A 57,671-nucleotide genomic window follows, 5' to 3' on the forward strand; every position below is an offset into this window, starting at 1 on the left:
CGCGCCCGGGACGACGTAGGCCCAGGCGGACCCGATTCCGACCCGCTGCAGGGTCACCACCATCAGGATGCCCACCGCTGCCACAGCGAAGCCAGCCATCTCCAGGCCGCCCGAGTAGAAGAGCGCGATGATCAGAACAGCGATCACGTCGTCGATGATGGCCAAGGCAAGCAGGAAGATCCGGACGTTGCCCGGAATGCCGCGGCCCAGGAGGGCCAGCACGCCGACGGCGAAGGCAATGTCCGTGGCTGTCGGCACGGCCCAACCGTGCTCCCGCACTCCCTCCGCGTTGAAGGCGAGGTAGATGAGCGCCGGGATCACGACGCCCCCCAGGGCCGCGCCAATGGGCAGCGCCGCCTGGCGCAGGTCACTCAAGGCCCCTTCGTGCATCTCTCGGCGGATTTCCATGCCCACCACCAGAAAGAAGATGGTCATGAGGCCATCGTTGATCCAGAAATGCAGAGTCTGCGTGGAGATCAGATTGCCGATGCCGAAGGTGATCGGGGTGTGCCAGACGGCGTCGTAACTGGCCACCCAGGGCGAGTTGGCCCACACGAGCGCAGCCGCCGCGGCAAGCAGCAGAACGATGCCGCTCACGGCCTCGATGTGAAGGAAGCGCTCGAGGGTGGCGAGGGCGCGATCGGTCAGGAGTTGGGCGCGCGACGGCGCGCGCAGCGATGCAGACATGGGCAAGGTTTCTCCGCGTGGCGGCCCGACCATCGCATGAACCTGTCCCGCCGCGACATGCGGCTAACACCCTGCCCGAATTGTAATGGCCCTGGCCGCGACTCCCATGCCCGCCCGGCCAGGGACATCACGGGCAGTTTGCCAGTCACTCCTGGCGGGCAACCTGCTCCGGCAGGCATCCGCAGCCGACCGGTCTACTTGACGGTATAGCCGCGGCCTTCGAGGCATGCCTGGCGCGCCTTGCCGTACGCGGCCTGGCCCTGGCTCACAGCCTGTTGCTGCTGGGCCGCGGCCTGCTGGTTCTGCTGGTTGGATTGCCGGCGGCTCTGCCCGCGAGCGGCCACGGCCCCCACCGCGGCGCCGGTGCTGGCGTCGTCGGCCACGATCTCGCCCACGACCGCGCCACGCGCCGCACCACGCATGCCGGACCCCGGCTTCGCGCCCTGGGGCTGGGCCGGCGCGGGGGCCGGCGGCGGCTTGGCCGGGTCGTAGTGGCTCTGGTCGACAGCCCACGTGTGGCACGCGGCCTCGTCGGACTTCTGCGTTTCGGCCGACTGCCCTTTCGCGGGGTACACATACTGTTGGGCCGAGGCCCCGCCGGCCACGGCGAAACAGCCGGCCAAGGCGAGCGACAGCGTGCGGCAGAAGGTGATCGGGCTGGACATGATGGGACTCCCGTGGGGAGCGGACCGGTTGTCCGCCGGATGATTCTCGGCAGCGCCCCAGGCCTTCGCAATTGCACCAAAGGGAAGGCGGCAGCGGTCAGATCGTCGACACCGCGAAGCGGTTTCGCCCCGCGCGCTTGGCCCGGTAGAGCGCGTCGTCGGCGCGGGCGGTGAGCGTGGCGCCGTCGGGTTCGTCGGCGCCGGACACCACGATGCCGATGCTGGTCGTCACGTCGAGCATCCGGCCCTGCACCCGCACCGGCGGGGTCATGGCGTCGATGATCTTCTGCGCGACCCCCTCGGCCTCCTGCCCCACGTTGAGGCCCTCGAGCACGATGACGAACTCGTCGCCCGCGAGGCGCGCCACGGTGTCCGTGGTGCGCACGCTCGCGCGCAGCCGGCGGGCGAACTCCTGCAGCACCAGGTCGCCGCCCTGGTGGCCCAGCGAATCGTTGATGCCCTTGAAGTGGTCGATGTCGAGGTACATCAGCGCGATGGGCCGGCGGGTGCGGCGGCTGCGGGCCATCGCCTCGGCGAGGCGCTCCTCGAACTGGCGGCGGTTGGGCAGTTCGGTGAGCGTGTCGACGCGGGCGAGCTGGCTCATGCGTTCCTCGGCGAGCTTGAGCGCGGTGACGTCGAAGGTCATCGCGTAGAAGCCCTTGAGCGCGCCGTCCTCCGCGATGTCGGGCACGAGGTGCGCCTGGAAGTGCATCAGGTGGCCCTTGATCTCGATGCGGTCCTCGACGACGATCTTCTGCCCCTCCACCAGGCGCGGCAGGTGCGGCGCGTGCAGCGCGTACAGCGGGTCGCCGAGCGCGGTGCGCATCGTGTAGTCGCCGAGACGGCCGCCGTCGAGCCCGAAGAGCTTGATGGCCGGGCCGTTCGCGAACTCGAGCCGCTCGGCCGCGTCGAAGTAGCCCACGAGGGCGGGGATGGTGTTCGTGATGTCGGTGAGGCGACGCTCGATGGCCTCGCGCCGCGCCATCTCGGCCAGCAGCTGGGCGCGGCGGTCGTGCAGGGTCGCGGTCATCGCGTCGAACTGGCGCGAGACGCGGCCCAGCTCGTCCTCGCTGTCGAGGCCCACCTTCGCGTCGAAGTCGCCCCGCTCGACGCGCCGGGCGGCGCGTTCGATGCGGTCGAGCGGACCGAGCAACCGGCGCACGATCACGAAGGTCTGGCCCACGAGCAGGCCCAGCACGGCCAGCAGCGAGACCCCACCGATCCAGCGGAAGCGTTCGGTGGCGGCCTGCCCCTCGGCCGCGGCATCGCGCGACCAGCGGTAGATGCTGTCGGCGAGGCTCTGGGTCTCGTTGATGAGCTGGTCGACGATGAAGTCCGACCGGCGGGCGGTGAAGGCGTTCTCGGGCTCGTCCGGCAGTTCGGAGAGGCGGTCGAACAGCAGGGGCAGGCGTGCCGCGGACTGGCGCATCGATTCCAGGTCATGCCGCCGGCCCGAAAGCTCCTGCAGCAGCGCCACCTGCCGCTCGCGCCACTGCTGGGCGACCCGCGGCTCGAAGTAGCGCGGGTACTCCTGCGTGAGCAGCAGCAGGGCCGCGGCGTGGCGCGCCGCGTTGCGGGCACGGTCCTGCTCCGCCTCGGCGCGGTGGTCGGCCGAGACCGCGAGCCACGACGCGATGGCCACGGCCAGCACGACGACGAGCGCGAGGCCGGCCGTGACGCGGAGCTGGGTCTGGACGCGCATCTCGTCAGCGACTGATGCCCACGGCCTCGGGACGCACCTGCATCAGCGGCGCGCGGTGCAGGTACGGCAGGAAGTTCGGTGCCGCGCGTCCCGTCACATGGCCCTCGCGCAGGGCCCAGCGGGCCTCGCTCTCCAGGGTCTTGAGCAGCGACTGGTCGAGCGACAGGCGGTAGGTGAGGCCCGGCCACACCCAGCGCACGAAGTCGTCGTCGGTGGCCAGGCGCTGGCGCAGGATCAGCTTGGCCCGGGCCGGATCGTCGCGGATCAGGGTCTCGGCCCGGTCCACGGCGGCCAGCAGCTTGACGAGGTCGGCATCGCGGGCGCCCACCAGCCGCCGGTGCACGACGAGGTTGAACACGGCGCTGTAGGCGCCGGCGTTGGGCAGCGCGACGACCGTGGTCTTGAGGGCGCTGGCGATCCGGTAGCCGTAGGGTTCCCACACCGAGACGGCGTCGACCCGCTTCGTTTGCAGGGCCTCCTGCATGGCCTCGGGCTGCATCGGCACCGGCTGGATGTCGCGCGGGTCCACGCCGTGGATCATCAGCAGCGAGTCGAGGAAGTAGTGGCTGGCGGTCCCGATCACGACGCCCACACGCTTGCGCGCGAGGTCGCGGGGGCGAGCGATGCCGGCCTCCTGCCGCACGTACAGCTTGAGGTCGTCCGTGGTGGAGGCGATGGTGCCGATGACGGCGAAGTCCGAACGCTGGAAGCTGCTGAACATCACGGGGGTGTCCCCCGCGGTGGCCACGTCCACCTGGCCGTCGAGCATCAGCTTCAGGCACCGGTGGCCACCCACGCATTCCGTGAAGCGCACCTTGAGCCCCTCGTCCTGGAAGTACCCGGCGACCTCGGCCACGTACAGCGGCAGCGACAGCGGCGACTTCGACACCGCGAGGGTCAGCTCCTGCGCCGGCGCGGCCGCGGCGGCGGCGGCCAGCACCAGCCCCATCGCGCTGCGGACCAGGGCGATGGCCGGGAGGTGGAACTTGCCGATCGAGCGGAAGGTCATGGGACGCATGGAACGGCCAGCAGAAAGTGACACCGTGAACGGCGGGGCGGATTGCCTGTTATCGGCGTGGCCGCCTCGGTCTGAAGCATCGCACCGCGGGCCCGCGATGCGAGGCCATGGCCCTGCGATCCGTGACGAATTGCCGGTTCGGCTTGCCAAAGCGCGCCGGACGTGGCTTGCGGCCGTCGCGCACCGCATTTCGGGGGATTCCCGGAGGAGACCCCCCAGACATAATCAGAAACATATGAGGCGCCAGCGCCGCCACGAGGGGTTTCGACACCTCTCCCGCGTGGTGCGACAAGGGGTCCGCGCAACGTTCGACCCTCCACGCCTGGGACGGTCCCGTGGCCTGCCCGCCCTCCTCGCCGTCACTTTCAACTAGAACACCACGTGAACGACCCGCTGTCCACCCGCGCCATCCCGACCGACGTCCCGGTGGCCGCCATCGATCCCCGCCTCCCCCTCTGGAACCGCACCGACGCGCCCCTCGCGCCCCGTTCGCGACTGGAACAGTGGGTGGCGGCGCAATGCGATCGGACGCCCACCGCCGTGGCGGTGACGTCGGGTGACACGTCCCTCACCTACGGCGAACTCGAGTCGCGCGCGAACCGGTTCGCCCACGTGCTGCGCACGCGCGGCGCGGGCCCCGGGGCCCTCGTGGGCGTGTGCATGGGCCGCTCGCTCGACCTGGTGCCCGCGCTGCTGGGCGTGCTGAAGACGGGCGCGGCCTATGTGCCGCTCGACCCCGGATTCCCCGAGGCGCGCCTGCGCGACATGGCCGAGGACGCCGAGCTGCACACCGTCGTCACCGAAGCCCGCCACGCGAGCCTGGCCGGCCTGCCGCGCGAGCAGCAGCTGCGCGTCGACGACGACGCCGAGGAACTCGCCGCCGCCCCCGACACCCCGGTGACCGCACCCGACTCGCCCGAGAACGCTCCCACCTACGTGATCTACACGTCGGGGTCCACCGGCCGCCCGAAGGGGGTCGTGCTGCCGCAGCAGGCCGTGTGCAACTTCGTCGCCAGCATGCAGCGCGAACCGGGCCTGAAGGCCGGCGACCGCCTGCTGGCCGTCACCACGCTGTCGTTCGACATCGCGGTGCTCGAGCTGTTCGTGCCCCTCGTCACCGGCGCGCAGGTCGTGCTGGCGCGGCGCGAGGACGCGATGGATGCCGACGCGCTCGCCACGCTCATCGCCCGCCACGCCATCGGCGTGATGCAGGCCACGCCCACCACGTGGCACCTCCTGCTCGACGCCGGCTGGTCGGCCCCGGCCGGCTTCCGCGCGCTGTGCGGCGGCGAGCCGATGCCCCCGTCGCTCGCGCGTCGCCTGCTCGCCTCGGGGGTCGAGCTGTGGAACCTGTACGGCCCCACCGAGACCACGGTGTGGTCCACCCTCACACGCATCACCGACCCCGACGCGCGCATCACCATCGGCACCCCGATCGCGAACACGCAGGTCTGGGTGCTCGACGAGCAGATGAACCCGTGCCCCGTGGGCACCGAGGGCGAGATCTGCATCGGCGGCACGGGGGTCGCCAACGGCTACTTCCGCCGGCCCGAGCTGACGGCCGACCGGTTCGTGAACGATCCGTTCCGCATCGCGGCCGGCGCGCGGCTGTACCGCACGGGCGACCTCGGCCGCTGGGGCGAGGACGGCCAGCTGCACCACCTGGGCCGGCTCGACTTCCAGGTCAAGGTGCGCGGCTACCGCATCGAACTGGGCGAGATCGAGGCCCGCCTCGCGGCCCTGCCCGGCATCGCCCGCACCGTGGTCGTCGCGCGCGAGGACACCCCCGGCGACGTGCGGCTCATCGCCTACGCGTCGGCCACCGCCGGCGCCTCGCCCGATGCCGGCGCGCTGCGCGAATCGCTGAAGGTCGGGCTGCCCGACTACATGGTCCCGCAGCAGGTGATCGTGCTCGACGCGCTGCCGCTGCTGCCCAACGGCAAGATCGACCGCAAGGCGCTGCCGGCCCCCGGGGCCGCCACGCCCGTCGCCCCGGCCCCGGCCCTGCCCGACGACGCGCCGCTCGCGCTGCGCGTGGCCGCGGCGATGGCCGAGGCGCTCGGCGTGCCGTCCGTCGCCCCCGACGGCCACTTCTTCATGCTCGGCGGCCATTCGCTGCTGGGCGCGCGCCTGATGGCCCGCCTCGGCACGATGCAGGGCCGCCGGCTGGGCCTGCGCCTGCTGTTCGCCCACCCGACCCCGGCCGCACTCGCGTCCGCGCTGGAGCAGCTGGCGCCGGATGCCCAGGCCCCCGCCCGCCTCGCGGCCCGCGCCGACCAGCACACCGCCCCGCTCTCGCTGATGCAGGAGCGCATGTGGTACGTCGAGAACCTGACGCCCGGCACGCCGTTCAACCAGCTGCCCTCGGCACACCGCCTCGCCGGCCCGCTGGACGAAGCCGCGTTGCGCGACGCGCTGCAGCGGTTCACGGCCCGTCAGCCGGCGCTGCGCACGGTCATCGAACGCTCGGCCGCCGGCGCGCACCAGCGCGTGCTCGACCGCGTCGACCTGCCCTTCCCGCCGGTCGAGGCCCTCGACACGCTGCCCGCCGCCGAACGCGAGGCGGCGGTGCGCGCGCGCATCGACACACTGTCGCAGGAGGTGCTCGACCTCGAACACGGCCCGGCCTTCCGGCTGCACCTGTTCCGCCTGTCCGCTGAAGACCACGTGCTGTTCTTCATGGTCCACCACATCGTGTGGGACGGTGCGTCGTCCGACGTGATGCAGGCCGAACTCGCCGAACTGTACGGTGCGGCCATCGCCGGCCGCGCGCCCTCGCTGGCGCCGTTGCCGCTCACGTACGGCGACTTCGCCGCGTGGCAGCGCGAGTGGGCGTCGGGCCCCGAGCCGCAGCGCCAGCTCGCCGCCTGGCGCGAGGTGCTCACGCCGCTGCCCGAGACGCTCGAACTCCCGCAGGACCGCCCCCGCCCCACGCAGATGACGGGCGACGGCGGTTCGGTGCGCCTGCACCTGCCCGCCGCGTTCGCCGACCGCGTGCGCCAGGCGGCGCGCCAGCAAGGCGTGACCGTGTCGACCTGGCTGCTCGCGGCCTGGTCGGCCCAGCTGCACCGCGCCTCCAACCAGGCCGACTTCGCGGTGGCCACGCCGGTGCGCGGCCGCGAACAGCCCGGCCTCGACGCCGTCGCCGGCTTCTTCATCAACACGCTGCCGCTGCGCATGCGGCCCGAGGGCACGACGCCGTTCGCCGACTGGACGCGCACCGTGCAGGACGTGGTGGGCGCCGCCTGCGCGAACCCGGACGTGGTGCTGAACCAGCTGCTGCAGGCCCTCGCCGTGCCACGCGACACGAGCCGCCAGATGCTCGCCCAGGCGATGTACGCCTTCCAGGACCAGCGCACCCGCCCGGGCACCTGGGGCCCGGTCGCGGTCGCCCCGTTCGACATCGGCCTGTACGGCTCCACCCACGACCTGAGCCTGTACTGCAACGAACGCACCGACGGCATCGAGTGCGTGCTGACGTACAACCTCGACGTGTTCGACGCCGTCACCGCCGGCCAGCACCTCACACGCCTGGAACACCTGCTGCGCCAGGTGGTGGACACGCCGGCGCTCGCGCTGCACGACATCGACCTCGTGCCGGCCGCCGAACTCGCGACCCTCTCGGCCTGGAACGGCACGACCGCACCGCTCGACCGGTCCGCCACCGTCGTCACGCGCATCGCGGCCGCCGCGGCGCAGCATGCGGGCACCGTCGCCATCGACCAGCCCGGCCACGGCCTCGTCACCCACGGCGAACTCGACGCCCGCTCGAACCGCCTCGCCCACTTCCTGCGCCAGCGCGGCGTGGGCCGCGGCGACCTGGTCGGCCTGTGTGTCGACCGCGGCATCGACATGGTCGTCGCCCAGCTCGGCATCCTCAAGGCCGGCGCCGCGTACGTGCCGCTCGACCCGGCGTACCCGGCCGACCGCCTCGCGTACATGGCCGAGGACGCGCGCCTCGCGCTGCTCGTCACCGAATCGGCGCTCGTGAGTTCGATCGACTGGCCCCGCGCCAAGTCCGTGCTGATGGACATCGACGGCTTCGCCATCGACGCGCTGCCCGCCACGGCCCTCGTGCCCGACGCCACGCGCGACGCACATTCGCACGACACGGCGTACGTGATCTACACGTCGGGCTCCACCGGCAAGCCGAAGGGCGTGATGGTGCCGCACGGCGCGGTCGTGAACTTCATCGACAGCATGGCCCACACGCCGGGCCTCGCCGCGGGCGACCGCCTCGTCGCGGTCACCACGCTCAGCTTCGACATCGCGGTGCTCGAGCTGCTGCTGCCGCTGTCGGTGGGCGCCACCATCCTGCTCGCCTCGCGCGACACCGCGGTCGACGGCCAGGCGCTGCGCTGGCTCATCGAGTCGAACGGCGTGGAGGTCATGCAGGCCACCCCGTCCACGTGGCGGCTGCTGATCGACGCGGGCTGGTCGGGCAGCGCCTCGTTCAAGGCGCTGATCGGCGGCGAAGGCCTGCCGGCCGACCTCGCGGTGCAGCTGCTCGCACGCACCGGCCAGCTCTGGAACATGTACGGCCCCACCGAAACCACGGTGTGGTCCACGTGCAGCCTCGTGCGGTCCGTGGCCGACGGCATCGACATCGGCACGCCCATCGCGAACACCCAGGTCCACATCCTCGACGAGCGGCTGCGCCCGCGGCCGGTGGGCCTGACCGGGGAGATCTGGATCGGCGGCGACGGCGTGACCCTCGGCTACCTGCGCCGCCCCGAACTCACCGGCGAACGCTTCATCGACGACCCGTTCCGCCCGGGCTCGCGCCTGTACCGCACGGGCGACCGAGGCCGCTGGCGCCATGACGGCCGCCTGGAGCACCTCGGCCGCCTCGACTTCCAGGTCAAGGTGCGCGGCTACCGCATCGAGCTCGGCGAGATCGAATCGGTGCTGCTGCAGCACCCGCAGGTCGCGCGCGCCATCGTCATCGTGCGCGAGGACCAGCCGGGCGACCTGCGCCTCACGGGGTACGTGGTGGCCCGCGGCGACGAGGCGCCCGCGCCCGAGGCGCTCCGCACCCACCTGCGCGAGCACCTGCCCGAATACATGGTGCCGCCGCACGTCGTGCTGATCGACGCCGTCCCGCTGCTGCCCAACGGCAAGACCGACCGCAACGCCCTGCCCGCCCCGTCCGCGGCCGGCGAAGGCCAGGCCCGCGCGGTGGTCGCGCCCCGCAACGAGGCGGAGACCGTGCTGGCCGGCATCTGGCAGGAGCTGCTCGGCACGGACCGCATCGGCGCCACCGACAACTTCTTCGACCTCGGTGGCCACTCGCTGCTCGCGATGCGCGCCGTGCTGCTCATCGAGCAGCGGCTGGGCCTGCGCATCAATGTGCGCCGGCTGATCTTCGAGACCCTCTCGCAGATCGCCGCCAGTGCCCCGAGTGCCACCACCGCGGCTGCCGATGCCGCACCCGCTGCGGCCCCGGCGGCGGCACCGGCCGCCGCCGCGCAGCCGCGCGGCCTGCGCGAACGCATCGCGTCACTGTGGCGCGGGCCCCGCTGATGCCTGCCTGAGACGCCGCCGGAAGGCCCCCCGCATTCGTGGGGCGGCCCCCAATCGGTCCGGCGATCCGTGCAATCTCCACAGTCTGCGGCGCACGCTCGTGTCGTTGCGGGGATAGAGTTTCGACAGGTGGCAACGACGCCCCCTGCACCTCTTTTCCAGCAGCACACGATGACTCCCTTCCGGTTCGGCCCGCCGCACGGCCAGCTCTACGGCATCCACCATCGCGCCGAATCCGGCCGCGCGCCCGTGGGCGCCGTGCTGCTGTGCAACCCCTTCGGCCAGGAAGCCATCCGCACGCACCGCATGTTCCGCGTGCTGGCCGAGCGGCTCGCGCGGTCCGGCATCCACGCGATGCGCTTCGACTACTTCGGCACGGGCGACGCCGCCGGTGACGACACCGACGGCGACCTCGACATCTGGCGCGATGACGTGCTGCGCGCCCACGAGGAACTCCGCAAGCGCGCACCCGGCGTGCCCATCACCTGGCTAGGTGTCCGCCTGGGCGGCACGCTCGCCGCGCTGGCCGCCGAGCACGCGCCGTCCGCGGCCGACAGGCTCGTGCTGTGGGAGCCCATCGCCCACGGCTGCGCCTACCTGGACGAACTGGCGGGCCACCATGAGCAGGCGCTCGAGAAGAGCTACAGCCTCGTGCCCAAGCGCTTCCGCGCCGCCCCGGCCGACGAGGCCATCGGCTTCGGCATGGGCGCGCGCCTCGTCGCCCAGCTGCGCGCGCTGAACCCGGCGCGCCTCGCGGGCCTGAAGGCGCGCCACGCCACCCTGATCACCGGCGCACACACCGCCGACGTCTCGGCCTACGCCGAGGCCTACCGCCACGCCGGCTGCCCCACCGAGCAGCACATGTTCGAACACGTGTTCGACTGGGCGTCGGAAGAAGCGATCAACACGGCGCTCGTGCCGCAGGAAGCACTGCAGCTGCTGCAGTCCCTCGTGAACCCGGTGACCCCATGACCCCTCCGAACGAACTCCCCCTCGTCTTCGGCAGCGACCGCCACCTCGTCGGCACGCTGACGATGCCGGCCACCGGCCCCGCGCAGCGCACGGCCTTCGTGCTGCTGAACGCCGGAGTGATCCACCGCATCGGCCCGCACCGCATCAACGTCAAGCTCGCGCGCGAACTCGCGAGCCAGGGCTTCAACACGCTGCGCTTCGACCTCTCGGGCCAGGGCGACAGCCGCGCGCCGTCGTCGTCGGGCGACTTCACGGCCCAGGCCGTGGCCGACATCCGCGCCGCGATGGACCACCTCGAGCGCACGACGGACGTGCACCGCTTCGTGATCGCCGGCATCTGCTCGGGCGCCGACAACGGCCTCGCCGCGGCGCTGGCCGACGACCGCGTGGTGGGCCTGTGCCTGCTCGACGGCTACACCTACCCCACCGCCAAGACCCGCTGGGTCCGCCTCAAGCGCCGCCTGCGCGGCCCGCTGCTGAGCGCGGTGCTGCCGTGGGCCCTGCGCCGGCTGACCGCCCTGTCGGTCGCCATCGCGCGCCGGCGCGGCGATGCGCTCGCCCTGGTCGACAACGACCGGCGCTTCCCGTCGCGCGAGGAATTCGCGAAGTCGATGCAGACCCTGGTGGACCGTGGCGTCGAGGTGTGCCTCGTGTACTCGGGCAGCCTGCTGCCGCAGTACAACTACGACGACCAGTTCCGCGACGCCTTCGCGCAGTACGGCTTCGCCACGCGCGTGCGCAGCGAGTACCGGCCCGACATCGACCACTCGGTGACGCCGGTGGGGGCGCAGCAGCAGTTGCTGGAGCTGGTGAGCGGCTGGGCGCGGACGTTGCCGCAACCCGCCTGACACGGCGGGGTGTCAGATCACCCCGTCCTGCTTCATCCGCTCGACCAGCGCCTTGGACAGGTCGGCGGTGGCCTTGTTCATGTCGCGCACCTCGGTGCCCTCGCTCGTCGCGGTCCACAGCGCCTTGTCCGCGCGCATGTCCCACAGCGTGGTCTCGAGCGTCAGCACGTTGTAGGTGTCGATGGTCGCGGGCACGCCGCCCCAGGCCCCGCCGTACCAGCCGTAGAAGCCGCCCCGGCCGTACATCATCGGTGCCGGTCCGGCCGGCGAGACGTTGACCTGCCGGTCGACCTTCAGCAGCCGCGTGATCAGCACCGCCTCGGCGCCGCTGCGGGACAACGCGGCCTTGATCTTCTCGGGCGGGATGTGCCCGCTGTCGGCCAGCAGCGTGTAGGCCGGCGTCGCCTCCGTGCCCGCGGCCCGCAGCGCCTGCGCGACACCGTCCTCGAAGATGCGGCGGTTGGCGTCGCTGCCGCTCATCGCGAGCACGAGCACCTTGCGCAGCGGCGGCCCCTGGAATCCGGGGTCCCGCCAGACGTTGGTGAGCGAGTAGGTGGCGCAGGCGGTCAGCAGCAAGCCGAACGCGAGTGCGAGCCAGCGTGAAGAAGGGAAGCGTAGGCGGGCATGCATGGCGGTTCCTGGTGTCCGCCACAGCATGCGCGTCCCGCATCGCGGGTGTCTATTGCACCTTGGTGCAGCCCCGGGCTAGAAGGGATAGTGCCGCGGCGCCGTCTGCACCGTGACCCACCGCAGCTCGGTGAACTCGTGGATCCCGGCCTTGCCGCCGAAACGGCCGAGGCCGCTGCCCTTCACGCCGCCAAACGGCATCTGCGCCTCGTCGTGCACGGTGGGGCCGTTGACGTGGCAGATGCCCGACTCGATGCGCGCGGCCACGTTCATCGCCCGCGCCACGTCGCCGCCGAACACCGCGGCCGACAGGCCGTAGGCGTTGTCGTTGGCGCATGCGATGGCCGCCTCGGCGCCGTCCACGCGCACCACCCCCTTCACCGGGCCGAAGGTCTCCTCGTGGTAGATGCGCATCGCCGGGGTCACGCGGTCCAGCACCGTGGCGGGCATCAGCGTGTTCGTCGCGACACCGCCGCACGCGAGCACCGCGCCCTTGGCCAGCGCGTCCTCGATCAGCGCGTTGCAGTGGTCCACCGTGCTCATGTCCACCACCGAACCCAGCACCACCGGGTCGGTGCCGCGCGGGTCGCCCAGCGCCAGCGCCTTCGCGCGCGCAGCGAAGCGGGCGACGAAGTCGTCGGCGATGCGTTCGTCGACCACGATGCGTTCGGTCGACATGCAGATCTGCCCCGAGTTCGCGAACGAGCCGAAGGTCGCGGCATCCACCGCGTCGGCGACGTTCGCGTCGTCCAGCACCACGAACGGCGCCTTGCCGCCCAGCTCCAGCACCACGGGCTTCAGGTGTTTCGCACACGTCATCGCGATCAGCCGGCCCACGCGCGTGGACCCGGTGAAGTTGACGCGCCGCACGGCGGGGTGGGCCACCATCGCCTCCACCACCTTCGCGGCGTCGGCGGGGGCGTTCGTCACGTAGTTGACGACACCGGGCGGCAGGCCCGCCTCGCCCATCGCCTCGATGATCAGCTGGTGCGTGCGCGGGCAGTTCTCGCTGCCCTTGAGCACCACGGTGTTGCCACACGCGAGCGGCGTCGCGATGGCGCGCACGGCGAGGATCACCGGCGCGTTCCACGGCGCGATGCCCACCACCACGCCGGCCGGTTGGCGCACGCCCATCGCGAGCGAACCGGGCACGTCGGAGGGAATGAGTTCGCCGGAGATCTGCGTCGTGAGCGACGCGGCCTCGCGCAGCATCGACGCGGCGAGGTGCACGTTGAAGCCGGCCCACAGCCCGCTCGCGCCGGTCTCGGCGGCCATCGCCGCGGCGAAGGCTGCGTGTTTCGCCTCCAGCGCGTCGGCCGCCTTCAGCAGCTGCATGCGGCGTTCGGTGGGGCCGGTGCGGCTCCACGTGGCGAAGGCGCGCGATGCAGCCTCGACGGCGGCGACCGCGTCGCCCTCGGTGGCCGCCGGTGCGCGGGTGGCCACGCTGCCGTCGAGCGGGTTGCGGCGCGTGAAGGTGGCGCCGCCGGTGGCGGGGACGGCGCGGCCGTCGATCAGCATGGACAGGTCGGACATGGGGTTCTCCTTCGTCGTTCAATTCACGGGCGCGGGCGCGCCCAGGTACGCCTGGCGGATCACCGCCGAACGCGCCAGTTCATCGGCCGGGCCGCCCGCCACCAGGCGGCCCCGTTCGAGCACGTGGGCGCGATCGGCCACGGCCAGTGCCTTGCGCACGTTCTGCTCCACCATCAGCACCGTGGTGCCCGCGTCGGCGATGCGGCGGGCGATGGCGAGCAGTTCGTCGACCATGCGCGGGGCCAGGCCCAGCGACGGCTCGTCGAGCATCAGCAGCGTCGGTGCACACATCATCGCGCGGGCGACGGCCACCATCTGCTGCTCGCCGCCGCTCATCGTGCCGGCGAGTTGCGCGGCCCGTTCGGCGAGTTTGGGGAAGTCGGCGAAGGCCTGCTTCAGCCGGTAGGCACGTTCAGCCGCCGGCACGAGCCAGCCACCGAGTTCCAGGTTCTCGGTGACGGACATCTGCGGAAAGAGCTGCCGCCCCTCGGCCACCAGTGCGACCCCGCGCCGCACCAGCTCCGACGTGGACGCGTCCGGTGCGACGGGCGTGCCATCCAGCAGCAGCCGCCCGCCACGCGGGATCAGGCCCGCGATGGCCTTCAGCAGCGTCGTCTTGCCCGCCCCGTTCGGCCCCACGATCACGGTGAGGCCCGGGGACACGTCCAGCGACAGGTCCCGCAGCACCGCGAAGCCACCGTAGCCGGCCGACAGGTTCTCGATCGTCAGCCGGGTCATGCGGGCTCCCTCATCTCGTCGCCGAGGTAGGCCTCGATCACGCCCGGGTCGCGCACGACCTCGGCCGGCGTGCCGTCGGCGATCTTGCGGCCCTGGTGCAGCACGAGCACACGCTCGACGTGGCGCATCAGCGTCGTGACGGCGTGTTCGATCCAGATCACCGTGAGGTCGAAGTCGTCGCGCAGGTCGCGGATCAGCCGGGCCATCGATTCCACCTCGTGTTCGGTCAGGCCGGCGGCCACTTCGTCGAGCAGCAGCAGGCGTGGTCGCGTGGCGAGCGCCATGCCGATCTCGAGCAGGCGCTGCTGCGACGGCGTGATGGCCGCCGCGGGCAGCCGTGCCTGGGCCGACAGGCCGATGCGGTCGAGGATCGCCGCGGTGTCGGCGAGCGCCCTCGGCGCCTCGCGGCGGCGGCCGGCGAACTGCAGGCCGAAGTCGATGTTCGCGGCCACGCCCAGGTCCGCGAACACGCGTGGCGTCTGGAACGTGCGCGCGATGCCGCAGCGGGCGAACTGATGGGGCCGTGCACCGGTCAGGCGCTCGCCGCTCGCGAAGAGTTCGCCGCCGGTCGGCATCACGACGCCGGACAGCGCGTTGAAGAACGTCGTCTTGCCGGCGCCGTTCGGACCGATGATGCCCACCAGCTCGCCGGGCGCGAAGGCCGCGCTGACGGTGTCCACGGCGACGAGGCCACCGAAGCGCACGCTGACCTCGCGCGCCTCCAGCAGGGCGTGTCCGTTGATCATGCCGAGGCCTCCTTCCGGCCGGGCCAGCGCAGCGATGCGAGACCACCCGGCAGGTACAGCACGCACAGGATCAGCAGCAGCCCGAGCGACATCATGTAGACCTGCGGCATCTGCAGCCGCAGCGTCTCGGCCAGCACGCTGAACACCACCGCGGCGATCAGCGGGCCCCACAGCGTGGCGGCCCCGCCCACCAGCGCGATCAGCACCGTCTGGAAGCCGATGAACGGGTTGAAGACCGTGCCCGGGTCGATGTAGGTCCAGCGCACGCTCATCGCCGCGCCCACGGCGCCGGCCACCGCGGCCGTCAGCGCGAAGCCGGCGATCTTGACGACGCGGGTGTCGACGCCGAGCGTCTGCGCACGCACCTCGTCGGACCCGATGCCCGCCATCGCGAGGCCGAAGCGGCTGCGCCGGACGACGATCGACAGCAGCAGCGCGCCGACCGCCAGCGCCAGCACGGTGAAGTAGACCGTGTCGCGCTCGGGCACCGCCACGAGCACGCGGCCCACGGTGCCGGTGACCTGTTTCTCCCAGTACGTGATGGCGTGGCGGATCAGCTCGGTCATGCCGAACGTGAGCACCGCGAAGTAGGTGCCGCGCAGGTGCAGCACCGCGGCACCCATCACCACCGCGACGACCGTGGCCACGGCCGCGCCGGCGGCCACCGTGGCGAACCACGGCAGTCCGTCCAGCACGAGCGCGCCGGTGTAGGCCCCGAGCCCGAAGAAGGCGGACGTCGCGAGCGACAGGTAGCGCGTGGTGCCGCAGAAGAGGCCCCAGCTCGACGAGAGCGCCGCGTACATCAGGCACGTGAGCGCCATCGAGACGGCGAAGTCGCTCGCGACGAAGGGCAGCACGGACGCGCCGACCGCGAACGCGAGGAGGATCAGCAGGTTGCGTTGCATGTCATTTCCGGACGAACAGGCCGTTGGGCCGCCACAGCAGCACCGCGATGAAGATCCCGTACGACAGCAAGGCCTTGAGCGACGGGTTGGTGAAGTGCATGCCCACGGCCTCGATCACGCCGAGCGCGAGCCCTCCGGCCAGCGCCCCGCCCATGCTGCCGAAGCCGCCGAGCGTGATGACGATCAGCGCGGTCACCGTGTACGGCTCGCCCATCGACGGCGACACGGTGTAGGTCATCGACAGCAGGCAGCCGGCCACGCCCGACAGGCCGAGGCCCACGCCGAACATCAGCGGGTGCAGGCGTTTCGTGTCGATGCCCACGAGCTGCGCACCGGTGGGCGACTGCATCAGCGCCCGCACGCCCTTGCCGAGCAGCGTGCGCCGCAGCACCACGATGAGCGCCGCGCTGAACAGCAGCGCCAGCACGAACAGCAGCAGCTTGTTGGCCGCGAACTGGGCGCCGCCGATGGCCACCGGCTCGGCGAGGTAGTCGTAGCCGCGCAGGTCGCCGCCCCACACCATCTGGGCGAGGTTCTGCACGAAGAACATCAGGCCGAAGCTCACCATCAGGCCGCGGGCCTCGAACACGTCGAGGTTCGGCGACGTGCGCGCGAGGCGCCGGAAGGTCAGCCGGTGCACGAGCAGGCCGATCGCCATCAGCACCACGAACGAGACCGGCACCATCCACAGCGGCGACAGGCCGAAGGCCTCGTGCGCCGCCCACGTGAGGAACGCGCCCAGCATCAGGAACTCGCCGTGGGCGATGTTCAGGATGCGCATCAGCCCGTACTGCAGGTTGAGCCCGAGCGCCACGAGCGCGTACACGCCCCCGGTGATCAGGCCCGAGGCCAGCAGTTCGAGCAGGCTGCCGAGGGACATCGGTCAGACCCAGGCCGGCTTCGCGGGCACGAGCGGCGCCGTGGCCAGGGCCGGCGGCCACACCACCTCGAACTCGCCCTTCTGCCACTGCGACACCGTGCCCGGCGTGCCCACGTTCTCGCTGCCCGCGAAGCGGATCTTGCCGAGCATCGTCGTGTGTTCCGTGTTGGCCACGTAGTCCCGGATCGCCTTGCGGTCGAGGCCGGCCTTCGCGACGGCCGCGGTCAGGATCTCGAGCCCCGCCCACGCGGCGCCGCTGGCCCAGCGGTCGGGTTCCTTCTGCGCGCCGAACTTCTTCACATGGGCGTCGAAGTAGGCCTTCGCCGCGGGGCTCGTCTTCGCGTTCCACGAACCCATGCCCAGCACGCCCTCGGCCGCCGGCCCCATCACGTTGCGGTACAGCTGGAAGGCCGTGCCCACGCTCGCGTAGAAGAACTTCGGGTTGAAGCCGATCTCCTTCGCCTGGCGGCTCGCGAGGATGGTGTCGGGCGGGTAGGTCAGGCCCACGAAGGCGTCGGGGGCCTTGTCCTTCATCGAGCGCAGCACGGGCGACAGGTCCTTCACGCCGAGCGGGTAGCTCTTGTCCTCCACGAGCGTGAGGCCCGCGCCCTTCACGGCCACCTTCAGCGCCGCGTAGTTCTCGAGGCCGAACAGGTCGTCGACGTACAGCGTGGCGAGGGTCTTCGCGCCCTGGGCCTTCAGCATGTCGACCAGCGCGTTCATCATCGGCGCGGGCTGCTGCAGCACCGAGAAGAAGTACGGCAGCTTCATGTCGATCAGCCGGCGGCTGAGCGCGGTGGGGGCGATGAACGGGTAGCCGAACCGCGTGGCGAGCGGGGCCACCGCGAAGTTCGCGTTGCTGCCCCACGGCGGCAGGATCAGGTCGACCTTGTCGCTGCCCATCAGCTTCTCGTAGGTGCGCACACACGTCTCGATGTCGCTGCGGTCGTCCGAGCCGATCAGCTCGATCGGGCGGCGCGTGCCCTTCACGTTCAGGCCGCCGGCGGCGTTCTGCTGCTCGGCCCACAGCAGGTAGTTGGGCTCCTGGCTGACCTGCGCGCCGGTGGTCCACGGGCCGGTGCGGGCGATGGCGTAGCCGACCCGCACCGGCGCCGCCTGGGCCCGGACGATGGACGGGAACGCGAGCGCGGCGGGCAGCGCGCCGGCGGCCTTCAGCACGGTGCGGCGGGGGGTCTGGCGAGCGGTCATGGCAGTCTCCGAGGGTCGGTCGTTGGCGTTCTCGAATTGTGGAAACAGGGCGCGCGCCGCGCTTGCCGCTGCGTGCCGGGCGGCTTGCCGATCCGTGCACGGCCGGTCGGGGCTTTCCCTCGAACGGCCGGCGCCCCGATCCGCTACGCTGGACGCTTCCCCGTCCCCCGTTCCCCGACCGTCCCATGGGCCTTCCCGCCAGTGCCATGAACACCGACCAGGTCGCGCCCTCCGACCGCGCGGGGTACTGGTTCGACTGGATCAACCGCGTCTTCTGCGGCCTGGGCTCGGACCTGTACGGTGACACCGGCTTCGAAGGCCGCATGACCACGCTGCACGCGGGCGACATCGTGCTCACGCGGCTCGAAGCCAACCGCCACCGCGTGATGCGCTCGTCGTCGCTGATCCGCTCGAACGACTGCGGCTACCTCAAGATCGTGGCCCCCTGGGTGGGCTGCGCGGGCGTCGAGCAGAAGGGCCGCGAGGCCTGGGTCACGCCCGACCAGTGGAGCCTGTACGACACCACCGACAGCTACGCGGTGGCCAACCCGGTGCGGGTCGAACACCTGATCGTGATGGTGCCCAAGCAGCGCCTGGCCGAACGCGGCCTCGCGCTCGACCCGCTGATGGCGCGCCGCTTCGGCGGCAGCGGTGGCGTGGCCCGCCTGGCGCTCGAGACCATGCGCTCGGCCTACCGAGAGCTGCCCGGCATGTCGGAAGGCGCCGCGGCCAGCGTGGGCGATGCCATCGCGCAGTTCGTGCACCTGTCCATGCTCGACCTGGCCGGCATCGGCACGGCGGTGTCGCACCGCGAGGCGCTGCGCGAGCGCATCAAGCAGCACGTGGCGGCGCACCTGGGCGACCCCGCCCTGTCGGTGGACGCCATCGCGGTCGCGCTCAACTGCAGCCGCCGCCAGCTCTACAACGCCTTCGCCGAAGAGGACGACGGCGTGGCCGGCTACCTGCTGCGCCGCCGCCTCGAGGCCTGCCGCCACGCCTTCGACGACCGCGCGAACGACCACCGGTCCATCACCGACATCGCCTTCACGTTCGGCTTCTCGAACATGGCGCATTTCAGTCGCGTGTTCCGGGCGCACCTGGGGCTCCCGCCCAGCGACTACCGCCGGCGCCTCGCGCATTGACTCCCGTCAAGTTCCCGCATCGCCGGGAGCCCGGGGCCAAAGCCCCGGGGTGGCAGTGGTCCCGCCAACAGGGCACACTGGCCCGATGAACCGAACGCCCCTCCTCCTGTCGTGCGTGCTGGTCCTCTCGGCCTGCGCCGCCCCGGGCACCGCGCCCGCCTCGCCGGACGCCACCGCGGCCGCAGCCGTGCCGGACAACCCCAACGTCTTCGCCACGGCCTACCGCTGCGGCGAGCAGTCGGCCACCATCGCGTTCGCCGGCGAGACGATGCGCCTGCGTGCCGCCGACGCGGTGTTCGACCTCCAGCAGAGTCCTGCGGCCTCCGGCGCGCGGTACGAGGCCGTGGGCGACCCCACCACGGTCTTCTGGAACAGGGGCGACAAGGCCCAGGTGACGTTGCGCGGAACGGAATGGCCCGAGTGCGTGGCCACCGGCAACGGCTCGCAGGCGCTGCGCGCCGACGGCAAGGGCTGGCAACTCGAGGTCTACGGCCCGCGAGCCACGCTGAGCAAGGCCGACGGTTCGGTGATCGCCGAGGCCCGCACGCCGGGCCCGGTGCGCTACGGCGACTCGCTGACCTGGAACGCCACCACCTCGAAGGACCCGATGGTCGTCACCGCCCTCGAACGTGCCTGCCCCGGTGCCGTGCCGCGTCCGCTCACCGTGCAGGTGGCGTGGGAGGGCCGGGTGTACGAAGGGTGCGGCGGCAGCACGTCCACGCTGCTCAAGGGCGAATGGGTCGTCGAGGACATCGCCGGCACCGGCATCGTCGACAGCAGCCGCGTGACGCTGCAGTTCCTGTCCGGCGGCCGCGTGGCCGGCCGGGCGTCCTGCAACCAGTACAACACCCACTACACCGTCACCCCCGAGGGGCTGTCGTTCGGCCCGGGCATGTCCACGCGCATGATGTGCGTGCCGGCGCTGATGGAGCAGGAAACCCGCTTCCTCGACGCGCTGCAGGCCACCCGGCGCATCGAACTCGCGCCCGACGGGGCGCTGGTGCTCGTGGGGGCCGACGGCGTCCGCACGAAGGCGCGCCGGGAATGAGCGGCGCGAGCCTCCCGCCGACCCTCACCGCGCCGCTGCACATCCACTGGACCGACCTGGACGCGGCCGGCCCGGTCGACGCCCTCGCCGCCCGGGTGTCCGCCGACGAACGTGCCCGCGCCGACCGGTTCGCCACGCCCGTGCTGCGCGCCCGCCACCTCGCGGCCCATGCCTGGATGCGCGAGCGCCTCGGCCTCGCCACGGGCCGGGCGCCGCTCGACCTCGCGTTCGACACGGGCCCGTTCGGCAAACCCGCGCTGCGCGGCGTGCCCGCCGTCGCGTTCAACCTGAGCCACAGCGCCCACCTCGCGGCGCTGGCCACGGCCCCCTCCGGCGACATCGGTGTCGACATCGAACAGTTCCAGCCCATGGCCGACATGGAGCTGCTCGCCCACCACCACTTCACCGCGGCGGAGCAGGCCGAATTCGCCGCCCTCCCCACCCGGGCGCGAACCCGCGCCTTCCTGCTCGGCTGGACCCGGAAGGAGGCCTGCATGAAGGCCGCCGGCTGCGGGCTGCAGGTGGAGCCGTCGGCCATCGAGACGGGGCTCTCGGCCCTGCCCCGGCGCGTGTCGTTCGACACCCCCGACGGACCCTTCACCGCCGAGGTGCGGTCGCTCGCGGACCGCGACGACGCCATCGTCTCCTGGGCCTGGCGCTGAGGCCCCGGCCCGCGTCGATTCGGTCACGCCACCCGCGGGTCCGCACGGTGGTGCCGCCGCCGGGTTCTTGAGACACTGCGGCCGGCTGCCTCCACACCGTCCGGACACGACATCCCCGGGGGAGCGGCTCGCCGACCATCGAGGGAGAGAACCCGTGAGCACCCCGCCCCGCGCGCGTCCGCGCGTGCCCCTGTCCGAGCTGGCCCGTCCCACGCGGGCCTACCACCTGAGGGCCTGGGCGGCGATGGCCGGCCTCGCCGCCTTCGTCGTGCTGTACCTGGCGCTCGCCGCCTGGTTCGTGTGGACGGCCTGGCGGCTCACGCTGGGCGCCGACGCGGGGGGCAAGGGTGCCTGGATCGGATGGATCGTGGGCCTCGGCTCGGCCTTCCTCGCGGTGTTCATGCTGAAGGCGCTGTTTTTCGTGCGGCACGGTGAAGGCGACGACGGCCTCGAGGTGACCCCGGCCGACCAGCCCGAGCTGTTCGCCTTCCTGCACAAGCTGGCCGACCGTGCGGGCGCGCCGCGGCCGCACCGCGTGTTCCTGTCGGCCCGCGTGAACGCCGCGGTGTTCTACGACCTGTCGCTGCTGAACCTCGTGTTCCCGTCGCGCAAGAACCTCGAGATCGGGCTCGGCCTCGTCAACGCCCTCACGCTCGGCGAGCTGCGCGCGGTGCTCGCCCACGAGTTCGGGCATTTCGCGCAGCGTTCGATGGCGGTCGGCCGCTGGGTGTACGTGGCGCAGCAGATCGCCGGCCACCTCGTGGCCCGGCGCGACAAGCTCGACGACTTCCTTGCCGCACTGTCCCGCTTCGACATCCGCCTCGCGTGGGTGGGCTGGCTGCTGAACCTCATCGTGTGGTCGATCCGGTCGCTCGTGGACTCGGCCTTCCAGCTCGTGCTGCTGATGCAGCGCGCGCTGTCGCGCGAGATGGAGATGAACGCGGACCTCGTGGCCGTGTCGCTCACGGGCAGCGACGCGCTGATCCATGCGCTGCATCGCCTGCAGGCCGCGGACGACGCGTGGTCCCGCGCCGTCAACTTCACGTTCGGCGAGAAGCAGCAGGGCCGCCGCGTGCGCGACCTCTTCGCGGTGCAGACCCACCTCGTGGGCCACATGGGCCGGCTGCTGAACGACAGCACCTACGGCCAGGTGCCCCCGGCTGGCGCCGACCCGAAGACCCACCGTGTCTTCAAGGCCGACCTCGCCCAGCCGCCGCGGATGTGGCTGACCCACCCGCTGAACCACGAGCGCGAGGCCAACGCCAAGCGGCACTACGTGGCCGCGCCCGTGGACAACCGCAGCGCGTGGGAGCTGTTCACCGGCACGCAGACGCTGCGCGAGGACGTGACGGCGCGGCTGCTGGGTGACGGCGAGATGCCCGAGGACGCCGACGCGTTCGCGACACTCGACCGCCAGTTCGACCGCGAGCACCTGAACCGCCGCTACCGCGGCGTGTACTTCGGGCGTTCCGCCGTGCGCTGGGCCGCGACGCTGCCCGAGCTGCACGAACCCGCCCCGCAACCCTCCGCCCTTGCCTTCGACTCGCTGTACCCGGCCTCGCTCGCGGCCGACATGGAGCGGCTGCGCAGCCTGGAGCGTGAGCTCGAGCAGCTGAACGCCGTGCAGAGCGGCACGCTGAAGGCCTCGGGCGGCGTGATCCGCCACCGCGGCCGCACGATCAAGCGCGCACGGCTGACGGCGGCCATCGGCGAGGTCGAGTACGAACTGGCCGATGCCAACAAGCGCCTGCAGGCCCACGACCGCCGCTGCCGCAGCCTGCACCGCGCCGCCGCCGTCACCTTCGGCGACGGCTGGCCGGAGTACCTCGACGGCCTGCTGGCAGCGCTGCACCACGCCGAACACACCGAGGCGCACCTGCGCGACCTGCAGGGTGTGCTCGGCAACTCCGTCGCCATCGTCACGGCCACCCGGCGCGTCAGCAAGGCCGGCGTCGCGCGTGTGATCGCCGCCAGCGAGGCGTTGTGGCGGGCCCTGCACCAGGTGCACGACGGCGCCTCGGCCGTGTCCCTGGACGCGTCGCTGCTCGGCCGGCTGAAGGCCACCGCCTGGACCGACATGCTCGGGACCTGCGACCTCGGCCAGCCCGTCAGGGAAAACATCAACGACTGGCTCAAGGTGGTCGACAGCTGGGTGGACCACGTCGCGCACCTGTGCGGCGCGGTGCGCGTGCACGCGCTCGAGCAGTTGCTGCAGACCGAGGCCGAACTCGCGGGCCACGTGCGCGCGGGCACCCGGCCGGACGCGGCGCCGGCGCCGTCGAAACTGCCCGCGGCCTACCCGCTGCTGGTGCCGGGCCAGGAGCGGCCGCGCCAGACGCGCCTCGGGGCCTGGGGCCGCTTCCAGACGGCCGATGGGGTCGTGGCCGGCGGCGCGCGGCTCGCGGTGGCCGGCGGCATCGTGGCCGCGGTGCTGGGCTTCGGGTTTTCGGTGGGCACGGGATCGCTGATGATCTACAACGGGCTGTCGCGGCCGGTGAACGTGCGCGTGGGCGATGCGCCGGAGGTCACCGTGCCGGCCTTCGGGCACATGGGCCAGACCATCGGCAGCGCCGACGCCGTGCGCATCACCACGACCACCACCGACGGCCGCGAGATCGAGCACTTCGACGCGGACACCCACGCCCGCTTCGGCCAGTTCGTCTACAACGTCGCCGGGGCCGGGTCGCTGGTCGAGTGGACCGCGGTCTACGGCAACACCGCGCCGGTGCCCGACCGGCCGCTGGGTGCGCCGCGCTGGCTCACCACCGGGGCCGACCTGCTGTTCGAGGACGCCCCCCGGCAGATCAGCACCAAGGGGGACGGCGGCTCACGCCGCGTGCTGTCCAGCATGACCGACGTGTCGCCGCGGAGGCAACTGGCCCAGTTGCCCGACGACCGCGAACGCACTCGCGTGCTCACCGCTCATGCGCGCTGGGACCGGCTCGACTCGGAAGCCGGCGTCCTGTGGCTGTCGGCGGCGCTCGCATCGCCGGCCCGCGAGCAGGTGCTGGCCGGACGGATCGCCGAAACGCCCGACGACGTGATGTTGCGGCGGGCCGAACTGGATTCGGCACTGCCGGAACAGCGTCCGGCCGTGTGCGAGGCCCACCGGGCCCGCGCCGCCAGCCGCCCGGACAGCGTCGACTGGCAGTACCTGCTGTCCCGCTGCCTCGACAGCGAGGTCGAACGGGACCGCCGCCAAGCCGAGGGCCAGCAGGCCCATCCGAAACACCCGTGGTTCGCGTACGCCGCCGGCAACGACGCGGCCTCCCGCGCCCGCTGGACCGAGGCGCTCGAGATCCTCGAGGTCGCCCGCACCGGCATCCCGGCCTTCCGGACGCACGTGGGCCTGGAGATGGTGCGCATCCAGCGGTTGCTGGGCCACACCCGCGGGCCCGCGTTCGATCGCCTGACGGCGGGCAACCCGCTGTTGAAGGAGCAACTCCAGATGGAGACGGGCCGCGTGACCGGCGACGGCGTGCCCGCGGCCTACGCCGCCCTCGCCCACGGGCGCTTCGCCGACGCGCTCGGCCAGGTGCGCCCGTGGCCCGAGGCCACGGACCGCATGCTGCGGCTGGTGGCCGCCTCGGACGGGGCCGACGCTGCCATCCTCGCCCGCGCGCGCGCGCTCGGCGCGGAGCGGGGCCTGGACGAGAACACCGTCTGGCCCACCCTCGGCCTCGCGCTGCGCGACCGGCGCGACTGGTCCGCGCATGAATCGATGATGGTCGCGGCCTCGGACCGGCACGCCGATGCGATGCGGCGGTTCGTGCTGGCCGTGGAGGCACACCAGCCCGCGGCATCGGCGGAACAGCATCTGGACGGAGTGCCGCCCGCGCTGCGCGGACATGCCTACAGCCTCGCGGTGGTGGCCTGGGGCGCCCAGGCACCGGCCGCGTGGCGGGAGGGGGCCCGGCGGCTGCTGCTGGTGACGGAGCGGCCCTACTTCGAGGGTTCGGGCCCGGGCAAGACCACCTGAGCCGGCCCGTTCAGCCGCAGCGGTACGCCGAACCGCGTGCCAGCGCCAGCGCGAACCGCAGATCCCGTTCGGTCACCACGAGGTGCGTGGCGCCGCGCTCGCGCGCCTGGGAGAGCAGCAGCTCCTTCACGCGCTGCAGGTCCGCCGCCGGCGAGCCGCTGTCGCGCATCGCGGTCACCTCCAGGTCGGTGGTCCAGGTACAGCCTCGCACGGCCGCCGGGTCCACCTCCTGGACGGGCACACCGGGAAGCGGGGTGGTGATGCAGGCGGCCGACAGCACGGCAGCGGCGCATGCGCCCCATGAGACGTGAAGGTGCCGGGTCATGCGGGATCCCCGAAGCGGACGACCGGAACACTCTACGCCGACCCGCCGGCGCAGCGACGGGACATCCCGGGCCCGCAGCGCCGACGTCGACGAATCGCAGATGCAGCATATACTTCGCATGCGAAATAATTGCAAAGGCCCCCGGATGACTGCCCGCCCCCGCTGGTTCCACCTGATCAACAGCGCGCAACGCCGCCTGCAGTCGTGGGTGGCGGCCGAACAGGCGCGTGTGGCCTCGCTCGCCGGCAACGCCCCATCGCCCGCCCAGGCGGGCGTGCTGTTCGTGCTGCTGGAGAACGACGGCGCCACGATGGGTGAACTGGCGAAGGCCCTGGACCTGGTGCCATCGGCCGTGTCGGGCCTCGCGCAGCGGATGGAAGCGCTCGGATGGGTCCGGCGCCAGGCCTCCGCCCACGACGCCCGCACGCAGCGCGCCTGGCTCCAGCCGGCCGGCCGTGCGCAACTGCCCGCGCTGCGCGAGGCGCTGGCCCGCATCAACGGGCAATTGACCGAGGGCTTCAGCGAAGCCGAATTGCAGACCGTGGCCCGCTGGCTGGAACACGTCCAGCGGCTCGGCCTTCCGTCCCCCGCCCCACTCCCCGAGCCGCCCCATGACCACGTCGAACCCTAGCACCGGCCAGGAGGCCGAAGTCGTCGAGATTCCCTGCGAGGACGGGCAGCGCCTGCGCGGCCATTTCCTGCAGGCGTTCGGCACACGCGGCGGCCTGCCCGTGCTGATCTCCCCGGCGACGGGCGTGAAGCAGCACTTCTACCTGCGCTTCGCGCGGTGGCTGGCCGCCCAGGGGCACGACGTGCTGGTGTTCGACTACCGGGGCATCGGCCTCTCGCTCCAGGGGTCGCTGCGGGATTGCCGCGCCACCCTGGCGGAGTGGGCCCAGCTCGATCAGGTGGCCGCGCTGGAATGGCTGGCGGCACGCACCGGTGCCGCGGAGGTGGTGCTGGTCGGCCACAGCGCCGGCGGCCAGATGATCGGCCTGCTGCCCAACCACCGGCGGATCGCCCGCCTGGTGGGCGTGGCGGCCTCCACGGGCTGGTTCAAGGGCATGCGGCTCGCGTTCGCGCTGAAGGCGCACCTGGGCCTGCGGTGGCTGGTGCCGCTCGGCATCCGACTGAAGGGCTACGCCCCCACGTCGGCGCTGGGGCTGGGTGAAAACCTGCCGTCGGAGGTGGGGCGTCAATGGGGGCAGTGGTGCGCCGCCGGGGGTTATGCGACGAACGCGGTGCGCGAGCGTCCGGCGGCGGATTTCCATGCCGAAGTCCGCACACCCCTGACCCTGCTGCACGCCGCGGACGACGACATCGCCACACCGGCCACGGTGGCCGACCTGGTGCGCACACTGCCCGCCGCACCGAACCAGGTGCTGCAGGTGTTTCCGCACTCGCACGGGCTGAAGACCCTGGGCCACCTCGACTGGTTCCGGCAGTCGCACCAGGCCGTGTGGCCGCTGATCGGCCGCGCCATCCGGGGCGAGGCGCTGCAGGAGCCGCGGACCGAACGGGCTTGAGGGCCGCCCTGCCCGCTCATTGGCACGATCCCTGCTGACACGGGCCACGACACCCGCCGCTGTGACAATCCCCAATGGGCCACGCGCCGGGTCGGCTCTACGATCAAGGCGGCGCTGGTCCAGCGCGGCGCGAAAGCAGTATGGCTCTGGAAAGTTTGGATCGGCAGCTTCGGTACTTCCTGTGCATCGCGGAACTCGGCTCGTTGTCGAAGGCCGCGGAAGACCTGGAACAGACGCAGTCGGGCATCAGCAAGCAGCTCTCGTCGCTCGAAGCGCAACTCGGCCAGTCCCTGTTCAGCCGCACCGGGCGCGGTGTCCAGCTGACCGAGGTGGGCCAGCGCCTGTACGAGTCGCTGCGGCCGGCGTACCGGGAGATCGACCGCGCCCTCGACAGCGCACGGCAGCACAACCCTTCGCAGGGCTCGATCAAGCTCGCCACGGTCCACACGCTCAGCTACTACTTCACGGCGGACGTGGTCGCGACGTTCGTCAGCCGCCTGCCGGCAGCGAACCTCTCGCTGCTCGGACGCAGCTCGCCCGACGTGGTCGCGCTCGTCGAGGGAGGCAAGGCCGACGTCGGCTTCGTCTACGACTCGGCCGTCGACTCCGGCGAGGTGACGTCGATCCCGCTGTTCGACGACGTCATGTGCCTGATCGTGGGCCGCGCCGCGTCCCGGCACGAGCCCGTCGACCTGACCGGCGGCACGCCGCGGCTGATCGGGTTCCCGCCCCACTACGCACTGCGCCGCATGATCCACAGTGCCGGCATCCACCCGACCTGCGTCGCCGAGGCGGAAACCATCGACGCGATGCTGAAGCTGGTGTCCATGGACGTGGGCAACTGCATCCTGCCGTGCCGCATCCCCGACAAGCTGCTCCTCGAATACAACCTGAAGAAGGTGCCGATCGCAGCGCCCCCGCTGCGCCGCCGCGTGGTGGCCATCCACCACAGGGACCGTCCCGCTTCTCCGCTGCTGAAGCAGTTCCTCGAATGCGCCCGCGAGATCGCCGGGAAGATGGGGCCTGACTGCGGGGAATAGCTGCTATGACCGCCAGCGCGTAGAGCTTCTTGACGTGCGTCAACACAATGGGCCATCGCGGCCGACGGTCTGCCGCGAACGTGCGAAAGGCAGCAGATGAGCACCCCATTGCGAGACAAGAGCTACTTCGATCAACGCGCGACGCAGGACATGTCGAAGCACCTGCGCATCGTCCAGCGAGGCCACCGCGAGACCATGGCCTACGCGTGCCGCATCCTCGCGATGACGGGGCAGGAAGCCGGACTGGCGGGCCAGATCAGCGTGAGGTCGGAACGGCCCGGGGCCTACTGGACGCTCCGATTCGGCCTGGGTTTCGACGAGGCCGGGCCGGAGGACTTCATCGAGGTGGACCGCGACCTGAACGTGCTCTCCGGTGAGGGCATGGCGAACCCGGCCACCCGCTTCCACCTGTGGGTCTACGACGCACGCCCCGACGTCCACTCCATCATCCACACGCACTCGCCCTGGGCGACGACACTCGCCGCCGCACGCCAGCCGCTGGTCATCGCCCAGATGGACATGACCCCGCTGCACGACGATTGCGCGTTCCTCGGCGAGTGGCCCGGCGTGCCCATCGCCGACCACGAGGGCGTGATCATCTCGGAGGCCCTGGGACGCAAACGCGCGATCATCCTCGCGCACCACGGCTACCTGACGGCCGGCTCCAGCTGCGAGGAGGCCACGTACCTCTCGGTCTACCTGGAGCGCGCCGCACGGCTGCAGGTGCGCGCCCAGGCCTTCGGCCCGCTGACCCCGGTCGACGACACGCTGGCCGCGGAAGCCCACGACTACCTGCTCAAGCCTTCCATCGTGAAGGCCACCTTCAACTACTGGGCTCGCCAGACCCGGGGCATCGCGCCCGCGGCGATCGACTGATCCAGCGCTCCACCGTCATCGCCAAGGAAGACCCATGAACACTCCCGTGACAACCCGCTCGCGCCGGCACTACATCACCGCCGGCCTCGCCAGCATGATGGGCACCACCATCGAGTGGTACGACTTTTTCCTCTACGGCACGGCCGCCGCGCTGATCTTCAACAAGATCTTCTTTCCCGCGTTCGATCCGCTGACCGGCACCCTCGCCGCCTTCGCCACGTACTCCGTCGGCTTCTTCGCACGCCCGCTGGGCGGCATCGTCTTCGGCCATTTCGGCGACCGCGTGGGACGCAAGTCGATGCTGCTCATCACGCTGTTCCTGATGGGCATCCCGACGATCCTGATCGGGCTGATCCCGTCCTACGATTCGATCGGCTACTGGGCGGCGGTGCTGCTCGTGGTGCTCCGGTTCGCGCAGGGCGTGGCCGTCGGAGGCGAATGGGGCGGCGCCGTGCTGATGGCCGTCGAACACGCGCCCGAGGGCAAGAAGGGCTTCTTCGGGAGCCTGCCGCAGGCCGGTGTCGCGCCGGGCCTGATCCTCTCGTCGCTCGCGATGGGCGCCGTGGCCGCGCTGCCCGAGCAGGACATGCTGACGTGGGGCTGGCGCATTCCCTTCCTCGCGAGCGTGGTCCTGCTGCTGGTGGGCTGGTTCATCCGGGCCAAGGTGGCCGAGTCGCCCGACTTCGAACGCATGCAGCACAAGGGCGACAAGGTGGAGATGCCCGCGATGGTGGTGCTCCGGCGCTATCCGCGGGAGGTGCTCGTCGTCGTCGGGGCTCGCCTCGCCGAAGTCTCCTGGTTCTACACGGTGGTCACTTTCGCCATGGCCTACACCACCGGCACCCTGGGCATCGCACGCACCGTGATGCTCGACGCCACGGTGTGGGGCGCGCTGGTGGCGCTGTTCACGATGCCGCTCTTCGGCATGCTCGGGGATCGCATCGGGTTCAAGTGGGTGTTCATGGCCGGTTCCATCGGCATCGTGGCCTTCGCGCCGTCCTTCTTCGCGATGCTGCAGACGATGAACCCCGGCACCATCGGCCTGGCGCTGGCCGTTGCCGTCGGGGTCGTCTACGCGGCCCTGTACGGCCCCGAGGGCGGCCTGTTCTCCGCGCAGTTCCCGCCGGAGGTGCGGTACAGCGGCATCTCGATCGCGGTGCAGGTGTCCGGCGCCATCGGCGGCGGTCTGGCCCCGATCGTGGCGACGTCGCTGCTGGCCTACGGCGGCGGCGAACCCCGGTACATCGTCTGGTACCTGAGCGCGCTGGGTGTCGTTGCCGTGGTGAGCACGATGTTCATGCACGGCCCGGCCCGGTTCGCCCTGCCCGTCGCCACGCGCCGCGAGGTCCGTTCATGAGCACCGCCCGGCCGCCCGAAGGTGCTCGCACCGCAGCCCGACAGGGCGAAGGTACTCCAGTGAGCACCCGCCACCTCGACCACTACTTCTGGATGAACTCCGACTGGGCCTACCTGGGCGCGGACCGGCTGGAAGCCCTGGCCGCCCGCCATGGCCTGTCGATCCGGCACCGTCCGGTGGACCTGCCGGACGTCTACGCCCGCACGGGAGGCGTGCTGCTGGGCCGGCGTGCGCCCGAACGGCAGGCCTATCGCATCACCGAACTGAAGCGGTGGTGCCGCAAGCTGGGCCTGCACGTGAACCCGTTGCCCGCGCACATGTGCCCGAACGCGGACCTGGCCTCGCGTGTCGTCATCGCCGCCGACCGGGCGGGACAACCGGTCGCCCGGCTGTACCGGGCCATCCTGCACGCGGAGTGGTGCGACGACCAGGACATCTCCGACGAACGGACGCTGCTGGACGTGTGCGAGAGCCTGGGCCTGGACGGCCGCGAACTGCTCGCCGCGGCGCAGGCGCCCGACATCGAGGCGCTGTACCGCCGCTACACGGACGAGGCCGTGGCCGCCGGGGTGTTCGGCTCGCCGTCGTACGTGTTCGAGGGCGAGCTGTTCTGGGGGCAGGACCGGCTGGAGATGCTCGAAGAGGCGGTGGCCCGGAGAACGGCCCGGATGTGATCCGGCCGAGGCCGGATCATGTGGGCGCGCGCCGGGTTCAGCCGCGCTTCACCGCATCCTGCACGTACCAGGCCACGGCCTGCTTCAGGCCTGCACCCACGTCGTGCGTGGGCGCGTAGCCCAGCAGCTTCGAGGCCTTGCTGACGTCGGCCAGCGAGTGGCGCACGTCACCGGCGCGGAAGTCCTGGTACTTCGGGGCTTCGACCTTCAGGTCGGGCCGTTCGGTGGCCAGGGCGGCGGCGATGGCGGCGTGCAGCTGGTTCAGCGTGGTGCGATCGCCCACGGCCACGTTGTAGACCTGGTTCGACGCATCCGGGTTGTCGGTGATGCCGGCCCGCAGGTTGGCCTGCACGACGTTGCGGATGAAGCAGAAGTCGCGCGAGGTTTCACCGTCGCCGTTGATGAGGCACTGCGTGCCGTTCAGCATGGCGGCGACCCACTTCGGGATCACGGCGGCGTAGGCCCCGTTGGGATCCTGGCGGGGGCCGAACACGTTGAAGTAGCGCAGGCCGATGGACGAGAGGCCGTAGGTGCGGCCGAACACGTCGGCGTACAGCTCGTTCAGGTACTTGGTGACGGCGTACGGCGACAGCGGCTTGCCGATCACGTCCTCGACCTTCGGCAGCGTGGGCGAATCGCCGTACGTGGAGCTGGAGGCCGCGTAGACGAAACGCTTCACGCCCGCATCCTTTGCGCCCGTGAGCATGTTCAGGAAGCCGGTGGCGTTGGCGCGGTGCGTGGTGAGCGGGTCCTTGATGGAACGCGGCACCGAGCCGAGCGCGGCCTGGTGCAGCACCACGTCGATGCCCTCGCAGGCCTGGCGGGCCGTTTCGGCATCGGCGATGTCGCCCTGGATGAAGCGGTGGCGGGCCCACGCGGCTTCACCGACGGCTTCGCGCACCTGGTCGAGGTTGTGCTGGTGGCCGGTGGCGAAGTTGTCGAGGCTCGTGACCTGCTGGCCCGCGCGCAGCAGGTTCTCGAGCAGGTGCGAGCCGATGAAGCCGGCGCTGCCGGTGACGAGCCAGCGGCGCGGGTTGGCCTCGACCTTCGCGAGGATGTCGTCGAACGCGTCGCTCATCACAGGCGCCAGACGTTGATGCCGCGGGCCTTGAACGCAGCCTGGTCGGCTTGCGCCTTCACGTCGACGTACAGGCCGCCCGGGGCCAGCTTCTCGACGTAGGCGTCGACGCTGTGGGCCTTGAGTTCCTTGTGCGACACGGCGGCCACGATGGCGTTGCAGCGCGGCAGGTGTTCCCACGAGACGAGGTTCACGCCGTACTCGTGCTTGGCTTCCTCGGCCGCGGCCACCGGGTCGTGCACGTGCACGGTGACGCCGTAGGTCTCGAGTTCGCGGATCACGTCGATGACCTTCGAGTTGCGCAGGTCCGGGCAGTCTTCCTTGAAGGTGAGGCCCAGCACGGCGACGTGCGCGCCCTTGACCTGGAAGCCCGACTGGATCAGGTTCTTGATGGTCTGCTCGGCGACGTACTTGCCCATGCCGTCGTTGATGCGGCGGCCCGCGAGGATGACCTGCGGGTGGTAGCCCATGCGCTCGGCCTTGTGGGTCAGGTAGTACGGGTCCACGCCGATGCAGTGGCCGCCGACCAGGCCCGGACGGAACGGCAGGAAGTTCCACTTGGTGCCGGCGGCCTCGAGCACGTCGAGGGTGTCGATGCCGATGCGGTGGAAGATCAGCGAGAGTTCGTTGACGAGGGCGATGTTCAGGTCGCGCTGGGTGTTCTCGATCACCTTGGCGGCTTCGGCCACCTTGATGCTGGCGGCCTTGTAGACCCCGGCGGTGATGACGCTGCCGTAGACCTCGGCGACGCGCTCGAGGGTCTCGGGGGTGTCGCCGGAGACGACCTTCGTGATGGTGGTCAGCGTGTGCAGCTTGTCACCCGGGTTGATGCGCTCGGGCGAGTAGCCGACGAAGAAGTCCTTCTTCCACTTGAGGCCCGATTCCTTCTCGATGATGGGAATGCAGACCTCTTCGGTGGCGCCGGGGTACACGGTGGATTCGAACACCACGATGGCACCGGGCTTCAGGTTGCGGCCCACCGACGTGCTGGAGCCGACCAGCGGCGTGAAGTCGGGGTTGTGCGCGTCGTCGACCGGCGTGGGCACGGCGACGATGATGAAGTCGGCCTCGCGCAGCGCGGTGGGGTCCGTCGTGGGGTACAGCTGCGTCGACGCCTTCAGGTTCTCCGTGCTCACCTCGCCGGTGGGGTCGACGTGGCGCTTGTACGCTTCGATCTTGGGCGCCGACAGGTCGAAGCCGATGGTCTTGTACTTCTTGCCGAATTCAACGGCCAGGGGGAGGCCGACATAGCCGAGTCCGACGATCGCGATGGTGGTCATGGTTTCGTTAGCTTTTCAACAAGAGGTGGGTCGTCATGGTGAGCGCGGGATCCCCGTCGTTCACCGATCAACACGGTGTGGGTCAGAGTCGGGCGGGCCGACGTGGCCGCGACTGTTCATCGGGGTTGGAACAGCAGGAGGCCGTGCTCATGGCCTCACCCCTGGCGTACGGATAATCCCGTAGTTCATGGAACGCGCCAATCCCTGGGTCGTGGGGTCGGCGCGGCGTGACGGAATGCTCACGCGAGGGCCTCGAGGTAGAGACTTTCATAGGCGCTCGCGGTGTTCGCTGCATTGAAGTGCGCCACCACGGTGTCACGCCCCTTCCGGCCGAGCTGGCGGCGCCAGTCGCCATCGGCCATCAGGCGCTGCAGGGCCGTCGTGAGCGCAGCGGGATCGCCCGGGGGCACGAGCACGCCGTCCTCGCCGGAGTCGATCACGCTCGGGATGCTGCCCACCGACGTGGCCAGCACCGGCGTGGCGAGCGCCATGGCTTCGAGCATGGCCATCGGCAGGCCTTCCCACAGCGACGGCATCACGAAGAGATCGAGGCCGGCGAGCACGTTCGGGATGTCCTTGCGCTGGCCCAGCAGGCGCACCTTGCCTTCGAGGCCGCGCGCCTTCGCGTCGGCCTCGATGGTGTCCTTCAGGTCGCCGGAACCGGCGAGCACGCACACGAAATCGGGATGGGTGCGGTTCAGCGCCTCGAGCGCGACCATCAGGTCCGCATGGCCCTTCTGCGGGTGCAGCCGGCCCACGACCCCCATCAACACGGTGTTCTCGCCCACACCCAGCTCGCGGCGCAGCGCGGTGCGGTCGACCGCGTCGAAGCGGCGCAGGTTGATGCCGTTGGCGATCACGGTCACGCGGTCGGGCGGCAGCCGCTCGACATCGACGAGGAACTTGCCCACGGCCTCGCCGCATGCGATCACGCGCTGGCTGAGGCGGCCGAGGCCCCAGGCGAGCCAGCGACGGCCGCGGCTTCCCCACGCGCTGGTGTTGTGCCGCGTGGAGAAGCGGCCACGAACGCCTGCCAGCACCGCGGCCACGCGGCCGTAGCTGTCGGCGGCATAGAGGTGCGTGTGCACGACCGCCACCTTCTGCTCGCGGTACCAGCGCACCAGCGCCGGCAGCGTGCCGAAGTCGAGCCCGGGCTTGCGGTTCAGGATGGTCACCGGCACGCCGATGGCGCGCAGCTCGTCGACCATCTCGCCGCCGGCCACGATGCACAGCACCGAGAAGCGGAAGCGGTCGGAGCGGTTCTGCAGCACGTCGACGATGAGGCGCTCGGCGCCGTCCGGCGGCAGCCGGTCGATCACGTGGACCACATGGGGTTTGTCGGCGAGTTGCTGCATGCGGAGCGGAGCCTGGAGCGGTGAGAGGCGCGCACTTTAGCATCGGCACCCCCTTCCCGCGCTCCCCGCAGCCCCCCTGTTCCGGGGCACCCGGACCGGGGTCTCGCCCCGTCAGGACAGGGGATGTCCGGCCTGCACGGACGAAAAAAAACACCGGCGTTTCCGCCGGTGTTTCCATTCAGGTCACGAAGGTGCCGATCAACGGCCCAGGGTGTCCTGCATCACCTTGAAGTAGTCGGCCGGGTAGACCATTTCGTAGCCATAGAAGCCGAAGGACTGGGTGCTGGCACCCACCTTCAGGTTGTTCAGCTCGTCGTAGCGGCGGGTGGCGATGGTGCTCCACTTCGGCTGCGTGGTGTACCAGCTGCTGTTCACCAGGCGGCCGGCGGCCTTCTCTTGCTTGTAGAGGCGGTCGAGGTAGGCCAGCGGGTAGATGATGTGCGTGTCGCCACCGCTGTACGTGCGGGTGACTTCCGAGTACACGAACCACTGCTTCGTGTCGTCGTAGCCGTACTTCACGATGTAGTCCATGCCCTGGAACATCATGTCGACGATCTGCGTGCGGTTCAGGCCCGAGCCCTTGCCCGCGGCGGTGAACAACTGGTCGGCTTCGTAGAACTTGATGAGGTTGCCGACGAACGCACCGGCCATCCACGGGTTCGTGCCCGTGGCGTTGTAGCCCATGTTGTTGTCCATCTTCGTCATCGTCCAGTAGCCCGTGCCGGCGGCGGCGTCGTTGCGGTTGATCACCGTGTTCGAGATCGTGCCGTTGGCCGGGTTGTAGCCGATGTGGTCGGCCGGCGTGCGGAACCACTGGTTCAGGTAGTCGACGAGACCGCCGGCCACTTCCTTGTGGTACGTGGCGTCGCCGCTCACACGGACCCATTCGTTCATCACGTACAGCGGCCAGCCGTAGTCGCGCTCGGCTTCACGGTACTTGTCACCCATCACGAACGGACGCTTGAAGAAGTACGGGGACACGAACTTCCACCAGCCGGCGATTTCGGAGAGCACGTCGTACGAACGCTTGTCGCCCGTCAGCAGGTAGCTGTCGCTCATGCCGCTGACATGCGAGTGGCCCCAGTGCAGGTTGCGGACCTGGTGGTCGATGCTTTCGTGCGACATGGCGAGCACTTCACCAGCCGGTTGCGGTTGGCCACCGGTGGACCAGTAGCCGGCGCGCGGGCCGTGCGACACGTCGATGTCGCGGAAGTGGTTCGTGGCGATCTCGGCGATGCCGTACCAGCGCTGGTCACCCGTGCGCAGGAACTGCGTGAAGAAGTTGTTCGCGCCGACGTGGGTGTCGTTGTAGAAGCTCGGGACACGCACGCCGTTCACGACGTTCCAGCCCGCGCGCAGGCGGTCGCCGTAGTCGCGCCAGCCGAACATCGTGGCGTTGCCGTCGGTCTTCTCGACGCTGGCTTCGTAGATGTCCTTCATCAGCATGGCGTTGTAGCCCGTGGTGCCGGCCGCCGAGGCGCCCGTGTTCAGGTCACCGAACACGCCCGAGCTGGCGTACCAGGCCGGGGTGGCGATCAGGTTCAGCACATGGCGCTGGAAGCTGTCGTTCAGGTTCACCAGGGCCGTGGTCTGCGGGGTGACCGCATCGAAGGCCAGGCGAAGCTGGTAGGTCTTCGCACCGCCGTTGCGGGTGAAGTACAGCGTGTTGGCGCGGATGTAGTCGTCGTTGGTCGGGGCCGGCGCGCTGGTCTGCGCGGTGGCGCCCACGGAACGGGCCGGGAACAGTTCGGCGGTCAGCGTCTTGCCGTTGATCTTCAGCTCGTTCGGGAACTGCTGCCAGAAGTCACGGACCATCAGTGCGACGTGGCGGTTGCCGGAGTCGAGGGCGACCCAGCCCGGCGCCTTCGTGCCGGTGCCGACGCCGGCGTAGCTGAAGGTGTGGCCCTTGTCTTCGCCGTTGACGTAGTTGAACTTGCCCGACTGCGCGAGGTAGTGCTCGCCGCTCACCGTGCCGCCGTAGGCCGCGCCGTTCTCGCCGCCGAAGCGGTAGGCGGCGGCCGTGTCGGCCACGTACGTCCAGCGCATGCCGAGCGACTTGCCGGCGATGGGGAACGTGGAGGCCACGACCTCGACGTTCGCTTCGAGCGAGTCGTCGATGACGGACGTTTCGATGTCGACCTTGTCCGAGCCCTGGTTGGCGTAGTAGCGCACCAGGTACTTGATCAGGCGGGTGCCAGAGCTGTTGGTGAGCGAGCCCGTGGCCTTGATCACGGCGCGCATCGGGCCGTTTTCCTCGATGGTGACCACGGCGTTCGTGGCCGCCGACGCGGTGTACTCGGCGTTGTCCTTGGCGTTGACCATGAAGATCTCGCCGGAGTCGATCACTTGTTCGGTGGTGTCGAACGCGCCGTTGGCGTTGGCATCGCGCCAGACCTTCTGGATGATGCCCTTGCCGTCGACGGCGAACTTCACGAGGCCGGTGTCGACCGTGATCTCGCTGCCCGGCGTGCCGGTGATCTGCACGTTGCGCGGGAGGGCCGCACGGCTGACGCCGGAGCCGTAGGCGACGCGGTAGTTCGTGGCGGAGCCCAGGTTGCCGACCATGTGGGCCAGCGCGACCTTGATGGAACCGTCAGGCCAGTAGGCGAGCGCGGTGAACTGCGCGGGCACTTCGGCGCCGGCTTCGGTTTCGAGGCGCAGGCGGGCGATGTCCGTGAGGGCACCGACCGGGAACGGCACGCCGGTGCGCAGCGGCACACCGGTGGCGGCCGGGCCGGCCACCGTGCTCAGCGACACGTAGTTGCCATTGCCGGCCTGGACGGCGGCGAAGTTGGCGGTGACCGACGCGGCGGCCGACAGCGAGACCGAGCACGAACCCGTGCCCGAGCAGGCGCCGGACCAGCCGTTGAAGGTGTAGCCCGCATCAGGCGTGGCGGTCAGGGCCACGGTGGTGCCGGTGTTGAACGAGGCCGAGCAGGTCGAGCCGCAGGAAATGCCGGCCGGCGACGAGACGACGGAACCGGAGCCGCCGCGGGTGACCGTCAGGGCCGCCGTGGTGGGCGTGACGGGAACAGCGGTGAACGTGGCGGACACGGACGCCGCGGCGTTGACCGTGACGGCGCACGCGCCGGTGCCCGAGCAGGCGCCCGACCAGCCGCTGAAGGTGTAGCCCGACGCCGGGGTGGCGTTCAGCGTGACGGCGGTGCCGGCGACGACCGTGGCCGAGCAGGTGGCGCCGCACGAGATGGAACCCGAGGTGGACGACACGGTGCCCGAACCGGACTTGGTGACGGACAGGGTGTAGTTGGTCGGCGTGGTCACGACGAAGTTGGCCGTGACGGCGCGGTCGGTGCTCATGATGGTCGAGCAGGTGCCCGTGCCCGAGCAGGCGCCGGACCAGCCGGTGAAGGTGTAGCCGGCGGCCGGGGTGGCCGTCAGGATGGCGTTCGTGCCGGAGGCGACGGTCGTGGTGCAGGCCGAGCCGCAGTTGATGGTGCCGCCGCTGGAGGTCACGGTGCCCGAGCCGGACTTGGTCACGGTCAGCGTGTAGTTCGTGGGCGTGACGGCCGTGGCCGTGAACACCGCGTTCGTGGTCACCGCGGCCGACGTGGTGGTGGAGCAGGTGGGGTTCGTGCCGGTGCAGCTGCCGGACCAGCCCGTGAAGGTGTAGCCGGTGGCGGCGACCGCCTTCAGCGTCAGCGGCTTGTTGGCCGGGAACATGTTGCGGCAGTTGGTGCCGCAGTTGACACCCGCCGGTTCCGTGGTGACGGTGCCGGAACCGGTGCGGTTCACGGTCACGTAGTAGGCGGTGGCGCCCGACGTGGTTTCGTTGGCGTTGAACGTGGCCTGGACGCTGGCGTTGGCCGTGCCCGGCACGACGCATTCGCCGGTGCCCGTGCAGGCGCCGGTCCAGCCGGCGAACGTGCTGCCCGTGGCGGCCGCGGCGACCAGGCGCACCGAGGTGCCCTTGGTCACGGTGGACGAGCAGGCGGTGCCGCAGTTGATGCCGGCCGGGGTCGACGTGACAGTGCCGGTGCCGGCGCCCGCGCGGGTGACGGCGACGGTGATGGTCTCGGGCGGGATCACCTCGAAGGTGGCGCCGACGGCGGTGTCGTTGGCCACATTGACCGTGCAGGCGGCGGTGCCGGTGCAGGCGCCGTTCCAGCCGGTGAAGCGGTAGCCGGCGGCGGGCACGGCGGTCAGCGTGACGCTGGTGCCGACGTTGAGCTTGGTGGTGCAGGTGGCGCCGCAGTCGATGCCCACGGGGGCCGACGTGACGGTGCCATAGCCGGTCTTCGAGACGTTCAGGGACTTGACGATGGGCGCGAACTGCGCGGCGGCCGTCAGGTTCGACGTGAGCGACACCGTGCAGGTGGGCGTGGTGCCCGAGCACGACATGCCGGTCCAGCCGGTGAAGGTGTTGCCTGCCGCGGGCGTGGCGGTCAGCGTGACGCTGGTGCCGGACGCGTAGGACTCCGTGCAGTCGGTGCCGCAGCTGATGCCGGCCGGCGACGACGTGATGGTGCCCTTGCCGCCGCCGGTGACGACGGTGTTCAGCGCGATGGTGCTGGCGGGCGCGGCGGCGAACTTCGCGACGACCGACTTGGCGGCGTCGAGGGTCACCTCGCAGGCGCCGGTGCCCGTGCAGGCGCCTTCCCAGCCCGTGAACACATAGTTCGGGGCGGGGGTGGCGCCGAGGCGGATCAGCGAACCCTGGTCATACGATTCGGAGCAGTCGCCCGGGCACACGATGCCGTTGGCGTTGATGCTGGCGATGGCGCCGGCACCCGCGGACGACAGCGAGACCGACAGCAGTTGCTTCGCGACCGGCAGCTTGCTGAACACGGCGGCGACGCTGCGGGAGGCCGTCATCGGCACGGTGCAGGTGTCGGTGGCCGGGCAGGTCACGTCGCTGACGCTCCAGCGATCGAACTTGTAGCCGGTGGCGGGTTCGGCCTTCAGGGTGACCGAGACGCCGGACGCGTACGTGGCCACGCAGGTGTCGGTGGCACCCGAGGCACAGCTGACCGTGGTGTCGGCGGTGGTCACGCGACCGACCGAGAGCCCGGCGGCCGTGCCGGTGGGGGCGACGACGGCGAGTTGCAGCGGGTACTTGGCCGCGGCCTTCGCGCTGAAGACGGCCTGCACGGTGGCGGCGTTGCCCACGGTGACCTGGCAGGGCGCGGTGCCCGTGCAGACGACCGAGTTGTCACCGGTGGTGGTCCAGCCGCTGAAATCGAAGCCGGTCTTGGGAACTGCCGTCAGCGTGACCTGGGTCCCGACCACGTAGCCTTCGCTGCAGTCGGTGCCGCAGTCGATGCCGGCGGGAGACGAGGTGACCGTGCCATCGGCGCTGGAGCGCTGCACGGTCAGTTGAGAAGTCGAACCCGCCGGAGGGGCAGTTTCGACCGCATCGCCTCCACCGCCGCCGCCGCAAGCGGCCAGCAGCGCTGAAAGCACCACAGGGGTCAGGTAACGCAGGATTTTCATAACACTCGATCGTTGAACGTCCGGTAAACCGGGGGGCCTAAGTAGCGGGCGTGGTCTGGAGGACCCTTGGGAGCACTGCCGGCGGGCCGGTAAAGTTCTCCAAGAGCTTCAGCGCAGTACGTGCCACTTCGACTCTGTGCCGCGGATTCTGCGGGCGGCCTCTGAACGTCATGTGTCGAGATGTGGGAGGTTGCCGGGGGCTCTCCGGAAGTTGGATACAGATGTGTTTCCCGAAATCACGGCCCCGAGGGGCCACTTCCGGCGGGATTGAGGCCGAATCAGCCCGGTAATCGCGACCTATGCACGCGGAGCATGGAATTGCGGGGGGAATCCCCGGTTGATCGGACGATCGGAAAGTTCGACCACCGTCATGGGAACGTCATGCAAGGGCTGCATGAAGGGGGCCTGGAACGGCTGCATTCGTTACAAACAAACGCAACTGGCCTTCAATCAGGGGGTTGTGAGGACGAAATCGGGACGATTTACGTCACCCTGAGGCGCTCCCCGCGGTCAGACCGGGAGGAGGCCTGGGCGGGCCCGGACGAGCCCGCCGAGGTGTCAGGCCGCGACGCGGCCTTCGTCGTAGATGGCGATCAGCTCGCCGATGACGGCGTCGAGGCCGTAGCGCTCGGTGACCCGGGCGCGGGAGCGCAGGCCCATGCGGCGGGCGCGTTCGGGGTCCTTCAGCAGCGCAACCAGGGCGCGGGCGAACGCGGGGGCATCACCCGACGGCACCAGCAGGCCGTTGTCGTCGTCGAAGACCAGGTCGACGTTGCCGCTGATCTGGGTGGCGACCACCGGCAGGCCCGAGGCCATGGCCTCGAGCACCGAGTTGGGCATGCCTTCCTGGAACGACGGCTGCGCGTAGATGCAGCCGCGGGCGTGCACCGCCGGCACGTCGTCGACGGCGCCGAGGAACTCGATGCTGTCGGCGATGCCCAGTTCGGCCACGCGGGCCAGCATGGCGTCGCCCTCGGGGCCGTCGCCCGCGATCAGCAGGCGCGCCGGCACCTCGCGCACGACCTCGGCCCACGCGTCGAGCAGCACGTACACGCCCTTGACCGTGCGCAGCCGGCCCACGTACACCACGCAGGGCACGTCGGACACCGGGTCGCTGGAACGGCGGAACCGGTCGGTGTCGACCGCGTTCGGGATCATCTTGAGCATGCGGTCGGGGTACCCCGCCTGGCGCACCATGTCGCGGGTGAACTCGCTGATGCACTGCACGTAATCGACGCGCTTGACGCCCCAGTTCAGCGCCCGGATGAAGGGCTTGCGCTGGATGGTGGGGTCGAGCAGGCCGCCTTCGAATTCCCAGGCGCCGGTCACCTTGATGGCGATGGGCATGGCCAGCAGCGGCCGCACCATGCCCGCCACCGCGGCGAGGATGTGGACCGTGTGGATGTGCATGGCATCGAACGAGCGCCGGTGCCGCAGCAGCCACACGGCAAAGCTGGCGCACAGCAGCAGCGAGCCGAACTTCTTGATGTGCGGGTAGCGCAGGCGCTCGACCGGCGTGCCGTCGACGATCTCGAACGGCAGGTCGTCCGGGCGCAGCAGCGGGCACACGATGTGCACCTGGTGGCCGCGTTCGCGGAAGGCCTTGGCGAGCAGTTCGACCTGGCGCTCGGCGCCGCCCATCGCGGGATAGACGCTGTCGACCACCAGCAGGATGCGGCGGGACGGGCCGCGGGCGTCCGCGGCGGCGACCGTCTCGAGGGCCCCGGGCAGGGCCGCGGCGTTCTTACTGGGCGTCATGCGACGCCTCCTGGGTGCGTGTCATCGGGGCCATCAGGGGAAAACGGGTGTTCATCCAGTGCTCGAGCAGTTCGCCCGCCTGGACCTTGGACGATTCGAAGTGGAATTCATGACTGCCATGCGGCACCAGTTCGATGGCATAGCTGCCTCCGGCCATCGAGCCGGACAGCTCCCGGGCGAGGAAGGTGCTTTCGAACTCGATCCAGCGATTGTCCGATGAACCGAAGATCATGAGGTGGGGAATCCGCGCCGCTTCGAGGGTGCGGAAGCTGCCGATGAAACGGGGATTTTCGTCGGGAAGGAACGATTGGGGGCTCGGGACCACGGCGCGATTGTGTGCAAAAGCACCGCGGAGGTTGCGCCCGATGCCGCGGAAGTCGCTTTCGCCGCGCAACACGCGGCCCCACGCCTCGGTGGAGATCAGCTTGCGCACGTAGTTGCCCACGCGCCGGCGGGCCACCCGCGCCTGCGGCACGGCCCCCGATTCGACCGGCAGGAACGGCACCACGGGCAGCCCCATGGAGATCACACCCTGCACCGCATCGGTGGCCGCGCCCGCGGCCAGCACCGCGCTGATGGCGCCGCCGCACAGGCCGGCCACCACGACGTGGCGGGCGCCCGACTGCTCGCGCAGGGCGTCCACCGCGAGGCGGATGTCACCGATGTAGAGGCCCGCCTCGATCTGGCCGGCGATGTCCTCGGCACGCGCGGCCGAGAGGTGGCCGTCGCTTTCACCCAGGCCGGCCGGGTCGAAGCGCAGGGTGGCGTAGCCCAGGTCGTTCAGGCGCCGCGCGAACCGCACGTTGAGCCGGTGCGAGCCCGCCCGGTACTTGAGCCCGGACGGCAGGAACAGCACCGCGGTGTCGGCCGGGCCCGTGGGCAGGCCCAGCATGCCGCGGCGAACGAGCCGGTCGGAGCCCGTGATCTCGACGGGACGCTCGGAGATCATGCGCCCTCCCCCTGCCGGCCCGCATCGCGGCCGGCCACCTGCAGCACCAGCGCAGACAGGTCGGCCGTGAGTTCCCAGTATCGCCCCGCCTGGTCCCAGAACGTGACCGGCGGGCCCGCATGCAGGTGCACCCGAGGCAGGCCGTGCAGGTCGGCGAGCGCCGCCGACACGTCGCGGCCCGCGGTGCGCGCGAGGTGGATCACGTCCGTCTCGCCCCGGAAGTCGGCCAGCAGCGGCCGCAGCCGCGCGCCCGACAGCGACGACGCCAGTGCCTGGCCGACGTCGTGCCCCAGCACGCTGACGAACTGCCCGCGCTGCAACTGCTCCTTCAACACGGCCCGCGGCTCGCTGACCTTGTTGAAACAGGCGAGCTGGGTGGTCAGGTGAGCCCGCAGGCATTCGTCGAAGTGTTTCGCCCCGTCGAGCACCGGGGCGAGCAGCAGCAGCCGGTGCACAGGCAGCGGCCCGCGCAGCGCGGCCTCGGCCGCGACCAGGGCGCCGGCCCGCTGCGCCAGCAGGTTGATGCGAACCTCCGGCCCGAAACGCCGGCGGACCCATTCGATGGCGGACACCACGTCGTCGGTCCAGTCGGCGAGGCCGAGCCGGCGGGCGTCGCCTTCGCTTTCGCCCTGCCCTTCGTAGTCGAAGCGGAGGACGGTGGCGCCGTCGCGGGCGAAGGCCTCCGCGAGCTGCACGGTGGGGCGCAGCGCGAACGTGGCTTCCTCCAGCAGCGCGGGACAGAAGATCCAGACCTCGGCGGGATCGGGATGTTCGCCGTGCAGGGCGTGGTACAGGGACCGGCCGCGACGGTTCTCGAAGAAGCCGCGGAGCATGGGCGCGAGGCGCGCGGCACGCAGGACGGGGGTGATGGCGGGGGGGGCGTCGAGGGTCACGGCGGTTCTGGGTGGGAATCTGGGCCCCGTCGCCCAACTGGCCGAACGGTGAGTCTCCATGGTGGAGAAACCCGGGGCCGGTGTCATCCCTCCGAACGGGGGTTCGGGGCCGTTGCGGAACGCCGCTTGCTCCAGCGCCCCCGGATCCACGCCATCGCGGGCCGCTCGATCCACCGGCTGATGGCGGCGGCGAGGCTCAGCGTGACGACGATGGCCACCACCACCGCCAGCAGCGGCGGCGCGCCGTGGCGAAGCGCGGTGTCGATGACGGCGTAGCCGATGTTCTGGTGCACCAGGTACAGCGTGTACGAGATGCTGCCCAGCCACACGAGCGGGCCGAACCGCAGCCAGGTGAGGCGGCGTGTCGCGAACAGCGCGAACACCGCCGCCGTGACGGCGCAAGCCGCGGCGCCGCCCGGCCCGTGCCACAGGCCCGCGCACAGCACGGCCCCGGCGACCAGCAGCACGTCGAGGGCATCGACCGTGCGGCGCTGCATCGCGTCGTAGGTGACGAGGCCCACCGAGAACAGCGCGGCGTACGGCAGCAGCAGCAGCTTGCTCGGGAGGTACGGCGCGTCCCGCCCGAGCAGCGCCGAGCCACCCGCGACCACCACCGAGACCCCCAGCCACAAGGCCACCCACAGCCGGACGCGCGAGAGCTGCCCCGTCAGGTACGCCCCGAACATCCACACGTAGAAGATCAGCTCGAGCTGCAGGCTCCAGTAGACGTGGTCGATGTGCTTCACGCCCAGCAGTTCCTGCCACATCGTGAAGTTCACGAGCAGCTGGCCCACGTGGACCTCGCGACCCGGCAGCGGCACGAGTGTCATCACGGTGAACGTCAGCAGCAGCGCCGCCCAGTAGGCCGGGTACAGGCGCGAGAACCGGGACACGAGGAAATGGCTGGCGGACCGCGTGCGCTGCAGCGTCATCAGGATCACGAAGCCGCTGATGCCGAAGAAGAGCTCGACGCCGTAGTGCCCGAAGCCCACATGGAACGGCAGCGGCGTCGGGAAGCCGTACACCTCGGCGTACCGCGCGGTGTAGTGGAACAGCATGACCGCGACGGCGGCCAGCCCCCGCAGCACGTCGAGTTCGCCGAAGTGTTCCGCGGGCCGGGCCGCGCGCACGGGGGCGGCCGACGAGGCCGGCGTCGCGAGGGTACGGACCGCGGGCGAGGACATCTCAGCGGTCCTTCTGGCGGCTGGGCAGTTCGATCACGTACGTGTCGACGTTGGGGCTGCCGTGCCAGTCCGAGCTGAACAGCATGCGGTCGCCCGAGGGGCTGATGACGACCTGCGGTTCGGCCCAGTACTTCTGCGGGCCCGCGCGGCCGCTCGAATGGTGGTGCGCCACGCGGCACACCACGCCCGTGTCGATGTTGGCGAGCGCGATCTCCTGGTCGAAGAGCTTCTCGCCCTGCAGCTTGCCCACCATCGAGACGGCCACCCAGCCCGGCGCGCGCCAGGCCACGGTGGACACGTGCGAGCCGGTGCGGGGATAGCCGTGGCCCTTGTCGGGGCCGATCACGACCTTCACCTCGCCGGTGTTGAGGTTCTCCACCACGATGTTGCCGAACGGCTTCACGTCGAACTGCGAGCTGACCTGCGCGTCGTTGCCGTTGGCGAGGGGCGCGAGCGTCGCGTGTTCGTCCCACTTGCCCTTCATGCGGCGCACGGGTGCCATGCCGCGGGTCAGGTCGATGATGTCGGACCCGCGCACCGCGAGCTTGCCCGACGGCGCCACCTGCAGCCCGCCACCGTTGCGGTCCTCGACCCAGTCGCCCGCCTTGCGCGTGGTCAGGTTGAACCACGTGGTGCGCGCGCCGCGGTCACCGCCGAGCGTGCAGCGCAGCCCGAGCGCGGTGCCGTTCCAGGCCATGTACTTCGGGTGCCCGAAACCGAGCTTGCCTTCGCGGGCGCACTCGGGGAAGTCGGCCAGCACCTCCTTGATGCCGGTGGACACGGTGTAGCGGATCAGCTGCGACGCGGCCTGGCCGCCCACGTGCGCGATGGACGGGTAGTAGAGAACGTCCGGGTCCTTGGCGTCCCAGTAGATGTGCTCCAGGTCCGACGGACTGATCTCGAGCACCTGCCGGAAGCGGTAGGTCTTCCCGTCGTACAGCAGATGCTGCGACGGCAGCCCCGACCCCGAGAGGCCGGCGGTCTGGTACAGGATCATCAGGCTCTCGTCGGCGTTCCAGGCCGCCACCGTGGGGTACATGGGCTTGCGCACACCGGTCTTGCCCGTCTCCATCTGCACGTCGGTGATGCGCACCACGCGCGTGTGGAAACGCGGATCCTGGAACGGCTGGCCCTTCTGCGGCCGCGGGTTGAGCGGCATCGGATGGTCGTTGAGGTCGGTGCTGACGCCCTGGCAGAGGTTCGGGCTCGCCGCCCACGCCACCTGCGAGAGCATGAGGCCGGTCACCAGCATGCCGCGCGCGAAACGCCGTCCGGCCGATGCTTTTCCTGTCATGGTGTCTTTCCCTTTCGAAGGCTGTAGACGGCGAGTCCGATGTATTCGTGGAGCGCCGCCTGCGCGCGGGCCAGCGTGCCGTTGCTCGGCACCCAGGAACGCCAGCTGTGGTCGGCGATCTGCCTGAACCCGATGGGCCAGGGCTTGAAGTTCATGCCGAGGCTCTCGGCGATGCCGAGGGCGCGGCGCATGTGCAGCGCGTTGGTCACGAGCCAGACGGGCCCGCGGTGGGCGCGCACGCGGTCGCGAAGCTGCGCCATCTCCTGCTGGGTGTTCATCGCGCCAGCGGACAGCTCGACGTCGGCGTCCGGCACCCCCAGCTCCCGTGCGAGGCGACCCGACGCACCCGCGAGCGAATCTTCCGCATCCCCCGGCGGGCCACCGGTGAACACCATGCGCCCGCCCGTCTGCCGCCAGAGCGAGACGCCACCGTGCACGCGCTCCCAGCCCATGACGTCGAAGCGCACCCGCGTGCGGCCGATGGGCGTGCGCATCTCGCCCGACGACAGCACGACGATGAGCGTCTCGGGGTCGGCCACCGGCGCGGCGATGTCGGCGCGGGTGGGGTCCCCCTCGAGCGACGACAGCATCGTGTCGGCGAACATGGGGATGGAGAACACGAAGGCCCACGCGAACAGCCCCGCCCACACGAACCGCCCGCGGCGCAGCCAGCTGCCCGCGGGCTGCCGGAACGACACGACGGCGAGCACCGCCAGCAGCACCAGCAGGTGCACGTGCGTGGGCAGGATCAGCTCGAGCGGATGGGACATGGAGGCGTGTCCTCAGCGAGCCATCAACGCGCGAAGGCGAGGTAGACCTTCTCGTCGCCATCGACCCACGAGTGGCGCGAGAACAGGCGTTCGACACGAGCCCGCGCCGCGTGGCCGAAACCTTCGTAGCGGCGGTCCTCGAGGATGCGGTTCATCGCCGCGGCGAGCGAGTCGACGTTGGCGGACTCGAACAGGTAGCCCGTCACGTCCTCCTCGACCACCTCGGGGCAGCCGCCGATGCGCGGCAGGATCACCGGCTTGCCGCCGGCCATCGCCTCGCGTGCCGCGAGCGGGAACGACTCGCGCGTGGACGACAGCACGAAGACGTCGAGCAGCGACAGGTAGCTCGGGATGTCGCGCTGCATGCCGGTGAAGATGATGCGGTCGGCCACGCCCGACTTCGCCACCTGCTGCTTCACGTCCTCGAGCAACGGGCCCTCGCCGATGATCATCAGGCGCGCGTCGGGGTTGCCGGCCGACACCTTCGCGAACGCGTCGACGAGGTAGTTGTGGCCCTTCTCTTCCGACAGGCGCGCGACGATGCCGAACACCTGGTGCTTGCCGGCGACGAGGCCGTACCGTTCCGCGAGCGGCTCGTTGCGCGGCTGCGGCACGAAGCGCGACGTGTCGACCCCGCTGTGGATCACCTCGGAGTTGGCGGCCTTCAGGCCGTGCACCATCAGGCGGTTGCGCTCGTAGTGCGATTCGAAGATCACGTGGTCGGCGCAGTTCTGCAGGATGCGCCCGCTCCACTTGAAGTTCTTGGGGTTGTGGATGTTGTGGATGGTGGTGACGATGGGCACGCGCTTGCCCGTGCCCTTCACCCGGTAGCCGAACGGCCACAGCCGCAGCGCGAAGAACGCGCTGATGGTGGACCGCACCGACTGCGGCGCCACGAGCTCGATGCCCTCCTCGCGGATCACGCGGCGCATCGCCGCGGCGGCCTTGAACAGGCCCGCGAAGCCCTTGAAGCCGAAGTCGATGTTGACGTGGATGGCGCCCTTGGCCTTCACCTCTTCGAGCAGCACGCCAGGCGTCGTGGCCACGTAGACCGTGTGGCCGCGCTTCGTGAGGTCGTCGGACAGGGTCAGCAGGTCGGACTGCACACCGCCGATGCCGAACGGTTCGGTCATGAGATAGAGGATTTTCATGCGGGACTCTTCCGGGAAGGCTGGCGGTTCGAGGCGGCGGCCTGCGCGAACTTGCGCTGGCGGCGCCAATGGAGCAAGGCGTGGACGGGGTCGTAGGCGCCCGACAGCTTCAGCGCCAGGTCGAACGGCGTGTCGGCATCGGTCATCTCGGTGCGGTGGAGCAGGTGCGGCGGCGTGTTGCGGTGGTTCGCGCCAGGCGCCACCGTGACGGCCGCGGTGTAGCCGGCGCGGGCCACGAGTTCGGCCTCGCGTGGTGTCACGTCGCCCGACGGGTAGCAGAAGTGCGGCACGTCCGCGGCAATCTGCTGCGCGATCAGCGTGCGGCTGTTCGACACCTCGGCCTCGGCCTCGGCGGCCGGCACGCGCGACAGGTACGGGTGCGAGACCGTGTGCGAGCCGATCGAGATGCCCGGCTGGCGCGCGAGGTGGCGCACCTCGTCCCACGTGAGGTGCAGGCGCTCGGCGTTCGCCGGGTAGCGCGGATGGCTCAGCGCCTGGTCGCAGAAGGCGCTGGTCACGAAGATCGTGGCCGGCACCTTGTGGTACAGCAGCACGGGCAGTGCGTGCGTGAGGTTGTCGAGGTAGCCGTCGTCGAACGTCACCACCACGTCGCCGCGCCGCGTGCGGCCGGCGGCCAGGTCGGCGAGCGCATCGGACAGCGAACGCACGCGGCAGTTCGCCGACAGCCACGCCATCTGCTGCTCGAACCGGTCGGGGTGCACGGTGAGCTGGTCACCGGCGAGGCCCGGGGCCACGCGGTGGTACATCAGGATGCGCAGGCCCGGGCGCACGCGTGACGCTGCCCAGCCCCACGGCAGGCACGCGAGCGACACGGCCCGCCGCAGCAGCGAATCAGCCATGGCGTCCCCCTCCCCGACGGCAGCCCGCAGCCGCCTCCCTCTTCAACTTCACGGCAATCTCCTCTTCTTCTTCGGCGGTTCGGCCGCCTTCTTCGCCGCCTCGTCGGCCCGCATCTCCACGGTCAGGTGCGACACCACCGCGAGCGTGAGCCACACGTAGGCCATCACGCTGAGGTCCCCGAGCCGCGAGCCGAACATGTTGACCACGAGCCCGCCCACGACGGTGCAACAGGCCCCCATGCCGATCGACTGTGCCATCCAGTCGGGCGAACGGCGCGCGAGCTGCAAGCCCAGCCACCCGAGGCGGAACATCACCATCAGCATCGCGAACAGCGCCGGGAGCCCCATCTGGCTCGCGACGAACAGGTACATGTTGTGGTTGTCGCTCTCGTGCACGTCGCTCTCGGTGTAGAAACCCTTGAGCACGGGGAACGATCCGAAGCCCCAGCCGAACACCGGCGACTCCTTGGTCATCTCGATGGCGGCGTTCCACAGGATCAGGCGGTGGGCCGAGCTGGTGTCGATCTTCGGGGTGGTGAAGTCGTCCTGCTCGGCGCTGAGTCCGAGGCGCGCCTGCATCGACTCGGGCACCACTTCCGGCACCGCCACCACGAGGCTGATCAGCGCGGCAGCGGAGCAGGCGAGGAAGATCTTGCCGCGCGCATACCCGAGCGCGGCCACGCCCGCGGCAAAACCGAGGTACGCGCCGCGCGAGAAGCTCGCGATCAGCAGGCGCAGCCACACCACCAGCACGATGAGCAGGGGCCAGGCCCGCCAGTTGGCGAGGTTGGTCACGAGCACGGCGATGAACGGCCCCACGGCGTACACGAGGAAGGCGCCAAACGAGTTGGGCTGGTTCTGCGGCCCGAGCAGGCGGGCCTTGTCGAGCGAGTTCACGTCGCGCTTCTCCAGCCACTCCTCGAAGCCCATCGCCATCACGAGCAGCGTGCCGAGCATCATGTAGACGGCGGTGCGCCGCGCCATCTTGCCGTCGCGGATCAGGTTGATGAAAACGAAGAAGACGAGGAACTGGTCCACCCAGGACTTGATCTCGCTGAAGCGGTCGGTGGCATGGGTGGCGCCGAGCGTGACCATCGACGTGATGACCGAAAGGATGCTCAGGAAGCACCACCAGCCCATCACGCCGGTGCCGGGCCGCGAGGCCATCATCGGCACGCCCTCCTCCTTGCGGCGCAGGATCAGCGCGCCGATGCCGAGGATCACCAGCATGTTCGTGGCGTTGATGCCGGGGATGATGGCCACCTTGATGATGGCCGAGAACGGCAGGTACACGCAGAAGAGGCCGACGAGCCACTCCGGGTCGTTCTGCTTCATGCGCTTGAGCAGGAAGCCGCCGTAGACCAGCGCGAAGAGGTACAGCACGAACGGCGGCGACTTGAAGCCGGTGACCGCGAAGATGACCTTGATGGCGATCAGCAGGCCCACCGGCCACAGCAGGAACACCAGTGCGTCGCGCAGGGCCTGGCCACCCCAGTCGGCGATGCCGAAGGCGGGGGGCGGCGGGGGTTCGGCGCCGGGGCGCCGGAACTTCAGCGCGGGATCAGCGAGCGAACTTCTCATACATCAGGTGGTACAGGCGGTTGCCCGCGGTGCGGCGGACAGCGGACTTGGCGGCGGCGATGGCCTGCGCCTTCCAGACGGCACGGCGCGAGCCGGCGGCGAAAGCCATGAACGTGGCATCGCCCGTGGTGGCGCGCACCGCGATGCGGGGCACCTCGGCGCCCGCGGGCACGGCGGCCCCGCCGAACACGCCCACCTCGGACGTGTGGAACACGGTGTAGCCCAGCTCGCGGCCCACGGCCAGCTGGTCGCGGCGGTAGCGGCCGCCGGGGAAGGAGATCTGCTCGACGGCGCGGCCCGTGCCCTGCTGGATGCGGTCGCGGGAATCGCGGAACTCGCCGGCGGCATCGGCCGGGGACATGTCGTCGAAGAAACGGTGCGTGCGGCCGTGCGAGCCGATCAGCATGCCCTGCCCGTCCATCTCGCGCAGCTGCTCCCACGAGCAGAAGTGGGCGCGGCCGCCGCCGATGAAGTCGCTGGTCACGAAGAACACCGCCTGCAGGCCGCGCTGCGCGAGGATGCGCGTGGCGTGGTGGTGGTTGCTGGCGTGGCCGTCGTCGAAGGTGAGCAGCACGCCGCGCGCGGGCAGCGGGCCGCCGAGGCGGCGCGGGTCCACGACCGTCAGGCCCTCGGCCTGGATCAGGTCGAGCTGGCGCTCGAACGCGGCGGTGGACACCGCATAGGGGCGGTCCGCCGGATCGATCGTCTGCTGCAGCTCGCGATCGTCGGCATACAGCCCGTGGTACATCAGCGTGACGAGACGGCTCATGTCTTTTCCCAGCGCACTTCGGCGCGACCCGCAATGTAGCGGTAGAGCCCGACCACGGCCGCAAGGTTCATTTCCACGAACACGGCCGAGAAGCTCACGAGGCGGCTGCGGCGCAGGCGGGGCAGCAGCATGCCGCCCGCGGCCATCAGGTAGAAGGCGACCTGCGCGACCGCCGCGGCGAAGTAGAACGGATGCAGCGCCAGCAGCAGGCTGGTGGCGAGCAGGATCACCATGGCGTACGGCGCCACGAGGCGGAACACCTTGTGCGACATGAACTGCAGCCACAGCGGGTTGTGCAACGGCGAGAACATCCACGGGTGGCGGGCCATCGCCTGGTAGTTGCCGGTGAGCGTGCGCACCTTGCGCTTGCGCTCGCCGTCCATCTCGGACTGCAGTTCGTCGAACAGCAGCGCCCCGCCCTCGAACAGCACGCGCTGGCCGGTGCGGGCGATGGCCATGGGCAGTTCGAAGTCGTCGAGGATGGCGTCTTCCGCGAGCGGCACGAAATCGGCCGTGCGGATCACGTAGATGGCGCCGGTGGCGCCCACCGTGGAGCGGAAGCGGCTCTCGGCCGCCCGGATCCACTTCTCATAGCGCCAGTAGAGGCCGATGTTCGCGGCGGTGCGGGTCTGCGGGTCGAGGTGCACCAGTTCACCGCTGACGGCGCCGATGCCCGGTTGCTGCAGCCGCGCGACCAGCAGCTTCAGCGCGTCGGGCTGCATCGCCTGGCGCACGTCGTTGAACAGCACCACCGGTGTGGTCACCACCTCGAGCGCCCGGTTCAGGCCATGGGGCTTGCCGTGGCGGCCGGGGAAATGCAGCACGCGCACGCCGGGATGGGCCGCGGCGGCCTCCTGGGTGCCGTCGGTGGAGCCGTCGGAGACCACCACGATGTGCAGGCGGTCCTGCGGGTAGTCGAGGGCGCGCAGGTTGGCGATCTTGCGGTCGATGCGGGCGCGCTCGTTGTAGGCGGCCATCACGACGGTGACCTCGGGCCATTCGGCAGGCGCCGGCGCAGGGGTTTCGGCCGGGCGCAAACGCGCCAGCACCGCCATCAGCAGTGGGTAGCCGAAGTACGTGTAGACCAGCAGGGCCGCGGCGCACCAGAACAGGAACGACATCTCGGGCAGCCCTTCAGCGAATGACGGAAACGTGGGCCTGCATGGTGAACTGCAACTCGCGCATCGGAAATCCTGGAAGTGTGGGACGCCCCTGCGGCAGCGCGGGCGCATTTTCGGTCACGGTCTTTCGGTCACGGACCGGGTCGGCTGAAGGGACAGCCGCGGGACGCGGAAACACCTCCCCGACGCCAGACCGCAGGTTAACCCACCCCCCCGGGGTCATGCACGTCCCCATTCGGGGGGGCGCGCCGCCCGGGCCGCCGTCAGGTGGCCAGGCGGCGCCGGCGCACCAGCGCCTGCACCTGCTGGCGGACCATCGGATCCAGCAGGACGACCAGGATGCCGAGGGACACGGCCCCGACGATCAAACGCAGCCCGATGCGCACGACGAGCCAGTCGGTGTGGATGCGGGTGGCGAGCCACCAGGCGATGAACCCGGCCACGACCATCTTCGCGAGGTGCCAGACCGGCAGCGCGGTGGACACCTCGCGCCGCCCCGTGACGAACATGCCCGACGACAGCAGCAGCATCGACACGCACGACGACATGGCCGAGCCGAGGATGCCGAACTCGGGCACCAGCAGGAAGTTCAGGCCGAGGTTGACCGCCGCCGCGACGATCATCAGCACCATGATGATCCACGACTGCTTGCGCAGGAAGATGCCGGCGCCCAGCAGCGGGTTCGCCCCTTCCAGCACCATCGCGAAGCTGACCCACGGGATCACGGTGGCCGCCTCGGCGAACTTGGCGGACGCGAGCAGCGTGATCAGGTCCTGCGCCACGGCCGACACGCCGAAACACATCGCCACGGCCGCGATCACGTAGAAGTGGAGCGACTTCTCGACGAACTCCTTCGTGGCGGCCTTGCCCTGGTCCACGTAGATCTTCGTGTACATCGGGATCACGGCCGTGCCGAACGACAGCACCAGCACCGACTTGACGTACTCGGTGAGGTTGTAGCCCGCCGAGTAGATGCCGAGCGCCTCGGGGCCCAGCTTCGACTGGATCACGTACCGGTCGCCCTGCAGCAGCAGCATGGCCGCCAGCTCCTGCGCCAGCATGGGCAGGCCGTAGGCCATCATCGTGAACAGCAGCGGGAACGAGAACAGGCGCGTGGAGATGCGCGTGCCCCGCAGGATGTAGACCATGAAGCCGATGGTGGTGAGCGTCTCGACCACGACGGTGGCGATGAAGAAGCCCTGGATGCCCGGCACGAGGTACAGCAGCACGCCCACCACGGCGGCCACCGTGAGGTACTTCTTGATGACGCCGTAGAGGCTGCCGGCCAGGCTGCGCTGCTGCGCGCGCACGATGTTCGCGATGCCGCTGTCGAACGTGCGCACGACGATCAGCACCGCGGTGAGGATCAGCAGCTCGCGCACCTGCGCGCCACCGATCCACCCGAGCGGCGCCCAGAATGCCGCACCCAGCCACACGGCGGTGGTGACGCCCGAGAACACCAGCAGGCTCAGCATGGTGGTGGACACGAACGTGTTCTCGCCCTGCGGGCCGTCGCTCACCGCCTCGGCGTGGAAACGCACGATGGCGTGCTGCACGCCGAGCTTGCCGAACACCACGGCGATGCTCAGCAGCGAGGCCATCAGCGTCATGAGGCCATAGTCGGCGACGCTGATGATGCGGGTGACGATCGGGAACGAGATCAGGCCCGCGAACATCGTGAGGATGTTCGCGATCGTGTAGTACGACGCGTGTTGGAACAGTTGACGCAGCATCGGGGCAGGCGGACAGGTTGGCGGGACGCCCGCCCCACGGCCTACGGACCGGATGGACGGCGGGGAAGCGCGCGGACTACTTGCCCACTTCCTTCAGGCGCGACGCGGACTCGCGCCGGGGCGGTTCGATGATGGTCGTCTCTCCATCGCGCCGCGACAACCACCCGTGCAGGTGGGAGACCATCGATTCCGCCACGGAAGTCGCGGTTTCGCCGATCGGCAGGTCCACGACGTTGGCGCCGCGCGTGTTCACGGGCAGGCCCAGCTCGCTGGCCTCGAACGGCAGCCACGCCACGCGGCCGTCGGCCGATTCACCGCCCTCGCCCGTTTCGTCGAGCAGCAGCAGCGGCGTGCCGGTGGACATGGCCACGTCGACGAGGTCGTCGCCGTGGTCGGTGATGAGGCAGGCGGCGCGCTGCAGGATGCTCAGGCGCGACGAGAACACGGGCATCGATGCGAGCGAGATGCCCGAGCGCGACAGCACGGTGCCGAGGCCCTGGCCGCGCAGCGCGGACTGGGTCTCGCCACAGACGAGCCACAGCATGGGCAGGTCGCCGCGCACGCGGCTCAGCATCAGCACGAGCTTGCTGAGCGACTGGGGCGTGAGCCGGCCGTGGCCCACCCGCGCCGTCACCAGCGCGAAGCCCGACGTGAGCCCGTGGTGGGTCATCAGCGCCTGGGCGAGCGGGCTGGCGGCGTCGGCCGCGCTGAGCGCGTCCTGCGTCAGGCTGCCCATCACCTGCACCTGGCCCACCTCGATGCCTTCGTTCGACAGCGTGAGCGCCGCCACCTGCGTGGGGGCGAAGATCTGCGAGGCGATGCGGTCGAGCAGGCTGGCATTGCGGCGCGCGGCCTCGAAGGCCACCGGCGCACGCACGCCGCCGTCCAGGCGCACCACCGGCACGCCCTTGCGGCTGGCCAGCATCGCGCAGGCCACGGCCTCGTCGGACGTGGACAGCGGCACCAGCAGGTCGGGCGCGAACTCGTCGAGCAGCGCCTCCACGCGCAGCACCGCCTCGGCGGTGCGGCGGGCGGGCGAACCCTCGATGCCCAGGTGCACCTCGATGGCGGGCAGGTCCACCACCTCGGCGTAGTTCTCGACCGGGCCGAAGACCTGGGCGGCACCCAGGCCCACGACGACGGTGCGCGTGATGATGGGCGAATGTTCGAGCGACGCGGCCAGCAGCGCCGCGTTCAGGTAACCCGACGGCGTGTCGACGACACACAGCACGGTGCGCACCGCGGCCGACAACTCGCGGCGCACCACCCGCTGCACGGACGACGGCGTGGCCGCCACGGGTTGCGGGCTGCGCACCACCTCGTCGAGCACCGGCGCGGCGGCGACGGGCGCACGGCGCGTGACGGGCACGTCGGCGATCACGCGGCCGGTGGGCTGGGCGATGGTGGCGTCACCCACCTCGTGGCGCAGCTCCTGGGCGATGCGCAGCACCTGCGCGGTGGTCACCTGGGTCAGGTTCTCGAGGAACGCAGACAGCAGCAGCCGGTTGCACAGCAGGTTGATGCGGCGCGGCACGCCCCCGGTGGCGTGGTGGATGTGCGGGAAGGCCTCGGGCTCGAACGACGGGTTGCCGTTCCAGCCGACGCGGTTCAGGCGGTGTTCGATGTAGCGGCGGGTCTCGTCGGCGTCGAGCGGGCCCAGGTGGCAAGAGGCGATGACCCGCTGGCGCAGCTGCTCGAGGCGCTGCGATTCGATCATGCCGCGCAATTCGGGCTGGCCCACCAGGAAGCTCTGCAGCAGCGCCTGCTTGCGCAGCTGGAAGTTCGACAGCATGCGCAGTTCCTCGATGGCGTCCATGCTGAGGTTCTGCGCCTCGTCGATCACGAGCAGCGCGCGCTTGTTCTTGATCGCGAGCGTCATGAAAAACGCTTCGAGGGTGGAGATCAGGCTCGCCTTCGAGACGGCGCCCGGGTTGTGCGGCACGCCGAACGCGGTGAGCATGGCCTGCAGCAGGCCCACGGCGTCGAGTTGCGTGCTGGCGATCTGGGCGGCCTTGACCTGGGTGGCGTCGAGCCCCTCGAGCAGCGTGCGCACAAGGGTCGTCTTGCCGGCGCCGATGTCGCCGGTGACCACGATGAAACCTTCCGCCTGGTGCACGCCGTACTGGAGGTAGGCGAGCGCGTTGCTGTGGCCCTTGCTCCCGAAGTAGAACGTCGGGTCGGGGTTGAGCTGGAACGGCGGGGCACTGAAGCCGAAGTGGGATTCGAACACCGGAAGACCTAGAAGCGGTAGTTGATGCCGACGCCGGCACTGTTCGACGACGCCGACGAGGGTCGGAGGACGTCGACGGTTTCGAGTTTGTGATGCTGCAGCGACAGGTCGACGCGCGTGCGCGGCGACAGCGAATGCGTGGTGCCGATGCTGTAGATCTGGTCGCGCGACGAACGCGAGGCGTCGGCACCGAGCCCCTGCGTGTCGTCGATGCGGTACGAGGCGTCCAGCGCCGACAGCGGCGTGAGGCGGAAGTTCGCGGACACCTGACCACCGGCCTGGCGCGTGTTGCCGGGCAGCGTCGCCAGCACCGGATCGTCCGAGCGGTGCAGGTCGGTCAGCTTGCGGTAGTAGACCGAGGCGATGAAGACGGAGCGGCGGCCGAGCGCGGTGAACATCGCCGAGCCCGTGGTGTTGAGTTGCGGGCGGCTCACGTGGAAGCTGACCGGATCGGCGAGCGTGGCGGGCAGGCCGTAGGCGATCAGCGCGGCGCGCACGAGGGCCTCGCGCTGGGCCTGGTCGTAGCCGCGCTGGCGGAACAGGTCGTTGAACTGCTGGCCGATGTTGCCGCCGAGCTGCACGGCCTCGGGCGAGGTGTACGGCTCGCGAGCGCCGGCGAGCGTGAAGCCGAAGTTGCGGTGGGTGTGGTCCCACTGCGCGTTGAAGCCCGTGCCGAAGAAGCGGCGGCGCACCTCGGCGGTCAGCACCGACCGCTCGAGCGGCGCCCAGCGCACGCGGAAGCCGTAGTCGCTGTCGTTTTCGGTGCGGTTCTGGAAGTCGCTGCGCTCGACACCCCCGATGCCCCACACCGTCAGCTGCGGCGAGTAGGCATAGCCCACCGTGGCCCGCACGCCGTCGATCTGCATGACGTTGCGGCTGTCGTACTCGAGCGATTCGTGGCTGCCTTCGAGGCCCAGGCCGAAAGGCTCGGGCGTGCGGTCGATGCGGAACTGGGTGTCCTGCGAGTACTCGCGCGCGGGCGCCCCGGTCAGGCCGCCCACGCTGTCGCCCGAGCGGTGCGTCCAGATGTTGTCGCTGCGCAGCAGCGTGTTCCAGCCCGACGGCAAGCGGCGCTCGAGGCGCGGGCTCAGCCGGGCGATGCGGGTGTCGACCTGCTCGTCGGTGGACACGTCGGCGGTCTGCGTGGAATACGGCGACGAAGCGCGGCGGTCGACCGACAGCCCGCCGTCGAGGAACAGCAGGTTGTCGACGAGGATGGCCTGCGCGTCGATGGCCGCCACCGGCTGCGTGTAGTCGTCGTTCGTGTGCTCGAAGTACTTGATGCTGTCGAGGCCCACCATCGCGTTGACGTTGAGCTGCGCGCCGCGGCTGCGTGCGTACAGGCGCGGGCTCACGCCGAGGATCAGGTCCTTGCCGGACGGGGCGTCGAGGCGGCCGCGGTCGGTGGCCGTCAGCCGTGCGGTGATGTCGCCTTCGAGGTACAGCGTGCGGGCCACGGGAGCGGGACCGGCTGCGGCTCCGGGGACCACCGGTGCGGCACCGGCCGGCCCCACGAGCGGGCCGATGTTGGG

Annotated in this window: 43 protein-coding genes (2 of these 43 running past the window's edge); 13 read left to right on the plus strand and 30 right to left on the minus strand. The window is 70.6% G+C overall.

The window, feature by feature from the left end; translation table 11 throughout:
* The 4 genes from nhaA to A4W93_RS21220 all read right to left on the minus strand — a co-directional run.
* A protein-coding gene (gene nhaA / locus A4W93_RS21205) for a Na+/H+ antiporter NhaA (protein ID WP_085752496.1) crosses the window boundary here: on the minus strand, positions 1 to 687 show its 5' portion. 681 nt of this gene lie to the left of the window's left edge; the window shows 687 of its 1,368 coding nt (coding positions 1-687); it begins with the start codon at positions 685 to 687; the stop codon falls past the left edge of the window.
* Between the two features lie 194 nt (positions 688 to 881).
* Positions 882 to 1,352, minus strand: a complete 471-nt coding sequence (locus A4W93_RS21210) for a hypothetical protein (protein ID WP_085752497.1) — start codon at positions 1,350 to 1,352, stop codon at positions 882 to 884.
* A gap of 97 nt (positions 1,353 to 1,449) precedes the next feature.
* A complete protein-coding gene (locus A4W93_RS21215) occupies positions 1,450 to 3,054 on the minus strand; it encodes a sensor domain-containing diguanylate cyclase (RefSeq protein ID WP_085752498.1) in 1,605 nt (534 codons plus the stop codon).
* A 4-nt stretch (positions 3,055 to 3,058) separates the two neighbouring features.
* Positions 3,059 to 4,063: an ABC transporter substrate-binding protein gene (locus A4W93_RS21220; protein WP_169726575.1), complete on the minus strand. Its 1,005-nt coding sequence runs from the start codon at positions 4,061 to 4,063 to the stop codon at positions 3,059 to 3,061.
* Positions 4,064 to 4,453: 390 nt separating this feature from the next.
* On the opposite strand from A4W93_RS21220, the gene A4W93_RS21225 reads away from it, so the two are divergent.
* The 3 genes from A4W93_RS21225 (at position 4,454) to A4W93_RS21235 (ending at position 11,415) form a co-directional block, all read left to right on the plus strand.
* On the plus strand, positions 4,454 to 9,595 hold the full coding sequence (locus tag A4W93_RS21225) for a non-ribosomal peptide synthetase (protein ID WP_085752500.1): 5,142 nt from the start codon (positions 4,454 to 4,456) through the stop codon (positions 9,593 to 9,595).
* A gap of 171 nt (positions 9,596 to 9,766) precedes the next feature.
* A complete protein-coding gene (locus A4W93_RS21230) occupies positions 9,767 to 10,567 on the plus strand; it encodes a serine aminopeptidase domain-containing protein (RefSeq protein ID WP_085752501.1) in 801 nt (266 codons plus the stop codon).
* A complete protein-coding gene (locus tag A4W93_RS21235) occupies positions 10,564 to 11,415 on the plus strand; it encodes an alpha/beta fold hydrolase (RefSeq protein ID WP_085752502.1) in 852 nt (283 codons plus the stop codon). Before A4W93_RS21230 ends, A4W93_RS21235 begins: the two co-directional genes overlap by 4 nt.
* 12 nt (positions 11,416 to 11,427) lie before the next feature.
* Here A4W93_RS21235 and A4W93_RS21240 read toward each other — a convergent pair whose 3' ends face one another.
* The 7 genes from A4W93_RS21240 to A4W93_RS21270 all read right to left on the minus strand — a co-directional run bounded on the left by A4W93_RS21240 (position 11,428) and on the right by A4W93_RS21270 (position 18,053).
* Positions 11,428 to 12,045 carry a DUF4136 domain-containing protein gene (locus tag A4W93_RS21240; RefSeq protein ID WP_085752503.1) on the minus strand — a complete coding sequence of 206 codons (618 nt, stop codon included), beginning with the start codon at positions 12,043 to 12,045 and terminating at the stop codon, positions 11,428 to 11,430.
* Between the two features lie 75 nt (positions 12,046 to 12,120).
* Positions 12,121 to 13,575: an aldehyde dehydrogenase gene (locus tag A4W93_RS21245; RefSeq protein ID WP_085752504.1), complete on the minus strand. Its 1,455-nt coding sequence runs from the start codon at positions 13,573 to 13,575 to the stop codon at positions 12,121 to 12,123.
* An 18-nt stretch (positions 13,576 to 13,593) separates the two neighbouring features.
* Positions 13,594 to 14,313, minus strand: coding sequence for an ABC transporter ATP-binding protein (locus A4W93_RS21250; protein WP_085752505.1), 720 nt, complete (start codon positions 14,311 to 14,313; stop codon positions 13,594 to 13,596).
* Complete coding sequence (locus A4W93_RS21255; protein ID WP_085752506.1) at positions 14,310 to 15,059, minus strand: ABC transporter ATP-binding protein; 750 nt, start codon at positions 15,057 to 15,059, stop codon at positions 14,310 to 14,312. The genes A4W93_RS21250 and A4W93_RS21255 overlap by 4 nt, the downstream gene beginning before the upstream one ends.
* Complete coding sequence (locus tag A4W93_RS21260) at positions 15,056 to 15,964, minus strand: branched-chain amino acid ABC transporter permease (protein WP_085752507.1); 909 nt, start codon at positions 15,962 to 15,964, stop codon at positions 15,056 to 15,058. Before A4W93_RS21260 ends, A4W93_RS21255 begins: the two co-directional genes overlap by 4 nt.
* 1 nt (position 15,965) lies before the next feature.
* Complete coding sequence (locus A4W93_RS21265; RefSeq protein ID WP_085752508.1) at positions 15,966 to 16,844, minus strand: branched-chain amino acid ABC transporter permease; 879 nt, start codon at positions 16,842 to 16,844, stop codon at positions 15,966 to 15,968.
* 3 nt (positions 16,845 to 16,847) lie between these two features.
* Complete coding sequence (locus tag A4W93_RS21270; protein ID WP_085752509.1) at positions 16,848 to 18,053, minus strand: amino acid ABC transporter substrate-binding protein; 1,206 nt, start codon at positions 18,051 to 18,053, stop codon at positions 16,848 to 16,850.
* Positions 18,054 to 18,238: 185 nt separating this feature from the next.
* On the opposite strand from A4W93_RS21270, the gene A4W93_RS21275 reads away from it, so the two are divergent.
* The 4 genes from A4W93_RS21275 (at position 18,239) to A4W93_RS30675 (ending at position 24,884) form a co-directional block, all read left to right on the plus strand.
* Positions 18,239 to 19,195 carry an AraC-like ligand-binding domain-containing protein gene (locus A4W93_RS21275; RefSeq protein ID WP_085752510.1) on the plus strand — a complete coding sequence of 319 codons (957 nt, stop codon included), beginning with the start codon at positions 18,239 to 18,241 and terminating at the stop codon, positions 19,193 to 19,195.
* 85 nt (positions 19,196 to 19,280) lie between these two features.
* A complete protein-coding gene (locus A4W93_RS21280; protein ID WP_085752511.1) occupies positions 19,281 to 20,243 on the plus strand; it encodes an META domain-containing protein in 963 nt (320 codons plus the stop codon).
* Complete coding sequence (locus A4W93_RS21285; protein ID WP_085752512.1) at positions 20,240 to 20,905, plus strand: 4'-phosphopantetheinyl transferase family protein; 666 nt, start codon at positions 20,240 to 20,242, stop codon at positions 20,903 to 20,905. Before A4W93_RS21280 ends, A4W93_RS21285 begins: the two co-directional genes overlap by 4 nt.
* 154 nt (positions 20,906 to 21,059) lie before the next feature.
* Positions 21,060 to 24,884, plus strand: a complete 3,825-nt coding sequence (locus A4W93_RS30675) for a M48 family metallopeptidase (RefSeq protein WP_218919157.1) — start codon at positions 21,060 to 21,062, stop codon at positions 24,882 to 24,884.
* A gap of 10 nt (positions 24,885 to 24,894) precedes the next feature.
* Here A4W93_RS30675 and A4W93_RS21295 read toward each other — a convergent pair whose 3' ends face one another.
* A complete protein-coding gene (locus A4W93_RS21295; RefSeq protein ID WP_157131725.1) occupies positions 24,895 to 25,209 on the minus strand; it encodes a hypothetical protein in 315 nt (104 codons plus the stop codon).
* A gap of 145 nt (positions 25,210 to 25,354) precedes the next feature.
* Here A4W93_RS21295 and A4W93_RS21300 point away from each other — a divergent pair, with 145 nt between their 5' ends.
* The 6 genes from A4W93_RS21300 to A4W93_RS21325 all read left to right on the plus strand — a co-directional run bounded on the left by A4W93_RS21300 (position 25,355) and on the right by A4W93_RS21325 (position 30,682).
* Positions 25,355 to 25,840, plus strand: coding sequence for a MarR family winged helix-turn-helix transcriptional regulator (locus tag A4W93_RS21300; RefSeq protein ID WP_099959956.1), 486 nt, complete (start codon positions 25,355 to 25,357; stop codon positions 25,838 to 25,840).
* Positions 25,821 to 26,735, plus strand: coding sequence for an alpha/beta hydrolase family protein (locus A4W93_RS21305; RefSeq protein WP_085752515.1), 915 nt, complete (start codon positions 25,821 to 25,823; stop codon positions 26,733 to 26,735). Before A4W93_RS21300 ends, A4W93_RS21305 begins: the two co-directional genes overlap by 20 nt.
* 146 nt (positions 26,736 to 26,881) lie before the next feature.
* A complete protein-coding gene (locus A4W93_RS21310) occupies positions 26,882 to 27,775 on the plus strand; it encodes a LysR family transcriptional regulator (RefSeq protein ID WP_085754272.1) in 894 nt (297 codons plus the stop codon).
* 96 nt (positions 27,776 to 27,871) lie between these two features.
* Positions 27,872 to 28,651 carry an aldolase gene (locus A4W93_RS21315; protein WP_085752516.1) on the plus strand — a complete coding sequence of 260 codons (780 nt, stop codon included), beginning with the start codon at positions 27,872 to 27,874 and terminating at the stop codon, positions 28,649 to 28,651.
* 34 nt (positions 28,652 to 28,685) lie between these two features.
* Entirely contained in the window at positions 28,686 to 30,008 is a 1,323-nt protein-coding gene (locus A4W93_RS21320) for an MFS transporter (RefSeq protein ID WP_085752517.1), read from the plus strand.
* A 59-nt stretch (positions 30,009 to 30,067) separates the two neighbouring features.
* Positions 30,068 to 30,682, plus strand: coding sequence for a 2-hydroxychromene-2-carboxylate isomerase (locus A4W93_RS21325; protein WP_257790064.1), 615 nt, complete (start codon positions 30,068 to 30,070; stop codon positions 30,680 to 30,682).
* Positions 30,683 to 30,719: 37 nt separating this feature from the next.
* Here A4W93_RS21325 and A4W93_RS21330 read toward each other — a convergent pair whose 3' ends face one another.
* The 18 genes from A4W93_RS21330 to A4W93_RS21415 form a co-directional block, all read right to left on the minus strand.
* Entirely contained in the window at positions 30,720 to 31,760 is a 1,041-nt protein-coding gene (locus A4W93_RS21330) for an SDR family oxidoreductase (RefSeq protein ID WP_085752519.1), read from the minus strand.
* Positions 31,760 to 33,040, minus strand: coding sequence for a nucleotide sugar dehydrogenase (locus A4W93_RS21335; protein ID WP_085752520.1), 1,281 nt, complete (start codon positions 33,038 to 33,040; stop codon positions 31,760 to 31,762). Before A4W93_RS21335 ends, A4W93_RS21330 begins: the two co-directional genes overlap by 1 nt.
* 239 nt (positions 33,041 to 33,279) lie before the next feature.
* Positions 33,280 to 34,395 carry a glycosyltransferase gene (locus tag A4W93_RS21340; RefSeq protein WP_085752521.1) on the minus strand — a complete coding sequence of 372 codons (1,116 nt, stop codon included), beginning with the start codon at positions 34,393 to 34,395 and terminating at the stop codon, positions 33,280 to 33,282.
* A gap of 198 nt (positions 34,396 to 34,593) precedes the next feature.
* A complete protein-coding gene (locus tag A4W93_RS29815) occupies positions 34,594 to 39,846 on the minus strand; it encodes an InlB B-repeat-containing protein (protein ID WP_157131726.1) in 5,253 nt (1,750 codons plus the stop codon).
* A gap of 558 nt (positions 39,847 to 40,404) precedes the next feature.
* Entirely contained in the window at positions 40,405 to 41,604 is a 1,200-nt protein-coding gene (locus A4W93_RS21350) for a glycosyltransferase family 4 protein (RefSeq protein ID WP_085752522.1), read from the minus strand.
* The gene (locus A4W93_RS21355) at positions 41,591 to 42,553 is read right to left on the minus strand and encodes an alpha/beta fold hydrolase (protein ID WP_085752523.1); all 963 of its coding nucleotides are present in this window, start codon (positions 42,551 to 42,553) and stop codon (positions 41,591 to 41,593) included. The genes A4W93_RS21350 and A4W93_RS21355 overlap by 14 nt, the downstream gene beginning before the upstream one ends.
* The gene (locus tag A4W93_RS21360; RefSeq protein ID WP_169726576.1) at positions 42,550 to 43,446 is read right to left on the minus strand and encodes an alpha/beta fold hydrolase; all 897 of its coding nucleotides are present in this window, start codon (positions 43,444 to 43,446) and stop codon (positions 42,550 to 42,552) included. Before A4W93_RS21360 ends, A4W93_RS21355 begins: the two co-directional genes overlap by 4 nt.
* 83 nt (positions 43,447 to 43,529) lie before the next feature.
* Positions 43,530 to 44,630 (minus strand): acyltransferase family protein, encoded by a 1,101-nt coding sequence (locus A4W93_RS21365; protein WP_085752525.1) that lies wholly within the window; start codon positions 44,628 to 44,630, stop codon positions 43,530 to 43,532.
* Between the two features lies 1 nt (position 44,631).
* Complete coding sequence (locus tag A4W93_RS21370) at positions 44,632 to 45,924, minus strand: hypothetical protein (RefSeq protein WP_157131727.1); 1,293 nt, start codon at positions 45,922 to 45,924, stop codon at positions 44,632 to 44,634.
* The gene (locus A4W93_RS21375) at positions 45,921 to 46,694 is read right to left on the minus strand and encodes a YdcF family protein (RefSeq protein ID WP_085752527.1); all 774 of its coding nucleotides are present in this window, start codon (positions 46,692 to 46,694) and stop codon (positions 45,921 to 45,923) included. Before A4W93_RS21375 ends, A4W93_RS21370 begins: the two co-directional genes overlap by 4 nt.
* 23 nt (positions 46,695 to 46,717) lie before the next feature.
* On the minus strand, positions 46,718 to 47,845 hold the full coding sequence (locus A4W93_RS21380; RefSeq protein ID WP_085752528.1) for a glycosyltransferase: 1,128 nt from the start codon (positions 47,843 to 47,845) through the stop codon (positions 46,718 to 46,720).
* On the minus strand, positions 47,842 to 48,705 hold the full coding sequence (locus A4W93_RS21385; protein WP_237357594.1) for a polysaccharide deacetylase family protein: 864 nt from the start codon (positions 48,703 to 48,705) through the stop codon (positions 47,842 to 47,844). Before A4W93_RS21385 ends, A4W93_RS21380 begins: the two co-directional genes overlap by 4 nt.
* A gap of 48 nt (positions 48,706 to 48,753) precedes the next feature.
* Positions 48,754 to 50,286 carry an O-antigen ligase family protein gene (locus A4W93_RS21390; RefSeq protein WP_085752529.1) on the minus strand — a complete coding sequence of 511 codons (1,533 nt, stop codon included), beginning with the start codon at positions 50,284 to 50,286 and terminating at the stop codon, positions 48,754 to 48,756.
* Positions 50,267 to 51,055 carry a polysaccharide deacetylase family protein gene (locus A4W93_RS21395; RefSeq protein ID WP_085752530.1) on the minus strand — a complete coding sequence of 263 codons (789 nt, stop codon included), beginning with the start codon at positions 51,053 to 51,055 and terminating at the stop codon, positions 50,267 to 50,269. Before A4W93_RS21395 ends, A4W93_RS21390 begins: the two co-directional genes overlap by 20 nt.
* The gene (locus tag A4W93_RS21400; protein WP_085752531.1) at positions 51,052 to 52,176 is read right to left on the minus strand and encodes a glycosyltransferase family 2 protein; all 1,125 of its coding nucleotides are present in this window, start codon (positions 52,174 to 52,176) and stop codon (positions 51,052 to 51,054) included. Before A4W93_RS21400 ends, A4W93_RS21395 begins: the two co-directional genes overlap by 4 nt.
* Before the next feature lie 263 nt (positions 52,177 to 52,439).
* Positions 52,440 to 53,909, minus strand: coding sequence for an oligosaccharide flippase family protein (locus A4W93_RS21405; protein ID WP_085752532.1), 1,470 nt, complete (start codon positions 53,907 to 53,909; stop codon positions 52,440 to 52,442).
* A gap of 76 nt (positions 53,910 to 53,985) precedes the next feature.
* Positions 53,986 to 56,139, minus strand: coding sequence for an XrtA/PEP-CTERM system-associated ATPase (locus A4W93_RS21410; protein ID WP_085752533.1), 2,154 nt, complete (start codon positions 56,137 to 56,139; stop codon positions 53,986 to 53,988).
* 8 nt (positions 56,140 to 56,147) lie between these two features.
* Positions 56,148 to 57,671, minus strand: partial view of a TIGR03016 family PEP-CTERM system-associated outer membrane protein gene (locus tag A4W93_RS21415; protein ID WP_085752534.1) — the 3' portion only. The gene runs 198 nt beyond the window's last position; 1,524 of the gene's 1,722 nt are visible here — the last part of the coding sequence; the start codon falls outside the window, past its right edge; the stop codon is at positions 56,148 to 56,150.

The sequence above is a fragment of the Piscinibacter gummiphilus genome, assembly GCF_002116905.1.
In the GTDB taxonomy this organism is placed as follows: Bacteria; Pseudomonadota; Gammaproteobacteria; order Burkholderiales; family Burkholderiaceae_C; genus Rhizobacter; species Rhizobacter gummiphilus.

Bases quoted from the DNA above. Each gene is read 5' to 3' on its own strand.
- A4W93_RS21355 (WP_085752523.1), bottom strand. From the start codon at position 42,553: ATGATCTCCGAGCGTCCCGTCGAGATCACGGGCTCCGACCGGCTCGTT.
- A4W93_RS21390 (WP_085752529.1), bottom strand. From the start codon at position 50,286: ATGAGAAGTTCGCTCGCTGATCCCGCGCTGAAGTTCCGGCGCCCCGGC.
- A4W93_RS21210 (WP_085752497.1), bottom strand. From the start codon at position 1,352: ATGTCCAGCCCGATCACCTTCTGCCGCACGCTGTCGCTCGCCTTGGCC.
- A4W93_RS21220 (WP_169726575.1), bottom strand. From the start codon at position 4,063: ATGACCTTCCGCTCGATCGGCAAGTTCCACCTCCCGGCCATCGCCCTG.
- A4W93_RS21380 (WP_085752528.1), bottom strand. From the start codon at position 47,845: ATGAAAATCCTCTATCTCATGACCGAACCGTTCGGCATCGGCGGTGTG.
- A4W93_RS21365 (WP_085752525.1), bottom strand. From the start codon at position 44,630: ATGTCCTCGCCCGCGGTCCGTACCCTCGCGACGCCGGCCTCGTCGGCC.
- A4W93_RS21230 (WP_085752501.1), top strand. From the start codon at position 9,767: ATGACTCCCTTCCGGTTCGGCCCGCCGCACGGCCAGCTCTACGGCATC.
- A4W93_RS21275 (WP_085752510.1), top strand. From the start codon at position 18,239: ATGGGCCTTCCCGCCAGTGCCATGAACACCGACCAGGTCGCGCCCTCC.
- A4W93_RS21270 (WP_085752509.1), bottom strand. From the start codon at position 18,053: ATGACCGCTCGCCAGACCCCCCGCCGCACCGTGCTGAAGGCCGCCGGC.
- A4W93_RS21370 (WP_157131727.1), bottom strand. From the start codon at position 45,924: ATGACAGGAAAAGCATCGGCCGGACGGCGTTTCGCGCGCGGCATGCTG.
- A4W93_RS21250 (WP_085752505.1), bottom strand. From the start codon at position 14,313: ATGACCCGGCTGACGATCGAGAACCTGTCGGCCGGCTACGGTGGCTTC.
- A4W93_RS21240 (WP_085752503.1), bottom strand. From the start codon at position 12,045: ATGCATGCCCGCCTACGCTTCCCTTCTTCACGCTGGCTCGCACTCGCG.
- A4W93_RS21335 (WP_085752520.1), bottom strand. From the start codon at position 33,040: ATGACCACCATCGCGATCGTCGGACTCGGCTATGTCGGCCTCCCCCTG.
- A4W93_RS21295 (WP_157131725.1), bottom strand. From the start codon at position 25,209: ATGACCCGGCACCTTCACGTCTCATGGGGCGCATGCGCCGCTGCCGTG.
- A4W93_RS21300 (WP_099959956.1), top strand. From the start codon at position 25,355: ATGACTGCCCGCCCCCGCTGGTTCCACCTGATCAACAGCGCGCAACGC.
- A4W93_RS21260 (WP_085752507.1), bottom strand. From the start codon at position 15,964: ATGCAACGCAACCTGCTGATCCTCCTCGCGTTCGCGGTCGGCGCGTCC.
- A4W93_RS29815 (WP_157131726.1), bottom strand. From the start codon at position 39,846: ATGAAAATCCTGCGTTACCTGACCCCTGTGGTGCTTTCAGCGCTGCTG.
- A4W93_RS21265 (WP_085752508.1), bottom strand. From the start codon at position 16,844: ATGTCCCTCGGCAGCCTGCTCGAACTGCTGGCCTCGGGCCTGATCACC.
- A4W93_RS21215 (WP_085752498.1), bottom strand. From the start codon at position 3,054: ATGCGCGTCCAGACCCAGCTCCGCGTCACGGCCGGCCTCGCGCTCGTC.
- A4W93_RS21245 (WP_085752504.1), bottom strand. From the start codon at position 13,575: ATGTCCGACCTGTCCATGCTGATCGACGGCCGCGCCGTCCCCGCCACC.
- A4W93_RS21320 (WP_085752517.1), top strand. From the start codon at position 28,686: ATGAACACTCCCGTGACAACCCGCTCGCGCCGGCACTACATCACCGCC.
- A4W93_RS21315 (WP_085752516.1), top strand. From the start codon at position 27,872: ATGAGCACCCCATTGCGAGACAAGAGCTACTTCGATCAACGCGCGACG.
- A4W93_RS21280 (WP_085752511.1), top strand. From the start codon at position 19,281: ATGAACCGAACGCCCCTCCTCCTGTCGTGCGTGCTGGTCCTCTCGGCC.
- A4W93_RS21330 (WP_085752519.1), bottom strand. From the start codon at position 31,760: ATGAGCGACGCGTTCGACGACATCCTCGCGAAGGTCGAGGCCAACCCG.
- A4W93_RS21285 (WP_085752512.1), top strand. From the start codon at position 20,240: ATGAGCGGCGCGAGCCTCCCGCCGACCCTCACCGCGCCGCTGCACATC.
- A4W93_RS21255 (WP_085752506.1), bottom strand. From the start codon at position 15,059: ATGATCAACGGACACGCCCTGCTGGAGGCGCGCGAGGTCAGCGTGCGC.
- A4W93_RS21405 (WP_085752532.1), bottom strand. From the start codon at position 53,909: ATGCTGCGTCAACTGTTCCAACACGCGTCGTACTACACGATCGCGAAC.
- A4W93_RS21375 (WP_085752527.1), bottom strand. From the start codon at position 46,694: ATGTCCCATCCGCTCGAGCTGATCCTGCCCACGCACGTGCACCTGCTG.
- A4W93_RS21350 (WP_085752522.1), bottom strand. From the start codon at position 41,604: ATGACGCCCAGTAAGAACGCCGCGGCCCTGCCCGGGGCCCTCGAGACG.
- A4W93_RS21305 (WP_085752515.1), top strand. From the start codon at position 25,821: ATGACCACGTCGAACCCTAGCACCGGCCAGGAGGCCGAAGTCGTCGAG.
- A4W93_RS21385 (WP_237357594.1), bottom strand. From the start codon at position 48,705: ATGGCTGATTCGCTGCTGCGGCGGGCCGTGTCGCTCGCGTGCCTGCCG.
- A4W93_RS21235 (WP_085752502.1), top strand. From the start codon at position 10,564: ATGACCCCTCCGAACGAACTCCCCCTCGTCTTCGGCAGCGACCGCCAC.
- A4W93_RS21395 (WP_085752530.1), bottom strand. From the start codon at position 51,055: ATGAGCCGTCTCGTCACGCTGATGTACCACGGGCTGTATGCCGACGAT.
- A4W93_RS21400 (WP_085752531.1), bottom strand. From the start codon at position 52,176: ATGTCGTTCCTGTTCTGGTGCGCCGCGGCCCTGCTGGTCTACACGTAC.
- A4W93_RS21340 (WP_085752521.1), bottom strand. From the start codon at position 34,395: ATGCAGCAACTCGCCGACAAACCCCATGTGGTCCACGTGATCGACCGG.